This is a genomic window from Kitasatospora sp. NPDC001159, from assembly GCF_053598235.1.
Window position 1 is genome coordinate 1 of sequence record NZ_JBSFJV010000071.1, and the last position, 41117, is coordinate 41117.

A 41117-nucleotide genomic window follows, 5' to 3' on the forward strand; every position below is an offset into this window, starting at 1 on the left:
CCCGCAGTACCTCTCCCGCCGCTCCTAGGCGGCTGTCCCTGTGATCCTTGCCGGGGTCGCGGCAAAACCCCAGAGACAGACCACCTGCGGCCGGCTACCTGGGGAATCAAGGCGGTCGGCGCCTGACGCGTCCGACACGTCAGAACCGGCCTGTGAGGGTTAGGCGGCCCGGGCGTCCTGCGGGACGATCTCGTAGCGCCGGACCTCGGCCCGGACGGGCTTGCTGCGCGATGGGGTCTCCGGCTCAGTGAGCTGCATCATGGTGCCAACGGGCGGGATCTCCTCCCTTGTATCGGCCCAGTCGTCGCCGTCGGGGTCTGTGTTGTCGTCCCGCGCCAGACTCGGCAGGCGCTTCACCCGACCGGCACACAGGTCACCCGGGGCCCAGCCCCGAGAACGTCTACCGAACTGGCAGGTGGCTCTTGCCCCGGGCCCGCACCGACAGATCAGGAATTGAGCCAGGTGATGGTGAACCCGTCGCTGTTGACCTTGGAGTTACTGGTCAACTGGGTGCTGCCGCGTTCGAGGTTGGTGGAGTGGGGGGTCCCCGTGCTCGCGAGGGGCACGCCGTTCGCCGTCGCGTTCCGGAAGGTGATGTGCCCGAAGTCGGCAACGACCGGGATGCTACTGCCGAGGTCCTCGACTATGACCTCAGCCGAGGAGAGCGCATCACTGCCGGTCTCGTGGAAGGTCTTGGACCAGCCCTGGGTGGTGTCGGACTCCGTCAGCGTGAACTTCGTGCCTTGTACGCTGACGGACGCCTTGATGATGTCCCCTGCGTGGATCTTCTCGGTGAAGTAGACCGAGTCCGCCGGGTACATCTCGACCCACGGGTGGTACTCGGCCGCCCCGTTGCTGCAGTCCTGATCGAAACCGATCTGCTCGACGGTGCGGGAGTTGAAGCCGTCAAGGCCGACCCAGGGCGAGACCGCGCTGTTCGGGGTCGCCTTGCAGTCCAGGCTCGGTACCGTCCACTCGGCGCTGACCGACGTGAAGGTCTTTCCGGTGTCGCTGTAGCCGCCCCAGGTCTGGTCGGAGTGCCGGGCGTGGTCGAAGTGCGGAAAGGCGGTGTGGGCGGGCGCGGCCTGGGCCGTCGAGACCGACGAGGCAAGCGCCGCCGCCGTGAGCAGCGTAGCCGCGATCGCGGCCCGGGACATGCCAGTACGGTGTACGTGTCGGGTCACGGTGAATTCTCCTGTTCGGTTGGTGTGAAAGTCGCGCGGCGTGTGAACATGGGGACCCGGTTCGAAAGGCGCGTCCTGGAACCGCACCTTGTGGGGCGCCTCAGGGAGTCGGCAGGTATGCCGGCGCGTCAGCGCGTTCCATGAGCGCGCCTCCGGGGTGAGCGACGGTTGCCGCGCCGTAGCGCAGCGCGCACCTGTGCGCACCGCCGGACCATCAGCTGAACCGGAGGGCCCGGGTGGTGGGGGCTGCGCTGGCCGGGCTGGCGCCCGATCGACTCACCGGTTTGGGTGGGGTGCCGTGGTGGCGGAATGCCGAGGGTGGCCGCACCGGCAGCTGAGGGGCCGAAGCCATCAGGTCAGGGCAACCAGTGCTCGGGCTCAGGTGTGCTTCCAGGTGTCGGTGAAGGAGTCTCCCGAGCCGGAGAGCGGTCCGGGGACCGCGCTCGTGGTGCCGTTGTGGGCCATGGTCACCGTCTTGGCCTTGGCATCGGCGAGCGTCTGGCCGTCAATGGTGGCTTTGGTGAAGGTCACGCTGCCGTAGTCGGCCAGCGGGACGCGGGATCCGTTCCGCGAGGGGGCCTCGGCGATCACCTCAGCGCTGCCGTTGGTGGCGCCCTTGTAGTGGGTGAGGGTCTTGATCTCGCTCCAGCCGCGGGTGTTGTTGGTGAGCTTGGCGGTGTAGTTGTCGGTGCTGCTGTTGTAGACGACGGACGCGGTCAGGCTGTCGCCGGCCTTGACGGTGTCGGGGTAGGTCGACTCCGGGTCCGGGTAGTCCTCGTACCAGGCGAAGTAGCGCGGGGTGCCGTTCACGCTGTTGCACTCGGCCTGGACGCCGGTCTGTTCCACCGTGTGGGTGCCCAGGCCGTCGAGCCCCACCCAGATGGACACCGCGCCGGTGTGCTCGCAGCTCACCTTGGGCTCGACCCAGGTCGCGGACACGGAGTGATACGTCGAACTGGTGGCCGCGTAACCGGACCAGTTGCCGGAGGTGGCACCGGAAGAGGTGCGGCCGGTGTCCGAGGAAGCGGAGCTGGCGGCCGCGACCGGCGCCTGGGCACCGACGGCCAGGGCCAGCAGGGCGGTGGCCGCAGCGACCGCAGCAGCCTTCCTTCGGCCCTCCGGCACACATGAGTGGGGCGTGACGGGCATGGTGACTCCTGTCTGAGGTTCGGCGGCGGGCAGCCGGCGTGATGGGCCGGGCGGCGTCGGAGTTGTGCACGACGGCCCGCCGGATGATCGGGGCACCGAGCCTGCCTCCGGCATGTGATTTGCGTCAACGGCCGTTCGTCAGAAGGTGGTTGTCTGTCGACACGGCTAGTGCGCGGTCACCGTCCGACCTGCGGCGACACGGCCGGGCGACCCGGCTGGTGGGCCAATTCTGTGGATTCGCCAGAGTCGGACGGCACGGATGGTGCCGGCCGCCACGCAGCAGGCCCGCGGCGCAGGAGGCGAATCCACCGAATTGGTGCCGCTCCAGGGCTCTTGACCAGCGACGGCCCGGACAGCACGCAGGCGAACGGCCGACCAGGTCCACCGAGTTGGATCGGCGGATGCCGGTCAGCTGCACCGAGGCATGAACGTGTTGACCTCTCGACGGTCGGAGCGGCACGATCGATCACCACGCGCCTCTGGCTGTCCCGGCACCGGCGTCGGGAATGGCCAGGCGTGCCCTTCCAGCCACCGAGATCCACCGATCGGAGCGGAGCACCCGAGCGAGCTCAGCGCTCGCAGTAGCACCGGCCTGGCCGAGGGTGGATGGGCGTCCTGCACCTGCTCCCACCGGGACAGCACGGTGGCTGTGTGGCAGGGGTGCTCGACCGCAACGCGGTGGCCCATCGCGGAGGTTTCGCCTTCGTCGGCCGCAAGCGGGAACTTGGCCTGCTGCTCGCCGCAGTACGACGCCCACCCGCGGTGGTCCTGGTAGAGGGAGAGGCCGGGATCGGCAAGTCCCGCCTGGTCCACGAGGCCACCGCCGCGCTGGGGGCCGGGGAGCCCGTGGTGCTGACCGGCTCCTGCCACCCGTTGCGCGAGCCATTTCCGTACGGATACGGCGAACGCCAGCATGGCGATCAGCGGAATCGTCGCGAGCACGGCCAGTTTCTGGGTGATCCTCACCGAGCCCGTCCCTCTCGCTGCCGACTTCCTCTCGGGAACGCCGAGACGCGCAGTGCGCGCAACGGCTGGATGGTCGCCGCGCGGAGCTGGCGAACGATCATGTGTGCCGTTTTGGTATGGCGTATGACGAGGTGATGCCCGGCAACCTTCGATGGCCCCATCCCTGGACTGGCAGGTGCATCTGCTGCTGGCAGGTTCCCGGCGCGGTCGGCCGAGCAGTCGGGGCGAAGGCAGGCTACTCACCCGACGTCGCTGGTGGACAGGTACTTTCGACAATGGCATAGCGCCGTGTACCGACGGTTGCTGGTGGCCATGCGGCGCGGGTGTCTGGCCTGTGCGCGGGGGTCTGTCGGTGTCCGGCGGACGGCGTGAAGGGCCACTGGAAGGGCAGCCCGTGCCGAACTCCCGGTCGTCCATGACCTGTTGCACCGTGACCACGGCCCGACGGCCCGGCCTTCCGGCTGGCACACCGCCTCGATGTCATCGTCCTCAGCCGGGACCGGGACACATCACCCGATCGGCTTCCTGGTGGCTCCACACCCGCGATGCCGTTCAGGGGGGCCGCATCGGTGCCGCCGGTGAAAAATATGCACAGATATCCGGTCTTGGCGAGTCTGCCGGGTAGATTCCGCAACTCGGAGAGACTGCCGACACGGTGCGGTCCCAGTGGAAGCGGGTACAGGGTGCGCAACCAATCTTTGAGCAGGGCCGGGGCTGCCGTGGGAACGGAGGTCGCCCAGGCGCTCCGCTCCGGCCCCTTCGATCTCGCGTTGCGGACCGCGATCCGCGAGCAGGGCCTGAGCCTGGACACCATCCAACGGCGGTTGGCCCGCCGTGGCATCCAGGTGAGCGTGTCCAGCCTCAGCTACTGGCAGTGCGGCCGCAGCAGACCCGAGCGGGCGGCCTCGCTGGACGCCGTACGCGCGCTGGAGGAAGTCCTGGAGCTGGAGCGCCACTCGTTGATCGCGCTGCTCGGCCCGCGCCGGCCGCGTGGGCGTTGGGTCGACCACGTTCCGGGCTCGCTGGACCACCGCCGGGCCTACGGCGATCAGGCCGTCGAGCGGGTCCTCGCCGACCTCGACCCGCGGGCCAATACACGGGTGGAGACCCTCCACACGCGCATCGACGTGCACATAGGGCCCGGGCGCGAGGAGCGCCAGGTCGATGTCCTGCAGATCGTGCGAGCGCTCGACCGGGGCGCGGACCGGCTGGTCCTGGTCGCCCGGGCCGAGCCAGAGACGTCGGCCGGCGCCGATCTGTTCGGACTGGTCGGCTGCCGCCTCGGCCGGCGTCGCATCGATCGCGAACACGGCTTCACCGCTGCCGAGTTGCTGTTCGACCTTCCGATACCACCGGGCGGCAGCACGATCGTGGAGTACAGCTACGCGTATCCGTCCTCGCATGTCACCACCGAGTACGAGCGGAAGGTGTGCGTCCCCGGCCGGAACCTGGCGCTGCGGGTGAGGTTCGACGCCGGCATGCTGCCGGCCGGCTGTACCGCGGCTTGGCGGCCGCACCACGACGCGCCGGCGCAGACGGTCCAGGAGGTGGGGATCTCCTCCTCGGGCCAGGCGTGCCTGGTGGTCCCCGACGTCGCTCCCGGGGTGCACGGGCTGTACTGGGAGTGGCACGACGCCCCGCCGGTCGGAGGGTCAGGCTGAACTCGCGGGCGGGTGAAGGGCGTCGAGTTCGCCGATCGCTGCCGACACCTCGTCGGTCAGGCCTGCGGCCGTCTCCGCGAGTGGCTGGCCGCCGGTCTCGGCCAGCCACTCGATCCGCTGGCAGCGGGCTGCCAGCGAGCGGGCGCCGACGGTGGCCGCGGCCGACGCCAACCGGTGCGCGGCCGCGCCGAGGGCGGGCAGGTCCGCCTCTTGGACAGCGGTGGCCACCGCCTGGGCGAGATCGGGTGCTGTGGTGGCGAAGGCCTTTGCCGCAGCCGGAAGGGCCCCACATACCAGCAACTCGTCCAGCACCTCGCCGTCCCAGTCGACGTGCCCGACCGCCGGTCCCCGGGGCACCGCAGAGCCGGAATCGCCGCCCGGCGCGCAAACGGCTGGCGCTCGGTTGCCGCGCTGCGCGCCCTCGGCACCGCCGCGCAGCGCGGCGATGAGCGTCGGCCAGTCGACGGGCTTGCCGATCACGGCCTGGATCCCGGCCGCTCGGCAGGCGTCGAGCGCTGCCGGGTCACGCTCCGCAGTCACGGCGACCACGGGTGGCGCGGTGTGGCCCGCCTCGGCGCGGATCGCTGAGGCGGCGGCGAGTCCGTCCGATCCCGGCATCCGCAGATCCATCAGCACCATGGCGTACCTGGTCTTCCGGACGGCGGCCACTGCCTGCTCCCCGTCCGGCACGGTGTTCACGGTGAATCCAGCTGCCCCCAGAACGTCCCGGGCCACCTGTCGGCAGACCTCGTCGTCATCGGCGACCAGGATGTTCCCGCTCACCCCGTCCAGCCCACCCAGCCCTTTCAGGACAGGTGGCATCGCGAGCTCGCGTGGCCCGGGGGCCGGCGCCAGGCCGAGGGTGAACCAGAACCGACTGCCTCGCCCGGGCTCGCTCTCCACCCCCATGCGCCCGCCCATGGCAGCCACCAGTTCCCTGCTGATGGCCAGCCCCAGCCCGTCTCCCGTCACCGCCTGACGCGATCCGGCGAATCGTGTGTACTGATCGAAGATGCGCTTCTGCTGCTCCGGTGTCAGCCCGGCCCCGGTGTCGCTGACCTCGAACCGGACCGCGTACCCGCCGGGTCCGGCCGCGTCGGCGACCAGATCGACCAGCAGGTCCACCCTCCCGTGCGGGGTGTACTTCACGGCGTTGCCCACCAGGTTGACCAGCACCTGTCTGATCCGTCCGGCATCGCCGACCAGCCGGCGCGGGACCTCCGGGGCGGCCTCCGTGCCCAGCTGGAGCCCCTGATCCGCCGCCTGCGGCGCCATCAGGGCGAGCACCTCCGTGCACAACCGGCGCGGGTCGAAGGAGGTCTTATGCAGCGCCATCCTGCCCGCCTCGATCCGGGACAGGTCCAGCAGGTCGTCCACGATGGTGAGCAGGGCCGCGGCCGAGCTTCGGGTCACGGCAGTGTAGCGGCGCTGGCGGGCGTCCAGTCCGGTGGCCTCCAGTAGCTCGGTCATGCCGACGATGCCGTTCATCGGTGTCCTGATCTCGTGGCTCACCTCGGCCAGCAGGGTGGACTTCCGCTTGGAGAGCCGTAGGGCCTCGTCCCGCGCCGCCTGCAGGGCGTCCTCGGCCCGGCTGCGCGCCCAGGCCAGCCGGACCTGGACGGCGAGCCCGATCAACAGGACCGTGCCGAGCAGCAGGACCGCGCCGACCACGGCCGAGCGCAGTGTGCGCAGCGGGGCGAGGGCCTGGCTCTCGGACACCGTCGCGGTGGCGATCCAGCCGAAGCCGGGCACCGGCTCGGTCGCCGTCAGGACCCGGCCGTGGCCGCCCGGTGGCCGGCCGGACGTCGAGACCGCGACGGGCACGCCGGCTTGGTCGGTGATCACCAGGCCGACACCCTGCGCCGCGGCGACCCGGTCGGTGAACGCCTGCAGCGCGTCCAGGCGGTAGGCGGCGGCGAGCACGCCGCCGAGGCTGCCGGCCCGGTCGTGGACGGGCGCGGCGATCACCACCGCCCGCCCGGTGCCCGGCGCGGCGGGCGCGTATCCGGCGGACAGGTAGGTCCGTGGGCTCGCCAGCTCGGCCCGGAACCAGTCGGTCGTGGTGGGAGTGCGCAGGTAGCCGAGGTCCGTCGAGTCGGCCAGCGGGTGGCCGCCGAGGTCGCACAGCAGCACCTCGGCCACCCCGGGTTGGGAGCTGCGGAGTTGGTGGACCTCCTGCATCGGTGACTCACCCTCGGCGATGTGCTCCGGGTCGGACAGGTACGCGGCCAGTGCCGGGTCGTTCGCCGAGGCGGTGACCAGGTCGCCGAGCGCTGACAGTCGGTCACCGGTGACCACGGCGCTGGTGGTCGCGGTGGTGGTGAGCCCGGTGCGGACCTGCCGGCGTACCGCGTCCTGCGCCGACGACAGGCAGAACTGGGCCAGCGCGAGCAGGGGCAGCAGCCCCCACGCCACGTACAGCACGGCCAGGCTGAGCACCGGCCGCCGCGGCCCCAGCAGCTTCGCCAGGCGACCAGTTCGTCGCGCCATCCGGACCACCTCTCGCCGACCCGCGGGCCGCGCCTCGGCCCGGTTCGGCGCATTATGGTGGACCGTCACGGGCCCCGGCCAGCTGCGACGACGGACCGGCGGTCCGTGGCCGGGTCCGCGTGGTGCAGGTATTCAGCAGGAGCAGACTTGATCGCGACTCTCATCGTCGAGGACGATCCCGTGGCGTCCGCCGTGCTGGCCCGCTTCGTGGTACGTGTGCCCGGCTTCACCGTGGTGGGAGTCGCCGCCTCGGCCGCAGCCGCCCGGGCGGTGCTCGCGCAGCGCCGCCCGCAGCTGGCCCTGATCGACATCGGCCTTCCGGACGGCAACGGTCTCGAACTCGCGGCGGAGCTGCGTGCCGGCCGAACCGGCACCGACGTGATCGTGGTGACCGGCAGGTCCGACCTGCCCGCTGTACGGACCGCCGTCCGCAGTGGCGCCCTTCACTACCTACTGAAACCGGTGCGGCTGGCGGTCCTGAGCCGGCTGCTGCACCGGTACCAGGCACGCCGTCAGGAGCTGGCCGTGGAAGGGCCGCTCTCGCAACTCCAGCTCGACCGGGTCTTCGGCACCCTGCACGGCCCCGCAGAGCGACTGCCGAAGGGCCTCAGCGGGCCGACCCTGGACGCGGTCCAAGAAGCCCTGCGGAGCGAACCGAACCTGTCGGCTGCCGAGCTGGCCGACCGACTCGGCATCAGCCGCTCCACGGCCGGTCGCTACCTGGAGCACCTGGTCCACAGCGGCGTGGCCGATGTGGAGTTGCGGTACGGCCGGCGGGGCCGGCCGCAACGCCGCTATCGGGCGCTGGACTGAACAGCGCGGCCTGGCCCGCCGCACACGTGCCCGGCGCCCGATGAGGGCAGCGGCGAGTACCACATGCGCGCTCGGGGCTGGTGGCGGCTACCGGCGAAGAGGCGGCCCGTCTCGGTGGATCAGCCCCTGCGGGGCGGGCCGTCATCACCCCGGCCGGTTCTGGCGAATCCACAGAATTACCCATCCGACGGTTTACCAGGTGGTATTGCCGCAGCTCGGAACCCATCCGAGCATCGCCGCGTCGACAGACGACTCGGCGCCTGCGAACGTCAGTTGACGTGCATCCGCACTGCAGGAAAGCTCGACGACCTGAGCCCGGCGCCAGTTCCTTCCCGGCCCGCCGGCGGCGGAAGCGCGTTCACCGACGCCTGGAGGCACGCCTGAGCAGCGCTCGGCCCACCGCTCAACCGACCCCGGTCTCATCCCGCCTCCACTTCCCCAAGGAGACAAGCGTGTTCAAGAAGCTCGCCATCGGCCTGGTTGCCGGTGCCGGACTGTTCGCCACCGCCCTCGCGCCCTCGGCCCAGGCGTCCACCCTGCCCAGCGAGAGCAAGTGGGAATCGGATGTCCAGGCCGTCGCCAAGCCGCTCATGAGCTACGTCCAGCAGCGGCTGGCCGGAAGCAAGCCCAGCGACCGCCTGGCGCTGGTCCTCGACATCGACAACACCTCGCTCGCCACCCACTACGACCCCGGCAAGCCCGTCAAGCCCATCCTGGACGTCACCCGGTACGCCCACCAGCACGGCGCCGCGATCCTGTTCGCCACCTACCGGGACAGCGGCTCCCGCCAGTCCACCCTCAACGAGCTCCGCAACGCCGGCTACACCGTGGACGGCCTGTGCATGCGAACCAAGAGCAGCACCGGCAAGGCCGAGGTCAAGCTCTCCTGCCGCGAGTCGTTCGAGAAGCAGGGCTACACCCTCGTCGCCAACATCGGCAACAACGACACCGACTTCCAGGGCGGCCACTACGAGAAGGGCTTCGAGCTGCCCAACTACGGTGGAGCGCTGAGCTGACGCCACACGCCGGCGGCGTCGGCAGGCAGCCCGGCACAGGCGCCGGACGGCGGTGCCGATACCAACGGTGCGTGGAATCCCGTCACAAACGCCCCCTGACCGCCCGCAAGGCGGCCAGGGGGCACGCTCGCGACGGTCCCGAGCCTCCGAAGCCGCGCGGCCCGGCCTCACAAGCCGTCAGTGTGGGCCCACCTCTCTCGCCGGTCCGGTTTTCGGGCGGCCGTGTGGTGGATCGGCTGCGGGGGAAGCCTCCGGTGGCGGGCTGAACCAGGTCGGACCCGTTCCGGTGACGGTCAGCCGGCCGCCGACAGGGCTTCGGTCGGGTGCAACCGGGCGGCGCGACGGGCGGCCTGGGCAGTGACCCCCGGCGGTCTGCTCCTCGGGAACGACCGCGCTCCGGAGGATACGGGACCACGCCGGCCGCTAAGGCAGCGACTTCGTCAGCGTCTCGAAGCGCAGGTCCGCCCGGCGCGGGATGCCGACGCTCTCGTCGCCGTACGGGAACGGGCTGTAGAACCCGGTCCGGCGGTAGCCGCGGCGCTCGTGCCAGGCGATGAGGTCGGCGCGCTGCTCGATCACCTTCATCTCCAGCACGGCCACGCCCCACTCCTCCCCCGCGATCCGCTCGGCCTCGGCCAGCACCGACCGGCCGAGGCCGCCGCCCTGGCGGCCGGGGCGCACCGACAACATGCCGAAGTAGGCAAGGTCGCCGCGGCGCTCCAGCTGGCAGCAGGCGAGCAGTTCGCCGTCCCGCTCGGCGACCAGGACGACGCCGTCGGGGTGTCCGACCACGGCGGCGACCTTGTCGGCGTCGGTGCGCGGCCCGTCGAGCAGGTCGGCCTCGGTGGTCCAGCCGGCCCGGCTGGCGTCACCGCGGTAGGCGGACTCGACGAGGGCGACGAGCGCGGGCACGTCCGCGACGGTCGCCGGGCGGTAGGCGAGCGGGTGGTCGGTCTCGGTCATGGGGGCGGTCCTTGCTCTTGTCTGTCGCGATCGGCCCAGGTGGGACGGCCTTCCGGGCATCGTGCCGCAGCCGTCCCCGCCCCATGACGGACGGGACCTCCGGACAACGGGCGGACGGCCGGGGCGCGCGGTGACCCGAGACCTCAGCCGCCGAGGAGCAGCCGCTCCAGCGCCGCCCGGGCACGGGCGTCGGAGCGGGCCCGGGCCGTGACGGCCGCGGCCAGCTCCCGCGTCCACTCGTCGAGCGGCACCGGCCGTCGCGACAGCACCACGCCGCGCACCACCCGGCACACCTCGCCCGCCGCGCGCCCCTGAGTCACGGTCAGGCTCAGCCGTTGGTCGTCCATCGAGACGTCCAGCCGCTCGATCCGGCCGGGCCGGCCGGCCATCCGGTCGGCCATGCTGCGCTTGCGCTCGACCACCACCGCGTCCGCGGGCAGCGCGTCCGCGAGCGCGCCGGTCAGTACCCGGGTGTACACCTCCAGGTCGGCGGCGTCCCGGCGGAGGGCGGCCGCCAGCAGGTCTATCGAGCCCGGGTCCTGCGCTGCCGGTTCGAGCTCGCCGTGGTCGGTCATGTCTCTCCTCGGTGCGGTCGATCGACGGGGCGCCCGTCCCGTCCCTGCGCAGCCTAGCCGTCCAGGCTCAGCACCATGGTGGGCCGTTCGATCTCGTGATCGGCGCGCAGCGGGCGGACCGCGGTGCCGATCGCGAAGAACTCGGTGGTGTGGCCGCCCCAGCGGTGGTTGTGCGCGTTGAGCTGTACGCCGACGATGCCCTCGGCCTGCAGTTCCTCGGCCTCGGCCTGCATCCGGGCCATCGCCAGCTCGCGGGCGTCGTAGAGGGCCTGGGTGTACGGCTCGATCTCCACGTTCTTGCCGATGTTGGAGAAGACCGCGCCCATCTTCTGGTGCGCGATGTGGTAGACGCAGGTGCCCATGGTCATGCCGAGCGGCGCGTAGCCGGCCCGAATGAGGGTCCAGAAGTCCTGGCCGGAGAGGTCGGAGGTGAACGGCTGGCCCTTGTTGTTGCGCCAGCTGGTGCCGCCGGGCGCGGGCTGGTCGGCCTTGACGGCGGTGCCGATGGCGATGAACTCGGCGATGTCCGAACCGAATTCCCGCGCCTCCACGCTCAGTCGGACGCCGACGATGCCGTCCGCGCCCAGTGTCGCGGCTTCGGCCTCCATCCGGGTCATGGCGAGTTCGCGCGCGTGGTACATGGCCTGGCTGAGCGTCTCCAGCTCCTGGTTCTTGCCCCAGCGGCCGAGCTGTATGCCGACGTGGTAGATCGAGCTGCCCAGGACCAGGCCGATCGGTTGGAACCCGGCCTCGCGGACCAGCAGGAACTCGTTGACCGACAGGTCGCTGGTGAAGATCGAGCCGGGTTTGCCGGGCTGCAGCTCGGCGAGGCGCCGCATCGCGTCGGCCGGCACTCCCTGTGCGGCGGGATCGAAGGTGCTCATCTGGTCAATCTCCCCTGACTGTGCTGATGACGTCCGGTCTGGTGACGGCACGCCGTTATCGGCGGCCCGCCTGCGCGAGGCGGCGGCGCAGCCGGTCGCCGCCGCCGTTCAGCGGCATGACCGTGAGGATGCGCGGCTTCGCGGGTCTGGTGGCGAAGCGGGCGATCGCTGTGCCGAGCAGCGTGCTCTCGACGATGTGGTCGGTCTTGTTGTCGCTGCTGCCGCAGCGCTCCTCCCGGACCCGCAGGTCGCTGTCGGCGAGGATCACGCCGTCGCCGCCGTGTTCCACGGCCTGGCGGTGCAGCTGGGTCCTGGCGTCGGCCCGGACCTGCCGGACCAGGTCCGTCCAGCCGTCCATCTCCTGGTTGGACCAGGAGAACGTCTGCCGGCGGGTCCGGTAGTCGTCGTGGCGCACCCCGATCGACATCCCGACCAGCAGGTCCACCGGCACCCAGCCGGCCGTGACCAGCTTGGCGAAACTCTGGCCGTCCAGGTGCGAGGTGAACGGGCGGCGCGGCCGTACCTGCCCCGAGGCGCGGATCGCGGTGCCGATCACCTTGAACTCCAGGCAGTGCGGCGCGGCCGGGAAGGGAGCCATCGTCAGCTGCGCCGCCACCACGCCGTCACCGCCCAGTGCGGTGCACTCGGCGGTCATCCGGTCCAGAGCGGTACGCCGTGCGTCGTCCAGCACCTGCACCAGCTTGGCCGAGGGCGCGCGGTTGCCCGACAGGGCGATGGGGACGACGCTGTTCCCACCGGTCGTCCAGCCCTGGTAGGTGCAGCTGTGGTAATTGGGGGCCCACATGTCGCCACCGCTGACGCGGTAGACCGCCGACCCCATCACCTGGCCGACCGGCTCGAAGCCGACCGACCTGATCGCGGCGAACTCGCCCGTTGACAGCGCCGACGACCAGGTACCACCGGCCCGCCCCTTGGCGACCCGCGCCGCCGCCATGGGCGGCAGCCCCGCACTGCTCCAGGACTCCGTCATGGCGTCCACCCCCGTTTCCGTCCGGCCGGTCCGGCGCTGAGGTCCGACCAGGCACCCTATGCGCAGTTACGGACGCGGCGACAGAAGGGTCGGGTTCCACCGCCCGACGCGACGGCCAGCCCGGCCGCAGGCCGACCGCCGAGCGGTCCCGCCCCGCGCCACCGCGGACACGCCGCGCTCAAGGGCCAGCCGCCCGCCGGCCGCGTTCCCGACCTCACGGGACAGCACAGCTAGTACTGCATCACAGTTATGGATGGGCTCGTTGTGATTGGGTTGGCTCGTGTGTGTGGATCTCGGGGTGGGTCAGGTTGATGCCTGGCGTGAAGTGTTGGGCGGTCTGCATGCGCGGTTCGCTGGGCGTTTTTCCAGGTCGGAGCCGCGTTCACGTGCCCTGTCGTTTATGTCGGGGCTGATCGCGCCGCTGGAGCGGAAGAACGGGTGGACCCTCGCGGAGCGCGCGGGCGAAGGACATCCGATCGGGATGCAGCGCCTGCTCGGCGGGGCGGACTGGGGGTCCAATCAGTTCCAGGACGGGCACCGTCTCCTGGACCTGCACAAGATCACCGTCACGCCATTGCCTGGAGCGCCCGCCCGCACCCTGGAGCAGCTGAAGGCCCGTGGGACGCCTTTCGAAAGTCATCCCACAAATCAAATCTGGCAGTTATTCAATTACAAGCCCCGGCGGTGCCGGAGTACTGGCGCTGCACGCCAGCGGAGACCGTGCCCTTCTTGACGAAGCCCGTGTCACCGATGACCAAAACGCCGTCTGGAAAGCCGAGTTGTTCAGCAACGTAGGCCTGTAGGTCGTCGCGGACCTCGTCCGCGTCCCAACGACTCCAGGACAGCAGATACTGAAGGCCGTGAGGCGCTCGATGCCCGGCATACTCGGCCAGCTGCCAGCTGTTCTTCCGACCCACCGGGCCCAGCAGCCCACACACGTAGTCCCCCATCCGGCGCCGGGGCTCCACCCGGGTGAAGCGGCCCCCAATCCGCAGGAAGAGCTCGTTGAGTTTCCGATCCCACACATCCGTCGGCAGATCATCGCTCACAACGGTGCCTTCTCCGCGCCGTTGTCATTACATGCGGCGCGGCCACCCGTGGGCGGGACGTCCACGTCAAAGCCGTCCCGCCCACGCGGAAGTCCCGCTACACTCCCCGCCACCAGGCCGTTGACCAGGGCAAATGCAGAACTCTCACTGGAGTACTAGAAGGCTTCCACAGGTGGTCAGAGGCCGAGCAGGCCCGGGTCGGCGGCGAGGGCGCGCAGCGGCTCGCGCGGGTCGATGACCAGCCGGCGCTCCGCCAGGTCGAGGATGCCGCCCACGCCGGTGATCTCGGCGGCGAGCACACCGTCCTCGCGGATCAGCCGCTGCACCACCTGGAAGGTCTTGCCGTCCCGCCAGGCGAAGGCGCAGCTGATGTCCACCGAGTCACCGGCGCGCAGCTCCCGCAGGTACTTGACCGTGGTCTCCAGGACGACCGGTCCCACGCCCTTGGCGACCAGATCGGCCTGCCGGATCCCGGCAGCCTGGAGGTACTCCCAGCGTGCGTGCTCGGCGTACTGGAGGTAGACCGACTGGTTCAGGTGGCCCTGGGTGTCGGTCTCATAGCCGCGGACGGTGACCCGCGTGGTGAAGTCCTGGTCTGTCATGTCCCGAACGGTACTCCGGCCGGACGGATGACACCGCGTGTCGTCCGTCACCCCGGTGATCACCGCGCCCAGCCAGGCGTCCAGGTCCCGGCCCCGGAGCGGCCGGCCGCTGGGGCGGCGAGGTGGGCACGGAGGGTGGCCAGCGCCGGGTGGGGGTTGTCGCGGTGCCAGAGGAGCGAGTGCGGGTAGACGGGCGTCGGGTCGGTCACCGGGATGCGGCGCAGGCCGTGGCCGGCGGGCCAGACGAGGCGGGTCTGCTCGCTCATGAAGGTGGCCAGGGCCGGGGTGTCGGCGATGGTGTCGAGGAGCGCGTCCGAGCCGAAGTTGGGGCCAGTCGCCTCGATGGTGAGGCCGAACTCGGCGACGAGGTCCTCGTAGTAGGCGGCCCACTCGCTGCCGGGGAGGATGCCGGGCATCCAGATCCGGTGGCCGACCAGCTCGGCGACGGTCACCGACTTGGCGCCCGCCAGCGCGTGGGCGGGGCCGGTGAGGAGCTGGAGCGGCTCGTCGAGCACCCGGACGGACTCGATGTCCTCGGGAAGGGGGCGGCCGGGCGCGGCGACGGCACGGAAGGACGCGTCGATCGCACCGGATCGGATGGAGGTGACGGCCGTCTCGATGTCGAGCAGCATCAGCACGTCGAGGTCGATCTCGGGGTGCGCGCTGTGGAAGCCGCGCATCAGGCCCGACGCCGCGCCGCGTGAGGCGATCACGTCGACGCGCAGGGGACGGCGGCCGACGCGCACGGACGCGACCGCGCGCTCGACGGCGCGCAGAAGGTCGCGGGCGTGGGGCAGGAACGCCTGCCCGTCGATGGTGAGCTCGGCGCCGCGCGGTGTGCGGGTGAACAGTCGCACGCCGACGTCGCGCTCCAGCGCGGCGATGCGCTTGGAGACGGCCTGCTGGGTGATCGACAGGTCGGTGGCGGCCTTCTGGAACTGGCCCCCCTCCGCGACGGCGACGAAGGTGCGTACGGCTTCGAGATCCACGTCGACCCAGCTTAGTGAACAACGGATGGTTGTGCAGGGTCGGCAGGGCGGTTGTTTGACCTGCGGCTGTGCCGCTCGCTTAGCTCTCACCGGTCAACGTCGGTTTGTTCGGGTGAGACATCGAGGAGCGCGCTGAGCATGGTGGGCAGGAGGCCGTTGGGCCGGAAGTTCGGCTGGCTGTGGGCGGCGTACGCGGTGAGCGCGTACGGGTCCGGGTTGGGGTTCGGGGCATTACCACTGATCGCTGTGCTGGTGCTGCACGCCGGCTCCGCCGAGGTGTCCGCGCTGTCCGCGGTGGGGCCCGCGATGGGCGCGCTGGTCGCGGTGCCGCTCGCGCCGTGGGTGGAGTTCCGGCGCAAGCGCCCGGTCATGATCGTGATGGACCTGACCAGGTTCGCGGCCATTGCGACGATCCCGGTCGCCTATGCCTTCGGTCGGCTCGGTTTCATCCAGTTGCTCGTGGTCTCGGCCGTGGTCGCCGCGGCCAAGATCGCGTTCAACGCGGCCAGCGGCGCCTACCTCAAGGCCCTCGTCCGGCCGGACGCCCTGCTCGCCGCCAACGCGCGGTTCGAGTCCACCAACTGGAGCTCCATCGCGGTCGGGCCACCGCTGGGCGGGGCGGCGATCGGCCTGTTCGGGCCGGTCACCACCGTGGTGGCCGACGCGCTCAGCTACCTGCTCTCCGCGCTGGGCATCACCGCGATCCGCGGCCGGGAGGAAGCGCCGCCACCGACCGGCAAGAGCCCGGTGCGGGCGGGCGCGGTGCTCGAAGGCTGGCGGCACATCATGGGCGATCCCGGTCTGCGGGCGCTCTACCTCAACAACATGCTGGTCGGCGGCCTGATCATGGCCACCGAGCCGCTGCTGGCCGTGCTCCTCCTCCGCCAGCTCGGATTCCCGCCGTGGCAGTACGGCCTCGCCTTCGCCGCCCCCTGTCTCGGCGGACTCATCGGCTCCCGGCTGGCCCAACGGGTCGTGACTCGCTACGGCCGGCAGCGGGTCTTCCGGACGGTCGGCACCCTGCGCGCCGTCTGGCTGATCGGCCTGGTCTTCGTCCGTCCCGGCGTCGTCGGCCTCGCCACCGTGATGGCCGTCGAGCTGGCGATCATCATCAACATGAGCCTGTTCACCCCGGTGCTCGCCACCTACCGGCTCGAACGCACGCCCGACCACCTCGTCGCCCGCACCCTCTCCGCCTGGTCGATCGGCCAGCAGGCGGCCATCGCCGTCTTCACCACGCTCGGCGGGCTACTCGCCGACGCCACCAGCCCGCGCGCCGCTCTCGCGGTCGCGGGACTGCTCATCCTAACCACCCCGCTCCTGCTCCCCCGGCGCGACCAGACGGCGCAGCGCGAGCCGGAACTGTCCCCCAGCCACTCATGACGCACCGCAACTCGCCGCAGAAGCGGCGACAAGGAGGAAACCCGCGTGAGCACCGCCCCCGCACTCGACCCCGCGCACACCGCTCTTCTCGTCGTGGACTACCAGCCCGCGATCCTGGCCGTCCTGCCCGGTAACGGAGACCGCGAGGCCTTGCTCGGCCGCGTGGAAGGGGCCATCGCCGACGTTCGTGCGAAGGGCGGCACCATCGCGTACGTACGCGTCGGCTTCACCGAGGCCGACTGGGACGCGATCCCGGCCGCCAACAAGTCCTTCGCCCCGCTGGCCCGACACCGGGTGATGCACCACGAGGACCCCGCCGCAGCCATCCACGAACGCCTGGCTCCCCGGGACGGCGACATCGTCGTGCGCAAGACCCGGCACGGCGGCCTGTCCACCACCGACCTCGACCGGCGGCTGCGCGAGCGCGGTATCACCACTCTGGTCGTCTCCGGCATCACCACCAGCGGCGCCGTCCTGTCCACGGTCGTCGACGCGGCCGACCGTGACTACCTGCTCTACGTCCTGTCCGACGGCGTCGCCGACCCGGACACCGGAGTCCACGACGTCCTGCTCCAGCACGTTCTCCCCGCACGGGCCCACCTCGTCGACACCGCCGAGCTGCACGACCTGCTCCGGGCTTCCTGACTCGGACCACACGCGGATCCCACGGCCGCCGCACCCACCCGGTGCGGCGGCGTCCGACCAACCGGACACGCCCTACGGCAGGGTGAGGATGCGCGGGCCGTCCTCGGTGATGGCGACGGTGTGCTCGACGTGGGCCGCGCGGCTGCCGTCGACGGTGCGCAGGGTCCAGCCGTCCGGGTCGGTGTCGTAGTCGTCGCGGCCGCCCGCGGTGAGCATCGGCTCGATGGCCAGCACCAGGCCCGGGCGCAGCGGGTAACCCCGGCCCGGTCGGCCGTCGTTGGGCACGTGCGGGTCCTCGTGCATCCGGCGCCCGATGCCGTGCCCGCCGAAGCCCTCGGGCGTCCCGTACCGCCCGGCCCGGGCGACGGCGCCGACGGCGTGGGCGATGTCGCCGATCCGATTGCCGACCAAGGCGGCGGCGATCCCGGCCTCCAGGGCGCGCCGGGTGGCGGCGATCAGCTCGGTGTCCTCGGGGCGGGCGGCGCCGACGGTGAAGCTGACGGCCGCGTCGCCACACCAGCCGTCCAGCACGGCCCCGCAGTCGATGCTCACCAGGTCCCCGTCGCGCAGCCGGTAGCCGTCGGGGATGCCGTGCACGACGGCGTCGTTGACGGAAGCGCAGATGACGGCGGGGAAGGGGACGGGCGCGAAGGACGGCCGGTAGCCGAGGAACGGGGAACCGGCCCCGGCCTCGCGCAGCACATCCCGCGCCACCTCGTCCAGTTCCAACAGGCTGACGCCGACCGCCGCCTCCCGCCGCACGGCCGCCAGCGCGTTGGCGACCACCCGCCCGGCTTCGCGCATCGCGGCGAGGGCGGCGTCCGACTTGAGTTCGACCATGGTGAATCACTCCCCTGGATCCAATTCTTATACCGGTATTTGTATCACGGCCTGGAGGGGAGTGAAGTCGCGTCAACCCCCCAGCCTCGGGGAGAGGTCGGCAACTACTCGGCGTGACGCGCCAGTTGACGCACCGGTGGGCCACACTCCCTCGCCTCGGCGGGCTGCAACGGCTGGTGAGGCCTCTGGCCTGGGGAAATGCGCACGCTCGCTGGGCTCGCGATCCGCTAGGGTTCGGCGGCACCATCCGATGATCTGATCACGAGGAACCAACGTGACGACCCCGCCGCTCCCCGCCGTCGACGACACCCCGAAGCCGGCCGAGCCGCTCGCCCCGGAGTCCGAGAACCACGAACTCCCGGCCCCGGCCGAACCCTCGCGGCTTCGCCGCCTCGGCAAGCGCGTGGGGGGCCCGCTCCTCCTGGTCGCGCTGATGGCCGGGGGCCTGATCGTCTCCGGCAACGCCAGCAAGTCCGAACCGGCCGCTTCGAAGGCCGGTGACTGCGTGCACGACATCGGCGACGGGAAGAAGCCGAAGATGGAGATCGTGGCCTGCACCAAGCCCAACGCGGACTACAAGGTCACCAAGGTCTCGCATGATGGCAGCGCCCAGCACGCGTGTGACTCGGAGCCGGAGGACGTCTTCGGCTCCTACAGCGAGGAGCGCAACACCACCGTCGTCATCCTCTGCCTGGCTCTGAACGCCGAGCGGCCGGGAGGCCCGGCCCCTCTCCCCAACTGGCCCGGGGAGCACTGATCCGCCCGCGGGGCGGAAGGGCCTAGACTCGACGCCATGGTGAGGACTCCGCTGACCCCGTGGGAGCGCGAGCGTGGGGAGCGCTTCGGTGCGCTGCTGCGTGAGGCGCGTGGTGAACGCAGCATGGTCGAGGTGGCGGCGGTGGCCGGTGTCTCGGCGGAGACGCTGCGGAAGATCGAGACGGGTCGGGCACCAACGCCGTCCTTCTTCACCATCGCGGCGCTGGCCTTCGCGCTGGACCTCTCGCTGGACGAGCTCGCGGCCACCTGCACGCTGCCCGAGGACGGCGAGGCGCTCTCCGCGTAGCGCACTCTCCGCCTGGCGACGACGGCGGCAGCCCGCCAGGCGGAGAGTGCGCGGGCGGGCCGCCGCCGGACGGTCGAACCGGTCAGCCGACCGAGCTGTTGTAGCTCTCGATCGCGGGCTGGAGCTCCTTGACCGCGTCCGCCAGGGCCTGCTGGGCGGTCTTGCTGCCGGCAACGGTCTGCTCGACGGCGGTCTCCACGCCCTTGCGGGCCTGCGGCATCGCACCGAGCAGGCAGCCCGCCGTGGCCGGGGTGGGCTTGGTGGCCTTCAGCTGGTCGATGGCGGTCTGGAACTGCGGGTACTTGGCCACCCACTCCTTGTCCTTGGGATCGTCCAGGGACTTCTTGTTGACCGGGAAGTACCCGGTGCCGGTGTGCCAGGCGGCCTGCTGCTCGGGGGAAGTGAGGAACTTCTCGAACTCCCAGGCGGCGCGCTTCTCGGCGTCCGAGTGGCCGGGGCCGCTGATCCACAGCGAGGCGCCACCGATCACCGGGCCGCCCTGGTCGGCGGCCGTGACCTTGGGGAAGGCGGCGGTGCCGACGCCGAACTTGGCGGCCTCGGTGTAGCCGCGCAGCACGCCGGTGGACTCCAGGTGCATCGCGACCGTACCGGCCTTGAAGGCGGCCTGGGCGTCGTCGGTGACCCGGCCGGTGTTGGCCGCGTAACCGCCCTTGACCAGGTCGGCCCACCACTGCACGATCTGCGCGCCCTGGGCGGAGTCGAAGACGACCTTGCCCGCCTTGTTGCTGCGGCCGTTGTCGTTGTCGCAGTACATCGTGCCGGACTCGGCGAGCAGCTCCTCGACGAACCAGCCGTAGATCGCCGCGCCGAAACCGTAGCGGACGGTCTTGCCGTCGACGTCCTTCTTGGTCAGCTTCTTGGCCATGTCGGCCAGCTCGCCCAGGTCCTTGGGCGGCTGCGCCGGGTCGAGACCGGCCTCCTTGAACGCGTCGGTGTTCAGGTAGAGCAGCGGCATCGAGGAGTTGAACGGCATCGAGACCAGCTTGCCGCCGGCCGAGTAGTAGTTGCGGATGTTGGGGTCGAGGTCGTCCAGCGAGAAGCCGTCCTTGTCCACGAAGGCCTGGGCCGGGACGGTCTGCTTGGAGTCGATCATGAACCGGGTGCCAATGTCGTAGACCTGCACCAGGGCGGGGGTGCCCTTCTGCTGCACCGACGCCTTGTACTTGGCGACCAGCTCGTCGTACTTGCCCTGGAACTGCGCCTTGACCTCGATCTTGCCCTGGTGGGCGGCGTTGAACTGGCTGACCAGACCGTTCAGCACGTCGGCGTTCTTGCCGGTCATGGAGTGCCAGAACTCGATGCCGGTGACGCCCGAGGCCTGGTCGAGCGCCTGGGCGCCGGGCGCGGCGGCGTCGGAGGAACCGCCCGAGCCGGAGCCGGAGTCGGAGGAGCTGCAGGCGGTCAGGGAGAGACCGGCCACCAGCAGGGCCGCGAGCGCGCGCGCACTCTTCTTCACGAGGGTTCTCTTTCTCTGCGGAAGTTCCTTGCGGAAGCGGGACGGACGATCCAGCACGGGGCCGGTCAGCGGACGGCGCCCGCGGTGAGGCCGCGGACGATGAAGCGCTGACCGAAGACCACCAGGGCGAGGGTGGGCAGCAGGGACAGCACGACGCCGGCCAGGATCAGCCCGGGGTCGGCCATCTCGGAGTCGCGCAGCGAGGTGAGGCCGATCTGCAGGGTCTGCATGTTCGCCGTACGGGTGATGATGAGCGGCCAGAAGTACTGGTTCCAGGCGGACAGGAAGACGTAGATCGACAGCGCGGCCAGGGCCGGCTTGTTGAGCGGGACGACGATCCGCCACAGGAACCGCCAGTGCCCGGCGCCGTCGATCCGGGCGGCGTCGCGCAGTTCGCCGGGCAGCTGCCGGAAGGACTGGCGCAGCATGAAGGTGCCGAAGCCCGAGGCGAGGAAGGGCAGCACCAGGCCGAAGTAGGTGTTGCCGAGGCCCCAGTCCGACAGGGTCAGGTAGTTGGGGATGATGATGGCCTCCCACGGGACCATCAGCGTGGCCAGGAACACCCCGAACACCACGGCCCGCGCCTTCAGCGGCAGGAAGACGAAGGCGTACGCGGCCAGGATCGAGGTGAACAGCTGGGCGAGGGTGATGACGGTCGCCGTGATCGCCGAGTTGACGTACTGGCGGGCCAGCGGGATGGTGTCCACGGCGCCGGCGAAGTTCCGCCCGGTGACCGAGTGCGGCACCAACGCCGGTGGGTAGGAGAAGAGTTCGGACGGGTCCATGAAGGCGCCGGCGATCGCGTAGTACACCGGGAAGGCCACGGTGACCACGGCGACGGCGAGCAGCAGGTGGACGGCGGCGCGGCCGAGCAGGTCGCGCGGGGAGCGCCCGGCGAGCGCCCGGGTGCGCGGGCAGGGAGCCTCGGTCTCACTGACGATGGTGGTCATGCGTAGTGCACCTTCCGCTCCAGGACGCCGAACTGGACGGCCGTGCAGGCGAGGACGACCACGAGCAGCACCACGGCCTGGGCGCTCGCCGCGCCGAAGTCGCTGGAGTTGTAGGCGAAGGCCTTCTCGTAGACGGAGTAGACGAGGGTCCGGGTGGCGCCGTCCGGCCCGCCCTTGGTGAGGATGTGGATCTGGCCGAAACTCTGCAGTGCGTGGACGGTGGAGACCACGGTCAGGAAGAAGAGGTTCGGGCCGAGCATCGGGACCGTGATCGAGCGGGCCAGCCGCAGGCCGGAGGCGCCGTCGATGCGGGCCGCCTCCACGATCTCCCCCGGGATCGAGCCGATGCCGGCGGAGAGCACCAGCACGTTGTAGCCGAGGTTCATCCAGATCGTGGTGACGGCCACCGAGACCAGGGCGTACCGGGAGTCGGTGAGCCAGCCGATCGGGCCGAGACCGACGTGCGAGAGCAGGCCGTTGAGCACCCCGCTGGCGGGGTTGAAGAACACCGCGAAGACCACCGAGGCGTTGGCCACCGAGAAGGCGAAGGGCAGCGCGAAGGCGGAGCGGAGCAGCCGTACACCGCGGATCCGGCTCTCCAGCAGCAGCACCAGCACCAACGCGCCGAGCACCCCGGGCACCACGGTGAGCAGGGTGAACAGCGCCGTGGTACCCAGCGTCCGGCCGAAGTCGGCCGAGCCGAGCAGATCGGTGTAGTGCTTCATCCCGACGTAGCGGGAGGGCGCGCCGAAGAGGTCGTTGGCGTGCCCGCTCAGGTAGAGGGTCCGGCCCAGCGGGTAGCCGATGAAGAGGACGAACACCGCCAGGGAGGGCAGCAGGAAGGCCCAGGCGAGCCCGTGTTCACCCCAGCGCCCTCCCCGATGTGGTCGTGGGCGGCGTCCCGGCAGGGGCCCGGTGTGCGGTGCGGTCGGCATCGGTTGCGCGTCCGCCTTTCGTGTGTCGGTTCCGGCCGAAACCGTGTCTTGCCCGAACGACGGCGCGGAAACCTCATGGTGATCGGCGAGTGTCCTCGGGCTTACGCGTTCGCGTCAGATCCGGCCGATCGTGCGCTGACGGGGGTTCGGCGCCCGGACCACTGTCAGCGAGGTGTCGTACGGTGCGCGGGTGAACGACACGGATTTCGACATGCGAACCGCGATGGCCGAAACCCTGCGCGGCCGCGCGGGCGCCTGGGCACTGGTCAGGGGCTTCGCCGCGCACTGGGGCGAGCCGCTGGCGGTGGCCGACGGCTTCACCGACGCCGAGCTCGACGCGGCCGAACAGCGGCTCGGGGTACGGCTTCCGGCGGCGCTGCGCGAGGCGTACCGGCTGTTCGGCCGCCGGGCCGACCTCACCAGTAGCCAGGACGTGCTGCTGACGCCGGACGAGCTGTACGTGCTGGACGGCGCGCTGGTGTACCGGGCGGAGAACCAGGGCTGCGCGCACTGGGGCGTCCTGCTGGGTGACTTGGAGCAGGAGGACCCGCCGACGGTGATTCGGCCGGACCTGGCCGACAAGTCGCAGGAGCACTGGGAGCCCTGGGAGGACCGCTTCTCGACGGCCGCCGCGGTGATGGCGATGACGGAGAAGCTGCTGGAGGACCACGAACTGACCGACTTCATCGAGTCGGATGATGAACTTCCTGACGATTTCCGGAAGTTGCCCGCACTCGGCCGGGGCTGCCGCTGGCGCGAGGGGCCGAACGTACTGATCGGGGTGGTCGAGGGGGCCTGGATGATGGCCCGGGCACGGACCCCGGAGGCGCTGGCAGCGCTCTACGAGGCCGTGCCCGGAGACTGGCTGAACAGCTGAGCCTGGCCGATCAGGCGGTGGAGCCGCCGTCCAGCACGAGGTCGGCACCGACGGTGTAGCCGGCTTCCGGCGAGGCGAGATGGAGCACGGCGGCGGCGATCTCCTCCACCGCGCCGGCCCGGCCGGCCGGGACCTCGGCCTTCATCCGCTCGGCCTTGGCCGCGGCGCTCTCCCCGGGCCGGGTGGACATCGGGGTCTCCACCGGGCCGGGGCTCACCAGGTTGATCCGCACGCCGTCGGCGACGTGGTCGCGGGCGGCGGCGCGGGTCAGCGCGGTGACGGCGGCCTTGCTGGCGGCGTAGGCGCCGACGCCCGCGATCCGGCGGTGGGCGCCGACATTGGAGGAGACGTTGACGATCGCGCCGCCGCCGTGGGCCCGCATGTGGCCGATCTGGTGCTTCATCGCGAGCAGGGTGCCGGTCACGTTGATGTCGAACACCCGCTGGAAGTCGGCCTCGTCAATGTCGGCTACCGGGCCGAGGGCGCCGAGCACCCCGGCGTTGTTGACGGCGACGTCCAGCCCGCCGAACTGCTCGACGGTCTCCCGGACCAGCCGGGCCGCGTCCTGGGTGTCCGTCACATCGCCGGTGAGCGCGATCGCCTTGCCACCGGCCCGCTCGATCAGCTCGACGGTCTCGGCCAGCGGTCCGGCGCTGCGCCCGGCGACCGCGACCCGGGCGCCCTCCTCGGCGAAGGCGAGCGCGATGCCCCGCCCGATGCCGCTGCCGCCGCCGGTGACCAGGACGGATTTGTCGGCGAAACGCGTGGTCATGAGGTGAACTCCTTGATCCGAGTGGTGCGTTCTGGCGTGGTGGTGCTGGTTCGGGGCAGGGCGGGCGAGCGCGGTGAGCGCCAGCCCGGCGGCGGCAGCTATCAAGACCGTTCGGTCCAGAATCGGGACAGTGAAGGACACGGGGCCGAAACGGCCGGGTGTCAGTCCAGCAGCGCCAAGGCCTGCTCGGCGGCGCCCCGCGCACGAGCCCCGCCGTCGGCGGTCTTGCCCACCACCCGGATCCCCTGAAGGAGCACCACCAGCATCCGGGCCAGCGACTGCGGCTCCCGGTCGGCGGGCAGCTCCCCCTGCGCCCGGGCCCGCAGCAGAGCCGCGGTCAGCGCGGTCTCCAGATGGTCGAGGCTGGCCTCGACCCTGCGGGCGGCCGCCGGATCGTGCGGGGCGAGTTCGACCGCGGTGTTGGTCACGAAGCAGCCGCGCTTGCGGTCCTCCTCCCCCGCCTCCGCGTACTGGCGCACCAGCGCGCGGACGACCGGGAGCACCGGACCGGGCTGGGACAGGTCGTTCAGCCGGTCCGGATCCCGCTGCTCGCTGTAGCGCTCCAGCGCGCGCAAGTACAGCTCGCGCTTGCTGCCGAAGGTCGCATAGATGCTGGCCCGGGCGATGCCGAGCCCCTCGACCAGGTCGGCCATCGAGGTGGCCTCGTAGCCGCGCCGCCAGAACAGCTCCAGGGCCGCCTGCAGCGCCGCGTCCGGGTCGAATTCCTTCCTTCGCGCCATGGGGGGAACGTTAGGCCTTTCTGGATCGAATGGTCAAGAAAAGCCAGTGGCCGCTTGTTGCCAGGTATCTGACGGAGCATTGCCTGTTGGACTGGACCGCAGCTAGCTTTACCGCTCCTTCTCCTCCCGTCCCCCCAGAAGAGGCGTTCCCGCATGTCCGCACACTTCCCCGCAACCTCCCGCCAGGCGGCCGAGGCCGCCCGACCCTACGTGCTGGCGGCCTATCGGGTCGTCGTCGGCCTGCTCTTCGCCTGCCACGGCGCGGCCTCGCTGTTCGGCGTCCTGGGCGGCGCCAAGGGCGGCGGCACCATCCCGTTCGGCGAGTGGCCCGGCTGGTGGGCCGCGCTGATCCAGCTGGTCGGCGGCGCCCTGGTGCTGCTCGGCGTCGGCACCAGGTCAGCCGCCCTGCTCTGCTCCGGCTCGATGGCCTACGCCTACTTCACCGTCCATCAGGAGCACGCGCTGCTGCCGCTGCAGAACGGGGGCGAGCCCTCGGTGCTGTTCTGCTGGGCCTTCCTGACCATCGCGGTGCTCGGCCCCGGCCCGTACGCCCTCGACCAGATGTTCAGCGCCCGCCGGCCGGAGGCTGAGCCCACCCGCGAGCCGAGCACCACGGGCTGAGCTCAGTTCTCCGCGAGGTGCCGCTCGACCGTGGCGACCTTGGCGGTGAGGCCGTCGGTGACCCCGGCCCGGTCGTCGATCTTGATGACCGTGCTCACCCGGTTGCTGTAGGCCTTCACCGCCTCGATCGCCTCCTTGATCACCGGCATCACCTCGTCCCACGCCCCCTCGACGCTGGTGAACATCGCGTCCGTACGGTTCGGCAGCCCGCTTGCCCGGACCACCCGGACGGCGGCGGCCACCGCCTCCCCCACGTCCTCGCCGATCCCCAGCGGAGTCACCGAAAAAGCTGCGATCACGGCTCTGCGCTCCTCAACACCCGACGACACCGGTCGCGGCCGCGGACCGTTCCGGGCCGCGACCAGGTTAGGTGCTCACCTGCGGACGAGGACTCCAGCGGGTTCCTCAAGATCGGCGCGTCCTCCGAGTGCGTCCGCCATCCGGTCGACACGTCCGCGGGCTCCGACGGCCGGCCGTGGGACCTGCCCGAGTTCTCCGTACCGGCGCAGCTCGGACGGCACTTCGCAGCGCGGACGAGGTCCCAGCCGTCAGGCGACCGTCGGCAGCGGCGGTTCGACGGCCAGCGGCGCGCTGGCGCGGGCCCGGTGCTGGGCGGCCCAGGAGGCGAGGGCCAGGGTGCAGGCGTGGTCCAGGTGGCGCAGCCCGGACCAGTCCAGCTCCACCGGGCGGTCGCCCGGCAGCCGTTCCAGGGTGTCCAGCAGCCGGGGCAGCCGCAGGAAGGTGGCGTTGCCGTTGAGCCGTACCCGGTGCAGCGGCCGGCCGCCCGGCAGCACCACCTCCTCCACGGCGATCTGCAGGTGGGAGGTCTGCCAGGCGGACTTGACCACCGCCAGCCCGACGCCGATCAGCACCCCCTCGAACAGGTCGGTGGCGATGATCGCCGCCGCCGTCACCCCGAGTACCAGCGCCTCGCCCCAGTGGCCGCGGCAGAGCGCGGCGATCCGGCGCAGCGGTACCAGCTTGGCGCCGGCGTGCACCAGGACGGCGGCCAGCGCGGTGAGCGGGACCAGCCCGAGCGCGCCGGGCAGCAGCGCGGTGAACAGCAGCAGCCAGAGCCCGTGCAGGACGCGCGAGGCCTTGGTGCGGGCGCCCGCCTGGACGTTGGCCGCGCTGCGCACGATCACCGCGGTCATCGGCAGGGCGCCGAGCAGCCCGCAGACCGTGTTGCCGAAGCCCTGGGCGGTGAGTTCGCGGTCGTAGTCGGTGCGCGGGCCGTGGTGCATCCGGTCGACGGCGGCGGCGCTGAACAGGGTCTCGGCGGAGGCGATCAGGGTGAAGGCGACGACCGTGCCGAGCCCGGCGGTGCCGGCCAGCGCGCCCAGCGAGTCGCGTTCGGGCAGGTGGACGACGTCGAGCAGGCCGGCGACGCGGACCCGGGCCACCGGCAGGTCGGCCGCGGCGGTGACGGCCGCGGCCAGGCCGACGGCGGCCAGCGGTGCGGGGACGGCACGGGCCAGGCGGCCCGGCAGGTGCTTCCAGGCGATGAGCACCACCACGGTGCCCAGGCCCAGCGCGACCGCGCTCGGGTTGGCCGCGGCGGTGACGGCGTCGGTCAGCAGGGCGGGCACTCCGGCGATCTTCTCCGGCCCGGTGGCGGGGGCGCGGCGATCGGCGAGCGCGTAGAGCTGGCCGAACAACAGGGACAGCCCGATGCCGGCCAGCATGCCGTGGACCACTGAGGCGGACATCGCACGGAACCAGCGGCCGAGTCGCAGGGCACCCATGGCCAGCTGGAGCAGGCCGGTGCCGAGCGCCAGGAGGCCGAGCGCGCCGACGCCGAAGTCCTGGACGGCGTCGGCGACCAGCACGGTCAGTCCGGCGGCGGGCCCGCTGACCTGCAGGCTGCTGCCGGGCAGGGCGCCGACGACCAGGCCGCCGACGATCCCGGTGACCAGTCCCAGTTCGGCCGGGACGCCGGAGGCGACCGCCACCCCGACGCAGAGCGGGAGGGCGACGAGGAACACCACCAGAGAGGCGGGCAGGTCGTGCCGCCAGGGCACGGCGCGCAGCGCGACGAGCGGGGACCGGCGGCGGCCCGGCGGGGCGTTCTTCCGGGGGCGGCCCGGTGGGGCGTTCTTCCGGGGGCGGCCCGGCGGACGACCGGGCCGGTGCGGCGGTCGGTTCACCCGGTCACCGCCGGGGGTCGGGCAGGGGTGCGGCACATGGGGACGTTCCTTCCGCGTGCCCGCCGCTGCGGGCACGCCGTTGCAGGGCGCAGAGGGGAGCCGTTTGCAGGGCAGAGGGGAGAAGAGACCAGGAGGACCGCACGGTGGGGGGCGACGGCGGTACGGCCGCGCGTCCGGGCGGGCCGGAGGCGGCGGATGATGTCGGGTCGGTGCGGCCGGGGGGCGCGTCCCCCGCTCGGGTGCGGCGGGACCGGGCGCGCTGGTCCTGGACGGGACCGCCGGCGAACTCCCCCGCCCCCCGACGCTCCCAAACCCCCCTGCCGCGGCCTCAGTTGGACGTCACTGGCCCGGCGTGCCACCGACGGTACCCAGGCCTCCGGGGCGGGCTGACATCGGGCACCATCCCTTCACCCTCGCTGCACACCGAGGGCGCTTTCCGGGCCGGAGCGTCCGCTTCCCCGGGTACACCAGCACGAACGAGGATCAGGCGTACGAATCTCCGCCCGACCGCACCCCGCTTCCACATTCTGTTGAAACTCCCCTTGACGCCCCGACAGACCCAACCCTACCGTGTTTCCGCATACAGAAACAGAGATTCCGCATCGTGGAATTCAGGAGATGAGCCCTCCGAGCCACTGCGGGCCGACGCAGGAGAGACCCGATGCCTCGTATGACAGCCGCCCGCGCGGCCGTGGAGATCCTCAAGCTCGAAGGCGTTGAGGTCGCCTTCGGCGTGCCGGGTGCCGCGATCAACCCCTTCTACGCCGCTCTCAAGGCCTCCGGCGGGATCCGGCACACCCTCGCCCGGCACGTCGAGGGCGCCTCCCACATGGCCGAGGGCTACACCCGCACCAAGGCCGGCAACATCGGCGTGTGCATCGGCACCTCGGGCCCGGCCGGCACCGACATGATCACCGGCCTGTACTCGGCGATCGCCGACTCCATCCCGATCCTGTGCATCACCGGCCAGGCGCCAGTCGCCCGGCTGCACAAGGAGGACTTCCAGGCCGTCGACATCGCCTCGATCGCCAAGCCCGTCACCAAGGCCGCCACCACCGTCCTGGAGGCCGCGCAGGTCCCCGGCGTGTTCCAGCAGGCCTTCCACCTGATGCGCTCCGGCCGTCCGGGCCCGGTCCTGATCGACCTGCCGATCGACGTCCAGCTGACCGAGATCGACTTCGACCCCGAGGCCTACCAGCCGCTGCCGGTCTACAAGCCGACCGCCAACCGGATCCAGATCGAGAAGGCCATCGCGCTGCTCCAGGAGTCCGAGCGCCCGCTGATCGTGGCCGGCGGCGGCGTCATCAACGCCGACGCCTCCGAGCTGCTGCTGGAGTTCGCCGAGCTGACCGGCGTCCCGGTCATCCCGACCCTGATGGGCTGGGGCATCGTCCCGGACGACCACGGGCTGAACGCCGGCATGGTCGGCCTGCAGACCTCGCACCGCTACGGCAACGAGAACTTCCTCGCCTCCGACTTCGTCCTCGGCATCGGCAACCGCTGGGCCAACCGCCACACCGGCGGCCTGGACGTCTACACCGCGGGCCGCAAGTTCGTCCACGTCGACGTCGAGCCCACCCAGATCGGCAAGATCTTCGCCCCCGAGCTCGGCATCGCCTCCGACGCCAAGGCCGCCCTGGAGCTGTTCGTCCAGGTCGCCGGGGAACTCAAGGCCGCCGGTCGGCTCAAGGACCGCAGCGCCTGGGCCGCCTCCACCCAGGAGCGCAAGGCACAGCTGCAGCGCCGCACCCACTTCGACGACGTGCCGCTCAAGCCTCAGCGCGTCTACGAGGAGATGAACAGGGCCTTCGGCCCGGAGACCCGCTACGTCACCACCATCGGCCTGTCCCAGATCGCCGGCGCCCAGATGCTGCACGTCTACAAGCCGCGCCACTGGATCAACTGCGGCCAGGCCGGCCCGCTCGGCTGGACCATCCCGGCCGCGCTCGGCGTCGCCACCGCCGACCCCGAGGGCCAGATCGTCGCGCTCTCCGGCGACTACGACTTCCAGTTCATGATCGAGGAACTGGCGGTCGGCGCCCAGCACCGGATCCCCTACGTCCACGTGCTGGTGAACAACTCCTACCTGGGCCTGATCCGCCAGGCCCAGCGCAACTTCGACATCGACTTCCAGGTCAGGCTGGAGTTCGAGAACATCAACGCCCCCGAACTGGGCGTGTACGGCGTGGACCACGTCAAGGTCGCCGAGGGCCTGGGCTGCAAGGCGATCCGGGTCACCGAGCCCGACGGCCTGCTGCCCGCCTTCGAGGAGGCCAAGAAGCTGGCCGCCGAGTTCCGCGTCCCGGTCGTGGTCGAGGCCGTCCTGGAGCGGGTCACCAACATCTCGATGGCCGCCGCCGACATCGACAAGGTCAACGAGTTCGAAGATCTCGCCACCCTCCCCGAGCACGCGCCGACCGCCATCAGGCCGCTGGCCCTCTGACCCCGTCAGGGAGCGGGGCGTACGAACCGCTCCGTACGCCCCCCGCGCAGTCGGAACACCGGCGGCGTCGGCACGGTTGAGCCGTCCGGGGCCGCTACGGTGGCCCCGGACGACAACCTTTTCCGCACTCCTGCCGATCCCTGCGAAAGGACCACCACCATGAGCCTGTACGACATCCCGCTGCACACCCTGGCCGGCGAGGCCGCTTCCCTCGCCGGCTACAAGGGCAAGGCGCTGCTGATCGTCAACGTCGCGTCCAAGTGCGGCCTGACCCCGCAGTACACCGGCCTGGAGAACCTCCAGAAGCGCTACGCCGGGCGCGGGTTCACCGTGCTGGGTTTCCCGTGCAACCAGTTCGCCGGGCAGGAGCCGGGCAGCGCCGACGAGATCCAGAGCTTCTGCTCCACCACCTACGGGGTGACCTTCCCGCTGTTCGAGAAGATCGACGTCAACGGCGACGGCCGGCACCCGCTGTACCAGCGGCTGACCCAGGTGGCCGACGCCGAGGGCCAGGCCGGGGACGTCAGCTGGAACTTCGAGAAGTTCCTGATCTCGCCGGACGGCACCGTCGTCGCGCGTCTGCGCCCGCGCGTCGAGCCGGAGTCGGACGAGCTGATCGCCGCGATCGAGGCCGTGCTGCCGGCCTGACGCCCCTGCCAGGAAAGCGGGCCGCCTCCGGGCGGCCCGCTTTCGTCACCCCGCTTTCGTCACCCCGCTTTCGTCACAGCAACAGCCTGGTGCCCGGCGGGAGTTCGCCGTCCCTGGCGGCGGCGTGCAGGTGGGCCAGCAGGGTGGTGTGCAGCGCCTCGGCGGCGCGGGTGAGCGGCACCTCGCGGCCGTGCGCGACCGCGATGGTGCGGCCCAGGCCCGGCCCGGCGAACGGGGTGACGGTCAGCCCCGAGCGGGCCGCCACCATGCCGGGCAGCACGGCCGGTCCGAGCCCGGCCCGGACGAAGCCGAGCACCGCGTCCATCTCGCCGCCCTCCACCGCGAACTCCGGCTCGAACCCGGCGGCCCGGCAGGCCGTGAGGGTCGCCTCGCGCAGGTCGTAGCCCTCCCGGAACATCACCAGCGGCCGTTCCTTGAGCTCGACCACCCGCACGGTGCGCCGGGCGCGCCCGGCGGCGGAGACCAACACCAGCTCCTCGTGCAGCAGTTCGGTGACCGCGAGGGCGGGGGCCGCCTCCCCGCTCGGCGGGGTGATGATCAGCGCGAGGTCCAGTTCCCCCGCCGCCAGCCAGCGCACCAGGTCCCGCGAGCCACCCTCGCGCACCCCCAGGGCCACGCCCGGGTAGCGGTCCCGGAACACCCGCAGCACGTCCGGCACCAGGCTGGTGCACAGGCTCGGCGGCGCCCCCAGCCGGACCCGACCGCGGCGCAGCTGCACCGTCTCCTGGACGGCGAGGCGGGCGCTCTCGGCGTCCGCGACGATGCGCCGGGCCAGCGGCAGGAGGGCGTCGCCCGCGTCGGTGAGGGCGATGTTGCCCCGGGTGCGGTGGAACAGCTCGGCACCCAACTCCCGCTCCAGTGCCCGGATCTGCTGCGAAAGGGACGGTTGGGCCACGTGCACGGACTCGGCCGCCCGGGTGAAGTGGCAGGTATCTGCCACGGCCAGGAAGTAACGGAGCTGCTGGAGCTGCATCCACCCAGCGTACGGCGTCTCGATAGACAATGCCTATCGTCGTGAGCTGCATCATGTCTTGGACACACCGTCCCACCGCTTCCTACGGTGGCCGACATGACAACCGCGACTCGGACGGCCAGGCATCCGTCCACCCTGCTGACCCTGTGGCGGTCGACCGTCGGCAAGAAGGCGGTCATGGCCGTCAGCGGACTGGTCATGCTGCTGTACCTGGTCGCGCACATGCTGGGGAACCTCAAGGTCTTCTTCGGGCCGGACGAGATCAACGGCTATGCGCACTGGCTGCGCACGCTTGGCGAGCCCTTCCTGCGCTACGAGTGGTTCCTGTGGATCGCCCGGGCCGGCCTGCTGGCCGCCGTCGCGCTGCACGGCGTGTCCGCGTACCAGCTCAGCCGCCGCGACCTGGCCGCCCGCCCGAACAAGTACGTGCACCATCGCCGGCGCGCCAGCTACGCGACCCGGACCATGCGCTGGGGCGGGGTGATCCTGGCGCTGTTCATCGTCTGGCACATCCTCGACCTGACCACGCTGACGGTGAACCCGGTCGCCGAGCACGGGCACGTGTACCAGAACGTGGTGGGCACCTTCGGCCGCTGGTACAGCGACGTGATCTACATCGTCGCGATGCTGGCCCTCGGCTTCCACATCCGGCACGGCTTCTGGAGCGCCGCGCAGACCCTCGGCGCCAACAACGCCCGCCGCGACAAGGTGCTGAAGCTGGCCGCCAACGGCCTGGCGCTGCTGCTGACCGCGGGCTTCCTGTCCGTTCCCGTGGCCGTGATGTTCGGAGTTGTGAAGTGAGCTACCTGGAGTACACCGTCGGCGAGTCGATCGCCGACACCAAAGCACCCGCCGGACCGATCGAACAGCGCTGGGACCAGCGGCGGTTCGACGCCAAGCTGGTCAACCCGGCGAACCGGCGCAAGCACACAGTGATCGTGGTCGGCACCGGCCTGGCCGGCGGCGCGGCCGGCGCCACCCTCGCCGAACAGGGCTACCACGTCGTCCAGTTCTGCTTCCAGGACTCCCCGCGACGCGCCCACTCGATCGCCGCCCAGGGCGGCATCAACGCGGCCAAGAACTACCGCAACGACGGCGACTCGGTCCGCCGGCTGTTCTACGACACGGTCAAGGGCGGCGACTTCCGCGCCCGCGAGTCCAATGTGCACCGGCTGGCCCAGGTGTCGGTGGAGATCATCGACCAGTGCGTGGCCCAGGGCGTGCCCTTCGCCCGCGAGTACGGCGGCCTGCTGGACACCCGCTCGTTCGGCGGCGTGCAGGTCTCCCGGACCTTCTACGCCCGCGGCCAGACCGGCCAGCAGCTGCTGCTCGGCGCCTACCAGGCGCTGTCCCGGCAGATCGCCGCCGGGAACGTGGAGATCCATCCGCGCACCGAGATGCTCGACCTGTTGGTGGTGGACGGCCGGGCCCGCGGCATCGTCGCCCGCGACCTGGTCACCGGCGAGATCACCAGCTACACCGCGGACGCCGTCGTCCTCGCCACCGGCGGCTACGGCAACGTCTTCTACCTCTCCACCAACGCCAAGAACTCCAACGCCACCGCGATCTGGCGGGCCCACCGGCGCGGCGCCTACTTCGCCAACCCGTGCTTCACCCAGATCCACCCGACCTGCATCCCGCGCTCCGGCGACCACCAGTCCAAGCTCACCCTGATGAGCGAGTCGCTGCGCAACGACGGCAGGATCTGGGTACCCAAGGCCAAGGGTGACAACCGCCCGCCCGCGCAGATCCCGGAGGAGGAGCGGGACTACTACCTGGAACGGATCTACCCGTCCTTCGGCAACCTGGTGCCGCGCGACATCGCCTCCCGGGCAGCCAAGAACGTCTGCGACGAGGGCCGCGGCGTCGGCCCCGGCGGGCAGGGCGTGTACCTGGACTTCGCGGACGCCATCCGCCGGATGGGCCGGGACGCGGTGGAGGCCAGGTACGGCAACCTCTTCGACATGTACGAGCGGATCACCGCCGAGGACCCGTACCGGGTGCCGATGCGGATCTACCCGGCGATCCACTACACGATGGGCGGGCTCTGGGTCGACTACGACCTGCAGACCAGCATCCCGGGCCTGTTCGCGGTCGGCGAGGCCAACTTCTCCGACCACGGCGCCAACCGGCTCGGCGCCAGCGCGCTGATGCAGGGCCTGGCCGACGGCTACTTCGTGCTGCCGCCCACCCTCAACGACTACCTGGCCCGCCACCCGCTGGCCGCCGTGCCCGCCGACCACCCGGTGCTCACCGAGGTCGAGGCGGAGGTCGAGGACCGGCTCAACCTGATCCTCTCGGTCGACGGCGACCGCACCCCGGACTCCTTCCACCGCGAGCTCGGCGAACTCCTCTGGGACGAGTGCGGGATGGCCCGCGACGAGGCAGGGCTGAAGCGTGCACTGGAGCGGATCCCGCAGCTGCGCGAGGAGTTCTGGCGCCGGATCAAGGTGCCCGGCACCGGGCAGGAGCTCAACCAGTCGCTGGAGAAGGCCAACCGGCTGGTCGACTACTTCGAGCTGGCCGAGCTGATGTGCCTGGACGCGCTGCACCGCGCCGAGTCCTGCGGCGGCCACTTCCGCACCGAGAGCCAGACCCCCGAGGGCGAGGCCGCCCGGCGCGACGAGGAGTTCACCTACGCCGCCGCCTGGGAGTTCACCGGCACCGGCGCGGCACCCGTCCTCCACCGCGAGGCGCTCGACTTCGAGTACGTCCACCCCACCCAGCGGAGCTACGCATGAACCTCACCCTGCGCATCTGGCGCCAGGCGGGCCCGGACGCACCCGGGTCGATGACCACCTACCAGGTCAGCGGGATCAGCCCGGACATGTCCTTCCTGGAGATGCTCGACACCCTCAACGAGGAGCTGATCACCCGCGGCGACCAGCCGGTCGCCTTCGACCACGACTGCCGCGAGGGCATCTGCGGCGCCTGCGGCATGGTCATCAACGGCCAGGCGCACGGCCCCGAGCGGACCACCACCTGCCAGCTGCACATGCGGCACTTCAAGGACGGCGACACCATCGACGTCGAGCCCTGGCGGGCGGCGGCCTTCCCGGTGGTCAAGGACCTGGTGGTGGACCGCACGGCCTTCGACCGGATCATCGGCTCCGGCGGCTACATCACCGCCCCCACCGGCAGCGCCCCCGATGCACACGCGACGCCCGTCCCCAAGGAGGCTGCGGACACGGCCTTCGAGCACGCCGAGTGCATCGGCTGCGGCGCCTGCGTGGCCGCCTGCCCGAACGGCTCGGCGATGCTGTTCACCTCCGCCAAGGTGGTGCACCTCAACGTGCTGCCGCAGGGCGCGCCCGAACGCGCCGCCCGGGTGCGGAACATGGTCGCGGCGATGGACGCCGAGGGCTTCGGCGGCTGCACCAACACCGGCGAGTGCGCCACCGCCTGCCCCAAGGGCATCCCGCTGCCGAGCATCGCGGCGATGAACCGGGAGTTCCTGCGGGCCGCCCGCAGCTGACGCGCCCTCTCCCCCATGGTCGGTCGGTCCCTCGCGCAGGTGCTCGCGCGGGGGACCGACGCTCTTCGCGGCAGGGCGTGCGCGGGCATCTCACGCTCCCCGTACGGGTGGTGGATCGCCGCGAGCGGTGCTGCGTGACCGGAAATCGCGCTACGGTGGTCCTCCGCTACGGAAGGACGGCATATGCCCGAGGTTCAGTCCTGCTCCGGCTGCGGCGGGTCCGGGGGGACCCAGAAGACCGAGGCAACGGTCGAACTGGACCAGGAAGGGAGCATGGTGCCCAGGATTCACACCTTCTGGTCACCCTGCGGTCGGTGCCACGGATCCGGGACGGTGATCGTCGGATGAGGTTGGTCTTCGAATGCGTCGAGTGCGGTGGGCACTACCTGCCGCCGGAGGACATGGTCTACCCGGACGGGCCGGCCTCGCCGGTCTGGTGCTCCTCCTGTCAGACGGCCAAGCGCACGGCCGGTGAGCGGGAGGACCCGCTGCTCGCCCGGGTCGCGCTGGCCGCCGCCCGGGCCGCGCTCGCCCGGCGCGCCGCCGAGAGCGTCGAGCCCGTCCTCGGACGCGGCGACGTTCGCCCGTCCCGACCGCCGCTGTCGCGCCGGGCTCGCTCGGGGCCGGGCGGGGTGCGCAGCAAGCTGGACTGAACCCGGGGGCTGCCCCGGCTCGGTGATCGAGTGCGCATTGCCGGACCTTCCGATGATCCGTCAACGTCTGAGTCCGACAAAGAACTTGTGCATGACTGAAGCATGCTGGTTTATTGTCGTACCGCGCTCGAAAGCCTTGGGGGAATGCACATGCAGCCGACCGAACCGGCTGACTCGACCTGGTCCGGTCAAACCGGATCCACACCGTTCACCCCGCCGCCACCGTCGGCACCTCCACCAGCGGCCCCACCGCCCCCGATACCCGCGCTCTCACACTCCCGGTCCACCATCCGGGTGGCCGTGACCAGGCGCTTCCTCTGGGTCGGGGCCGCAGCGTACCCGCTGGCGAACATCGCCCGGGTGAGCATCACGATCATCGTGCCGGACTACCTCGGCGCGATCGTACGGTTCCTCAAGCTCGCGGGCACGGTCATCCCGGTCGCGTTCGTGATCATCGGGCTCAATTCCTTCACCGGCGCCTCCGACTCGCTGAGCAGAAGCGGGCGGAACTCCGACTCGAGCTGGGTCGCGGTGCTGGCGCTGGTCCTCGTGGTGCTCTACTTCCTGATCTTCACCCTGCCGGTCCTGCGCCAGAAGCGCCTGCACGCGCTGACCGTCGACACGGCGGGGCCGCCGACCGCGCTACTGGCCTGGGAGTCACCGGCGCCCGCGCACGAACTGCAGGCCGCCATCACACAGGCGATCGAGAACCCGCAGATCGAGTTCCAGCAGTTCGTCAGCAGCATCATCGTCGACCTGCGGCACTACCAGTTCGGCGACAACGTCAACATCTACGGCGGCCAGGGGAACACGGGAGTCAGCAAATGAGCGGCAACAATCCGCAGATCCACGTCGGCGACCAGGTCACCATCCACGGCGGCCACCACAACGTCGGCGTCCAGCACAACAACGGCCCGGTCGGCGACCAGGCCCTGCCGCCCGAGATCGCCGCGATGTTCGCCCAGCTCGCCGCCGTGGTGGCCGAGTTGGCGCGCGACTCGCGGGTGCACGAGGAGGACCGGCAGAGCCTCACCGAAGCCCTCCCCGTGCTGCGCGACCCGGCCTCCGAGGAGCGGCGCGGCTGGCGCAACACCCTCCTCCTGCTGGCCGGCGTGACACAGCGCATCGGCGATGCCGCCACGCCCGCGCTGGGCCTGGCGAACCAGCTCCTGGCCCTGATCAGCGGCTGATCGGCCGGCCGACGCCTGCCCGGGCGCCGGCCGGGCTCGAAGGTCGAATGGTTCCAACGGGCAACCAGTGCCAGAAGATGGCCGAGCTCAGAACAGCGCCTCCTGGGTGTCAGGCTCCGGCGGGCGGACCCTCCTCTCCAGAACCAGCCCCTCCGAGCCCCGGCCGGTGACCGGCGTGAGCGTCCAGCCGGTGAGCCGCCGGGTGTCCAGCAGCAGCGGGCCGGCGCCGTCCGGCTGGTCCAGGAAGAGGTGTCGCCCCACCGGCGGACGCAGCGTGCCCGCGATCACCGCGCCCGCGGTCAGCCCGGCGATCACCCGGTAGGTCTCGGGGGCGCCGCCGCCCAGGCCGAAGCGCTCGACGTGGTCCACCACCGGGCGGTCGGCGAGCAGCTCCAGGGCGTGGCCGTCCAGCAGCCGGTGTGCCTGGACGCGGGCCTCGGTGAGCACCGTACGGCGGTACCCGGCGTCGCCGTGTGCCCACCAGTGATCCGTCTTCAGCCGGGACTTGAACCGCTCGCGGGCCATCCCCGCGGCGGCGACGGTGAGTTCGGCGCGGCGGATCGCGGGCAGGCTGCCGCGCGCGGTGAACGCGTACGCCAGCGCACCCTGTTCGAGCAGTCGGCTGTCACCGCGCTGCTCGGCGGTCAGGCCGATCTTCAGCAGGCCCTCGCCGAACCAGGCGAGGTAGAGCAGGTAGGTGCGGCCGTCGTCCAGGATCTGGTCCCGGGCCAGGGCCAGGCCCCGGTCCACGCTCTGGCAGGCCGGGCACTGCGTCGCGCTGCCGTCCGGGTCGATCACCGCGTGGTGCGGGCAGGGCGTGCGCTCCGTCGCCCCGGCCAGCCAGGCCCCGGTGCAGCGGCGCGGGCCGCCGAGCAGCCAGCCGACCTCCGTACCCGGCGCGACGGCGCGCTCGTGCACCGTGGTGCCGCGCACGGCGCCGAGCAGGGCCCGGCCGTCGTGCCAGCTCAGGCCGGTGGAGATCCAGCCGGCGGGCCGGTCCGGGTGCTGCGGTGCGGGGATCGTCACGGGCATCCCTCCCTGTAGGTCCTCGATCAGGCGAGGCTACCCGCCGCCGCTGACAGCGCTGACGTCGCTCCGGAGAGATGCATGAGGAAGTCAGACAGTTACGGGCTTCCTCGACAGCGACCGGGCCGACCGGTACCACCACGTCGACCTCACCGCCCACGAGCACGGCGGGCACTTCATCCCCTGGGAGAACCCCGAGGCCTGGGTCGGCGGCCTGCGCCGCACCTTCCGGGGGCGCAGGCCGTGACGGCGGGGCGGAGGTGCGGGGCGGAGGGGAACTGATGCCCCGTCGGGGCGGAGGCGCCCCGCCGCCCGGGCGCAAGCCCCGCAGGTCGTAGGCGCTTGCCCCGGTCGGGTGTCCACGTTCTATTGTGGCGGGCGCGGTCGGCGGTGTCGCCGGGAGGTGGCGCGGGCGGCCAGGTCGGTACGGAGCGCGAAGGGGTGGACGGTGGCGGGGCGGCGGAACAGCGGGGTGCTGGCGGTCTGGGCGGAGGCGCAGCGGCAGCAGCAGCGTCGGGAGGAGGCCCGTTGGCGCGCCGAGGCGGCGGAGTTGCGTCGGCACGAGCGCGCGCAGCGCGAGGCGCAGCGGGCGGCCGCCCGTAACGAGCGGGAGGCGCAGCGGGCGTACCAGCAGTCGCGGGAGGCGGAGGCGGCCCGGCAGACGGCCGAACTGGACGCCCGGGTCGAGGAGTTGCGCGGGCTGCTGGCGGCCGGCCTGGCCGCGCCGGGGTTCGGGCCGCAGGCGCTGCTGGCGCCGCGTCCGGTGCCGCCGTTCGATCCGGGGCCGCTGGGCGAGCCGGTGCCGATGCCCGACCAGACCTCCGCCGCCTACCACGTGCCGCCGCCGGACGCAGCGCAGGCCCGCAACGCCGGGGTGCGGCGGCAGTACGAGCAGTACGTGGCCCAGGCCCGCGCCCGGTTCGAGCAGGACTGGTACGCCGCGCAGGCGCGGGAGGCGGACCGGCAGCGCCGGCTGGCCGCGTACCACCAGGAGTACCTGGCCTGGGCGGAGCGCTTCCGCCACGAGGAGGAGGAGCGCGGGGCTGGTACCGAGGAGTTGCTGCGGCGGCTGCGGGCGGGTGAGCCGGAGGCGGTGCAGGAGTACTTCACGGCCGGTCTGTACGCCTCGGAGGCCTGGCCGGAGGGCTTCCCGCACCGGCTGGTGGCGGCCTGGGAGGCGACCAGCCGTCAGCTGGTGGTGAACTGGGAGCTGCCCGGTCCGGACGTGGTGCCGGCCGCCTCCCGGGTGCGGTACGTGAAGACGGACGACCGCGAGGCCGAGGTGGCCCGCCCGGCGACCGAGCGCAAGGCGCTGTACCGGGAGGTGCTGGCGCAGTCGGCGCTGCGGGTGGCCGCGGAGCTGTTCCGGGCGGACCGGGACGGGATGCTGGACTCGGTGGTGCTGAACGGTTTCGTCCTCGGCATCGACCCGGCGACCGGCCGGGAGGCCGAGCGCTTCCTGTCCACGCTGACCGTCTCCCGAACCGAGTTCGCCGCACTGGCGCTGGACCGGGTGGCGCCGGTGGAGTGCTTCCAGGGCCTGGGCGGCAAGGTGTCCGCACGGCCGGAGCGGTTGGACGAGGTGAAGCCGGACCGGTTGCCGGAGACGGTCGGCGGGAGCCTGGCCGGGCACGGCGGCGAGGACGAGCCGGACCTCTTCGAGATGGACCCGATCGAGTTCGAGGACCTGATCGCCAAGCTGTTCCGGCTGCGCGGCTTCCGGGTGATGACCACGGCCCGCAGCGGTGACGTCGGGGTGGACGTGATCGCCGAGGACCTGGACCCGGTGACCGGCGGCAAGATCGTGATCCAGGCCAAGCGCTACAAGAAGACCGTCCCGCCGACGGCCGTGCGCGACCTGGAGTCCACCGTCCGCCACCACGGCGCGATCAAGGGCATCCTGGTCACCACCGCGGGCTTCGGCCGCGGCTCGTACAGCTACATCGAGGGCAAGCCGCTGACCCTGCTGAGCGGGCCGGAGCTGGTCGAGCTGCTGGCCGAGCAGGGGCTGCGCGGCCGCCTCGGCGGCGGGCGCGCCCCGGCCCCGGCCCGGGAGCAGCCCAGCGAGGAGCCGCGCGCCGCGCAGAGCGCCCTCACGGTCAGCTGGCAGAGCCGCACCGCCGGCGGGGACGCGGTGGAGCTGGACGTCACCGCCTTCCTCTGCGCCGAGGGCCGGGTGCTCAGCGACGAGCACTTCGTGTTCTTCAACAACCCGCAGGACCCGGACGGCGCCGTCCGGCTGCACCCGACCCGCTCGGTGCCGGGCGAGCCGACCCGGGCGGCACGGCTGACCCTGGACCTGCGCCGGCTGCCGGCGGCCGTCGACGAGGTGGTGGTCGCGGTCTCCACCGAGGAGGAGGAGCCACCGGCGCTGCCGCTCGGCTATGTGTACGGGCTCGCCGTGGCCGCCTCGTACGGGCCGGGCGCCGCCGGACCGGCCAAGTGGCCGGGCTCCAACGGCGGCATCCCGGACTCGGCGATGCTCCTGGGCGCGTTCCGACGGGCCGACGGCGGCTGGCAGTTCGCGCCCTCGGGCCGCGCGGTGACGAACGGTCTGGCCGGGCTGGCCACCGCCTTCGGCGTCGCGGTGGAGTAGCCCACCGGGAACTTTGGTCCTCAGGGAGAGGCGTCATACCTGAGGAGGAGACGGCCCCCGCCGCACCGTCGGGTCGGCGGGGGTCGGTCGCCTCCTCGGCATACACGTCGCATTCGAACGGCTTGGGAGGATGGAACGGTAGGAAAATCCGATTCGTCCCAGGAGTCCACGTGACGTTCCCCGCAACCGCAGTCCTCACTGGCCGCGCCGCCGCTCGCGCCACCGGCCTGAACAAGGTCTACGGGGAGGGCGAGACCCGCGTGGTCGCCCTCGACGACGTCAGCATCGCGTTCCCCCAGGGCGAGTTCAC

General features: G+C 71.6%; 38 protein-coding genes and 3 pseudogenes. 21 read left to right on the top strand and 20 right to left on the bottom strand.

Annotated elements, in window-relative coordinates; all coding sequences use genetic code 11:
* Nucleotides 1–446: 446 nt before the first annotated feature.
* Together ACWC9T_RS29180 and ACWC9T_RS29185 are read right to left on the bottom strand one after the other, a co-directional pair.
* Nucleotides 447–1184, bottom strand: a complete 738-nt coding sequence (locus tag ACWC9T_RS29180; RefSeq protein WP_449824035.1) for a G1 family glutamic endopeptidase — start codon at nt 1182–1184, stop codon at nt 447–449.
* A gap of 378 nt (nt 1185–1562) precedes the next feature.
* Nucleotides 1563–2333 carry a G1 family glutamic endopeptidase gene (locus ACWC9T_RS29185; RefSeq protein WP_449824036.1) on the bottom strand — a complete coding sequence of 257 codons (771 nt, stop codon included), beginning with the start codon at nt 2331–2333 and terminating at the stop codon, nt 1563–1565.
* A 606-nt stretch (nt 2334–2939) separates the two neighbouring features.
* On the opposite strand from ACWC9T_RS29185, the gene ACWC9T_RS29190 reads away from it, so the two are divergent.
* Together ACWC9T_RS29190 and ACWC9T_RS29195 are read left to right on the top strand one after the other, a co-directional pair.
* Nucleotides 2940–3434, top strand: a complete 495-nt coding sequence (locus ACWC9T_RS29190) for an AAA family ATPase (RefSeq protein ID WP_449824037.1) — start codon at nt 2940–2942, stop codon at nt 3432–3434.
* 584 nt (nt 3435–4018) lie between these two features.
* Nucleotides 4019–4960 (top strand): hypothetical protein, encoded by a 942-nt coding sequence (locus tag ACWC9T_RS29195; protein WP_449824038.1) that lies wholly within the window; start codon nt 4019–4021, stop codon nt 4958–4960.
* On the opposite strand, the gene ACWC9T_RS29200 is transcribed toward ACWC9T_RS29195, so the two are convergent.
* Nucleotides 4952–7450: an ATP-binding protein gene (locus tag ACWC9T_RS29200; protein ID WP_449824039.1), complete on the bottom strand. Its 2499-nt coding sequence runs from the start codon at nt 7448–7450 to the stop codon at nt 4952–4954. The genes ACWC9T_RS29195 and ACWC9T_RS29200 overlap by 9 nt on opposite strands.
* Before the next feature lie 147 nt (nt 7451–7597).
* Here ACWC9T_RS29200 and ACWC9T_RS29205 point away from each other — a divergent pair, with 147 nt between their 5' ends.
* Both ACWC9T_RS29205 and ACWC9T_RS29210 read left to right on the top strand, forming a co-directional pair.
* Complete coding sequence (locus ACWC9T_RS29205; RefSeq protein ID WP_449824040.1) at nt 7598–8263, top strand: response regulator; 666 nt, start codon at nt 7598–7600, stop codon at nt 8261–8263.
* Nucleotides 8264–8715: 452 nt separating this feature from the next.
* Complete coding sequence (locus ACWC9T_RS29210; protein WP_449824041.1) at nt 8716–9279, top strand: HAD family acid phosphatase; 564 nt, start codon at nt 8716–8718, stop codon at nt 9277–9279.
* Nucleotides 9280–9702: 423 nt separating this feature from the next.
* On the opposite strand, the gene ACWC9T_RS29215 is transcribed toward ACWC9T_RS29210, so the two are convergent.
* The 4 genes from ACWC9T_RS29215 to ACWC9T_RS29230 all read right to left on the bottom strand — a co-directional run bounded on the left by ACWC9T_RS29215 (nt 9703) and on the right by ACWC9T_RS29230 (nt 12692).
* Nucleotides 9703–10242: a GNAT family N-acetyltransferase gene (locus ACWC9T_RS29215; RefSeq protein WP_449824042.1), complete on the bottom strand. Its 540-nt coding sequence runs from the start codon at nt 10240–10242 to the stop codon at nt 9703–9705.
* Nucleotides 10243–10385: 143 nt separating this feature from the next.
* Nucleotides 10386–10817, bottom strand: a complete 432-nt coding sequence (locus tag ACWC9T_RS29220; protein ID WP_449824043.1) for a hypothetical protein — start codon at nt 10815–10817, stop codon at nt 10386–10388.
* Between the two features lie 53 nt (nt 10818–10870).
* A complete protein-coding gene (locus ACWC9T_RS29225; RefSeq protein ID WP_449824044.1) occupies nt 10871–11701 on the bottom strand; it encodes a heavy metal-binding domain-containing protein in 831 nt (276 codons plus the stop codon).
* A gap of 55 nt (nt 11702–11756) precedes the next feature.
* Entirely contained in the window at nt 11757–12692 is a 936-nt protein-coding gene (locus ACWC9T_RS29230; protein ID WP_449824071.1) for a heavy metal-binding domain-containing protein, read from the bottom strand.
* A gap of 298 nt (nt 12693–12990) precedes the next feature.
* On the opposite strand from ACWC9T_RS29230, the pseudogene ACWC9T_RS29235 reads away from it, so the two are divergent.
* Nucleotides 12991–13233 (top strand): annotated as a pseudogene (locus ACWC9T_RS29235) (IS701 family transposase); the annotation flags it as partial.
* 136 nt (nt 13234–13369) lie between these two features.
* Here the strand turns inward: ACWC9T_RS29235 and ACWC9T_RS29240 are convergent.
* The 3 genes and pseudogenes from ACWC9T_RS29240 to ACWC9T_RS29250 form a co-directional block, all read right to left on the bottom strand.
* Nucleotides 13370–13729: pseudogene (locus tag ACWC9T_RS29240) on the bottom strand (transposase); the annotation flags it as partial.
* Nucleotides 13730–13917: 188 nt separating this feature from the next.
* The gene (locus tag ACWC9T_RS29245) at nt 13918–14343 is read right to left on the bottom strand and encodes an acyl-CoA thioesterase (protein ID WP_449824045.1); all 426 of its coding nucleotides are present in this window, start codon (nt 14341–14343) and stop codon (nt 13918–13920) included.
* Between the two features lie 59 nt (nt 14344–14402).
* Nucleotides 14403–15332 (bottom strand): LysR family transcriptional regulator, encoded by a 930-nt coding sequence (locus tag ACWC9T_RS29250; protein ID WP_449824046.1) that lies wholly within the window; start codon nt 15330–15332, stop codon nt 14403–14405.
* A gap of 138 nt (nt 15333–15470) precedes the next feature.
* Between ACWC9T_RS29250 and ACWC9T_RS29255 the strand changes: the two genes are divergently transcribed.
* Nucleotides 15471–16715, top strand: coding sequence for an MFS transporter (locus ACWC9T_RS29255; RefSeq protein ID WP_449824047.1), 1245 nt, complete (start codon nt 15471–15473; stop codon nt 16713–16715).
* 45 nt (nt 16716–16760) lie between these two features.
* A complete protein-coding gene (locus ACWC9T_RS29260) occupies nt 16761–17360 on the top strand; it encodes a cysteine hydrolase family protein (RefSeq protein ID WP_449824048.1) in 600 nt (199 codons plus the stop codon).
* Nucleotides 17361–17432: 72 nt separating this feature from the next.
* On the opposite strand, the gene map is transcribed toward ACWC9T_RS29260, so the two are convergent.
* Nucleotides 17433–18200, bottom strand: coding sequence for a type I methionyl aminopeptidase (gene map, locus ACWC9T_RS29265; protein WP_449824049.1), 768 nt, complete (start codon nt 18198–18200; stop codon nt 17433–17435).
* A gap of 274 nt (nt 18201–18474) precedes the next feature.
* On the opposite strand from map, the gene ACWC9T_RS29270 reads away from it, so the two are divergent.
* Together ACWC9T_RS29270 and ACWC9T_RS29275 are read left to right on the top strand one after the other, a co-directional pair.
* Nucleotides 18475–18957 carry an LppU/SCO3897 family protein gene (locus tag ACWC9T_RS29270; RefSeq protein WP_449824050.1) on the top strand — a complete coding sequence of 161 codons (483 nt, stop codon included), beginning with the start codon at nt 18475–18477 and terminating at the stop codon, nt 18955–18957.
* 36 nt (nt 18958–18993) lie between these two features.
* Complete coding sequence (locus ACWC9T_RS29275; RefSeq protein ID WP_449824051.1) at nt 18994–19263, top strand: helix-turn-helix domain-containing protein; 270 nt, start codon at nt 18994–18996, stop codon at nt 19261–19263.
* An 82-nt stretch (nt 19264–19345) separates the two neighbouring features.
* Here ACWC9T_RS29275 and ACWC9T_RS29280 read toward each other — a convergent pair whose 3' ends face one another.
* The 3 genes from ACWC9T_RS29280 to ACWC9T_RS29290 all read right to left on the bottom strand — a co-directional run bounded on the left by ACWC9T_RS29280 (nt 19346) and on the right by ACWC9T_RS29290 (nt 22625).
* Nucleotides 19346–20740 carry an ABC transporter substrate-binding protein gene (locus tag ACWC9T_RS29280; RefSeq protein WP_449824052.1) on the bottom strand — a complete coding sequence of 465 codons (1395 nt, stop codon included), beginning with the start codon at nt 20738–20740 and terminating at the stop codon, nt 19346–19348.
* Nucleotides 20741–20805: 65 nt separating this feature from the next.
* The gene (locus ACWC9T_RS29285; RefSeq protein WP_449824053.1) at nt 20806–21690 is read right to left on the bottom strand and encodes a carbohydrate ABC transporter permease; all 885 of its coding nucleotides are present in this window, start codon (nt 21688–21690) and stop codon (nt 20806–20808) included.
* On the bottom strand, nt 21687–22625 hold the full coding sequence (locus ACWC9T_RS29290) for a carbohydrate ABC transporter permease (RefSeq protein ID WP_449824054.1): 939 nt from the start codon (nt 22623–22625) through the stop codon (nt 21687–21689). The genes ACWC9T_RS29285 and ACWC9T_RS29290 overlap by 4 nt, the downstream gene beginning before the upstream one ends.
* 190 nt (nt 22626–22815) lie before the next feature.
* On the opposite strand from ACWC9T_RS29290, the gene ACWC9T_RS29295 reads away from it, so the two are divergent.
* Nucleotides 22816–23502, top strand: coding sequence for an SMI1/KNR4 family protein (locus ACWC9T_RS29295; RefSeq protein ID WP_449824055.1), 687 nt, complete (start codon nt 22816–22818; stop codon nt 23500–23502).
* Between the two features lie 10 nt (nt 23503–23512).
* Here ACWC9T_RS29295 and ACWC9T_RS29300 read toward each other — a convergent pair whose 3' ends face one another.
* Nucleotides 23513–24274 (bottom strand): SDR family NAD(P)-dependent oxidoreductase, encoded by a 762-nt coding sequence (locus tag ACWC9T_RS29300; RefSeq protein ID WP_449824056.1) that lies wholly within the window; start codon nt 24272–24274, stop codon nt 23513–23515.
* A 161-nt stretch (nt 24275–24435) separates the two neighbouring features.
* Nucleotides 24436–25014: a TetR/AcrR family transcriptional regulator gene (locus ACWC9T_RS29305; RefSeq protein WP_449824057.1), complete on the bottom strand. Its 579-nt coding sequence runs from the start codon at nt 25012–25014 to the stop codon at nt 24436–24438.
* A gap of 153 nt (nt 25015–25167) precedes the next feature.
* On the opposite strand from ACWC9T_RS29305, the gene ACWC9T_RS29310 reads away from it, so the two are divergent.
* On the top strand, nt 25168–25635 hold the full coding sequence (locus tag ACWC9T_RS29310) for a DoxX family protein (protein WP_449824058.1): 468 nt from the start codon (nt 25168–25170) through the stop codon (nt 25633–25635).
* Nucleotides 25636–25637: 2 nt separating this feature from the next.
* Here the strand turns inward: ACWC9T_RS29310 and ACWC9T_RS29315 are convergent, their stop codons facing one another.
* Together ACWC9T_RS29315 and ACWC9T_RS29320 are read right to left on the bottom strand one after the other, a co-directional pair.
* Nucleotides 25638–25934, bottom strand: coding sequence for an MTH1187 family thiamine-binding protein (locus ACWC9T_RS29315; RefSeq protein WP_449824060.1), 297 nt, complete (start codon nt 25932–25934; stop codon nt 25638–25640).
* Between the two features lie 249 nt (nt 25935–26183).
* Nucleotides 26184–27665 carry a SulP family inorganic anion transporter gene (locus tag ACWC9T_RS29320; protein ID WP_449824072.1) on the bottom strand — a complete coding sequence of 494 codons (1482 nt, stop codon included), beginning with the start codon at nt 27663–27665 and terminating at the stop codon, nt 26184–26186.
* 778 nt (nt 27666–28443) lie between these two features.
* On the opposite strand from ACWC9T_RS29320, the gene gcl reads away from it, so the two are divergent.
* Both gcl and ACWC9T_RS29330 read left to right on the top strand, forming a co-directional pair.
* Nucleotides 28444–30225 (top strand): glyoxylate carboligase, encoded by a 1782-nt coding sequence (gene gcl, locus ACWC9T_RS29325; RefSeq protein ID WP_449824061.1) that lies wholly within the window; start codon nt 28444–28446, stop codon nt 30223–30225.
* A gap of 159 nt (nt 30226–30384) precedes the next feature.
* On the top strand, nt 30385–30873 hold the full coding sequence (locus tag ACWC9T_RS29330) for a glutathione peroxidase (RefSeq protein ID WP_449824062.1): 489 nt from the start codon (nt 30385–30387) through the stop codon (nt 30871–30873).
* Nucleotides 30874–30946: 73 nt separating this feature from the next.
* Here the strand turns inward: ACWC9T_RS29330 and ACWC9T_RS29335 are convergent, their stop codons facing one another.
* Nucleotides 30947–31867: a LysR family transcriptional regulator gene (locus ACWC9T_RS29335; protein WP_449824063.1), complete on the bottom strand. Its 921-nt coding sequence runs from the start codon at nt 31865–31867 to the stop codon at nt 30947–30949.
* A 96-nt stretch (nt 31868–31963) separates the two neighbouring features.
* Here ACWC9T_RS29335 and ACWC9T_RS29340 point away from each other — a divergent pair, with 96 nt between their 5' ends.
* The 6 genes from ACWC9T_RS29340 (at nt 31964) to ACWC9T_RS29365 (ending at nt 37185) form a co-directional block, all read left to right on the top strand.
* The gene (locus ACWC9T_RS29340) at nt 31964–32668 is read left to right on the top strand and encodes a succinate dehydrogenase cytochrome b subunit (RefSeq protein ID WP_449824064.1); all 705 of its coding nucleotides are present in this window, start codon (nt 31964–31966) and stop codon (nt 32666–32668) included.
* On the top strand, nt 32665–34608 hold the full coding sequence (locus ACWC9T_RS29345; protein WP_449824065.1) for a fumarate reductase/succinate dehydrogenase flavoprotein subunit: 1944 nt from the start codon (nt 32665–32667) through the stop codon (nt 34606–34608). The genes ACWC9T_RS29340 and ACWC9T_RS29345 overlap by 4 nt, the downstream gene beginning before the upstream one ends.
* Nucleotides 34605–35342, top strand: a complete 738-nt coding sequence (locus ACWC9T_RS29350; RefSeq protein ID WP_396248856.1) for a succinate dehydrogenase/fumarate reductase iron-sulfur subunit — start codon at nt 34605–34607, stop codon at nt 35340–35342. The genes ACWC9T_RS29345 and ACWC9T_RS29350 overlap by 4 nt, the downstream gene beginning before the upstream one ends.
* A 344-nt stretch (nt 35343–35686) precedes the next feature.
* Complete coding sequence (locus ACWC9T_RS29355) at nt 35687–35995, top strand: hypothetical protein (protein ID WP_449824066.1); 309 nt, start codon at nt 35687–35689, stop codon at nt 35993–35995.
* Nucleotides 35996–36295: 300 nt separating this feature from the next.
* Nucleotides 36296–36823 carry a DUF6232 family protein gene (locus ACWC9T_RS29360; protein ID WP_449824067.1) on the top strand — a complete coding sequence of 176 codons (528 nt, stop codon included), beginning with the start codon at nt 36296–36298 and terminating at the stop codon, nt 36821–36823.
* Nucleotides 36820–37185, top strand: coding sequence for a hypothetical protein (locus ACWC9T_RS29365; RefSeq protein WP_449824068.1), 366 nt, complete (start codon nt 36820–36822; stop codon nt 37183–37185). Before ACWC9T_RS29360 ends, ACWC9T_RS29365 begins: the two co-directional genes overlap by 4 nt.
* A gap of 87 nt (nt 37186–37272) precedes the next feature.
* Here ACWC9T_RS29365 and ACWC9T_RS29370 read toward each other — a convergent pair whose 3' ends face one another.
* The gene (locus ACWC9T_RS29370) at nt 37273–38211 is read right to left on the bottom strand and encodes a DUF2797 domain-containing protein (RefSeq protein WP_449824069.1); all 939 of its coding nucleotides are present in this window, start codon (nt 38209–38211) and stop codon (nt 37273–37275) included.
* Between the two features lie 448 nt (nt 38212–38659).
* On the opposite strand from ACWC9T_RS29370, the gene ACWC9T_RS29375 reads away from it, so the two are divergent.
* Complete coding sequence (locus tag ACWC9T_RS29375; RefSeq protein WP_449824070.1) at nt 38660–40807, top strand: restriction endonuclease; 2148 nt, start codon at nt 38660–38662, stop codon at nt 40805–40807.
* A gap of 170 nt (nt 40808–40977) precedes the next feature.
* Nucleotides 40978–41117 (top strand): annotated as a pseudogene (locus ACWC9T_RS29380) (ABC transporter ATP-binding protein); the annotation flags it as partial.

Excerpts from the sequence above, each read along its gene's own strand:
- ACWC9T_RS29305 (WP_449824057.1), bottom strand. The coding sequence starts at position 25,014 with ATGGCGCGAAGGAAGGAATTCGACCCGGACGCGGCGCTGCAGGCGGCC.
- ACWC9T_RS29365 (WP_449824068.1), top strand. The coding sequence starts at position 36,820 with ATGAGCGGCAACAATCCGCAGATCCACGTCGGCGACCAGGTCACCATC.
- ACWC9T_RS29300 (WP_449824056.1), bottom strand. The coding sequence starts at position 24,274 with ATGACCACGCGTTTCGCCGACAAATCCGTCCTGGTCACCGGCGGCGGC.
- ACWC9T_RS29285 (WP_449824053.1), bottom strand. The coding sequence starts at position 21,690 with ATGACCACCATCGTCAGTGAGACCGAGGCTCCCTGCCCGCGCACCCGG.
- ACWC9T_RS29275 (WP_449824051.1), top strand. The coding sequence starts at position 18,994 with ATGGTGAGGACTCCGCTGACCCCGTGGGAGCGCGAGCGTGGGGAGCGC.
- ACWC9T_RS29185 (WP_449824036.1), bottom strand. The coding sequence starts at position 2,333 with ATGCCCGTCACGCCCCACTCATGTGTGCCGGAGGGCCGAAGGAAGGCT.
- ACWC9T_RS29225 (WP_449824044.1), bottom strand. The coding sequence starts at position 11,701 with ATGAGCACCTTCGATCCCGCCGCACAGGGAGTGCCGGCCGACGCGATG.
- ACWC9T_RS29340 (WP_449824064.1), top strand. The coding sequence starts at position 31,964 with ATGACAACCGCGACTCGGACGGCCAGGCATCCGTCCACCCTGCTGACC.
- ACWC9T_RS29335 (WP_449824063.1), bottom strand. The coding sequence starts at position 31,867 with ATGCAGCTCCAGCAGCTCCGTTACTTCCTGGCCGTGGCAGATACCTGC.
- ACWC9T_RS29310 (WP_449824058.1), top strand. The coding sequence starts at position 25,168 with ATGTCCGCACACTTCCCCGCAACCTCCCGCCAGGCGGCCGAGGCCGCC.
- ACWC9T_RS29255 (WP_449824047.1), top strand. The coding sequence starts at position 15,471 with ATGGTGGGCAGGAGGCCGTTGGGCCGGAAGTTCGGCTGGCTGTGGGCG.
- ACWC9T_RS29200 (WP_449824039.1), bottom strand. The coding sequence starts at position 7,450 with ATGGCGCGACGAACTGGTCGCCTGGCGAAGCTGCTGGGGCCGCGGCGG.
- ACWC9T_RS29220 (WP_449824043.1), bottom strand. The coding sequence starts at position 10,817 with ATGACCGACCACGGCGAGCTCGAACCGGCAGCGCAGGACCCGGGCTCG.
- ACWC9T_RS29330 (WP_449824062.1), top strand. The coding sequence starts at position 30,385 with ATGAGCCTGTACGACATCCCGCTGCACACCCTGGCCGGCGAGGCCGCT.
- ACWC9T_RS29245 (WP_449824045.1), bottom strand. The coding sequence starts at position 14,343 with ATGACAGACCAGGACTTCACCACGCGGGTCACCGTCCGCGGCTATGAG.
- gcl (WP_449824061.1), top strand. The coding sequence starts at position 28,444 with ATGCCTCGTATGACAGCCGCCCGCGCGGCCGTGGAGATCCTCAAGCTC.
- ACWC9T_RS29290 (WP_449824054.1), bottom strand. The coding sequence starts at position 22,625 with ATGCCGACCGCACCGCACACCGGGCCCCTGCCGGGACGCCGCCCACGA.
- ACWC9T_RS29190 (WP_449824037.1), top strand. The coding sequence starts at position 2,940 with ATGGGCGTCCTGCACCTGCTCCCACCGGGACAGCACGGTGGCTGTGTG.
- ACWC9T_RS29350 (WP_396248856.1), top strand. The coding sequence starts at position 34,605 with ATGAACCTCACCCTGCGCATCTGGCGCCAGGCGGGCCCGGACGCACCC.
- ACWC9T_RS29355 (WP_449824066.1), top strand. The coding sequence starts at position 35,687 with ATGAGGTTGGTCTTCGAATGCGTCGAGTGCGGTGGGCACTACCTGCCG.
- ACWC9T_RS29230 (WP_449824071.1), bottom strand. The coding sequence starts at position 12,692 with ATGACGGAGTCCTGGAGCAGTGCGGGGCTGCCGCCCATGGCGGCGGCG.
- ACWC9T_RS29215 (WP_449824042.1), bottom strand. The coding sequence starts at position 10,242 with ATGACCGAGACCGACCACCCGCTCGCCTACCGCCCGGCGACCGTCGCG.
- map (WP_449824049.1), bottom strand. The coding sequence starts at position 18,200 with ATGGTCGAACTCAAGTCGGACGCCGCCCTCGCCGCGATGCGCGAAGCC.